Origin of the sequence: Robinsoniella peoriensis, assembly GCF_000797495.1 — a bacterium.
In the GTDB taxonomy this organism is placed as follows: domain Bacteria; phylum Bacillota; class Clostridia; order Lachnospirales; family Lachnospiraceae; genus Robinsoniella; species Robinsoniella peoriensis.
In genome coordinates, this window is sequence record NZ_JTGN01000008.1 from 288,358 (window position 1) to 346,028 (window position 57,671).

The following is a 57,671-nucleotide window of genomic DNA, read 5'->3' on the forward strand; positions in this document are numbered from 1 at the left end:
GCGCAGCTGAGCCACTGCATCTTTACAGTTTATGGCTGCTTCATAGTATTTTTTGTACTTGTCGATGTTTTCCTGCAGTTTCTTGCCTTCATCGGTAGAGGTGTCTATGGTATCAATGGAGTAATCTCCGTCACGTACTTTCTGTTTCCAGCTTTCATCCAAGCCGACACCATTTGCAGCATTCATGTAACCTTCATAACTGCGCTCATTGGCAGAAATCTCATTTTCTTTTGCTGTCATTCCACGTTTTAAGCGGCTGGATTTGACCGCTGAGGATACGTAGTCTGTAATGGAATCAATGATATTCTTAGTCTTACGGGAAAAGTAGCTAAGACGGGTAGCAAAGTTATCTATTTCTGTTTTTGATTCTTTGGTTTTTTCAGTGTTTTCAGCTTGTGCTTGAGTATTTGCATTTACTGCAGTTGTATTTTGGTTTGTGGCAGTAGATGAAGTGTTAGTAACATATCCGCTAGTAATTCCACCACCTGGTTTATAATCGATCCCAGGCCCTCCAACAAAAGCATTGCCACTTGCTAAAGCTCCACCTTTTAATGTACCACGACCTGTGACAAATCCTCTTTCTAATAAATTTTCGGATTGTAAGTGATTAAATACTATAGCATTTTTAGGAATATGCGCAAATTCAGCCCCATTATCTCCATATGTCCGCCATTTTCCAGTATTAGGATCAACAACAATTTCTCTGCCAAGTTCCCCTATAAGTACTCGTTGTCCAAATGGGTTACCTGCATTGCCATTGGCGAAAGCACTACCGTTGAATGTTCCGTTTACGCCATGTACTCCTGCTAAGGGTAAAGGCCCTGACGCACCACCGCTTTGATTGTTATGCATGGTAGTAACTGTTATGGTTTTATCCTGTATAGTGCTAAGATAAGCTTGTATCATCTGTAGTGAAGAACTTGCATTATCAATTGCGTTAACATGAAAGTTTTTATCTTCAATCTCTTTATCCTGTACTTTTTCTACAGCAGATTCTGCAGGAGCAGTTTCAGCCATAACCTCCATTTTGACTTTATTGCCTTCAAGAGTCTTTAATTGATCTTGGATTTCGGCGATACGAGCGGGCGCATTTTCTTCATTTACGTCAACTGATAGTGTATAGTTCTTGTTATTTAGTGCATCCAGTTCACTATTCAATGAAGAAATTTTAGAATCAGTATCTTCAATAGCGGCTTGAATTTCCACTTTTGTTGGAATTCCTAATTCATTTTTCTGTGCGATTATATCTGCAATTTCTTGCTCAGTGGCTTGAATTTCAGAATCATCAACAGGTATATTCATTTGCTGTTGCATTTGAAGTCCCGACAGCTTTTCTTGTGCAGTCTTTAGTTGCCCGTCCAAATCTATAGTAGTATTGACTTTTTCTGATGAAAGCTTTTGTTTAAGATCAAGGGCTTCTTGAAGTCGCTGTTTTAGAATTTGAATTTCAGTAGCGTCAGCTGGTGTTCTTATCTTTTTCCCATTAAGCTCATCGATTCTAGCTTGTATATTAGTTATATTTTTATCAGCTTCAAATAGGGAATTATTAACATTTCCAAATGATTCATCTCCCCAGTCATACTCTCCACCATAATCATTTAAGACACCAAACATTGCCTGAACGGTTTCATTAGTCCAATTGAACTGACTTGCAAAATCTTTCATTGTTTTACCGGCAACGACTTTGAGCTTTTCAGTATCAGGATCATACTGCATTAAACCTTTATTGATGGACTCTTCCAGAAATTTATCTGCACCAGATTTATCTTTAAAATATGTGCCCAAATTATCAACATAGCTCTGCACCTGTTCTTGTGGTATGTTGTCAGGTACAACAAATTCCATTGCAGCTTTGTATTTCTTAGTCCCGACTTCCATATAACTATCGGATTCAGTATCATTGACATCTTTAATAGCCTGTACTGCATTAGATACATCAGTACCCATATCCCCTTCTTCAGGAGCGTTTTGTGCGTTTAACCATTCCTGGTAAGCACCAGTTGCTTCGCGAATGCTGGCTGCCATGAGGGAGTATTTTTCACTATTTAATGCTATTGTATCTTGCTCAGTTAATAAATTATTTATTTGGCTCTGAATTGCAATAGCACTTTCGTCATTTGTATCCTTATATTGACTTAATTGCTTACGTAGCTCTATAAGCTTTTGGGTATTATCCGAATATTTTGATTTTGCTTGTGCATCATTTACTTTAATTGTCGCAAGAGTTTCTTCGGATTTTGCTTTGGTGATTTTTTTGACTTCTTCTTCATTTAAGCGTAATGTACCATTTATATATTGCAAAGCAGACTGATAGTCTTTTAGTTCTGCAGCATTAAACTGTTCGAGACTAAGGCTTTTACCTACTCCTTGACTAGCCAAAGTTTCTTGTACCTTAGAAAAGGATTTTGTAAAGTCTTCTGCTGAGGCAATGGCAGAACTAAAATTAAGTTCAATTTCATTAGAACTTTGCAGATTAGATAACTCGCTTTTGAACTGTTCCAAACTCCATGATGAGGTATCTGCATCAATGTCATATAACAGGTGTAAATCATTTTGACTTAATCCATTTATCCAAGAGCGAATATCTTTATCAGAGATATTTAAAAGATCAGCTACTCCGTCAGGAGCAAGGTTATCTTCGAAAGCTATGGCATTGATTTCGGAAGCCATGTCGGATATGTCAATCCCAGCTGTTTTACATGCACGTGATAGTTTTGGGAATTTTTTAATGATATCCTCTACAGTAATTCCTGTCTCTTCATTAGCTTGTGCAAGTTGAATAAGCTCATCCTTTGATTTTGAAAAGGCTTCCGTAGACATAATCTCAGATATCTGAAGATTTTTGAATCCAGTAGGATCTATTTTCTTCCATGCAAAGTTCATTTGATCCGTAATGTTGCTTAGCGTATCTTGCACATTTTTCGATCTTTGATCTTCTGGTATGGACTGCAGAGAAGTTTTGTATTCCTGAAGTGTATCGATTGCTTCCCAGATTTGATCTGTTGTACCTTCAATCAAATCAGTTTGTATTCGATCTGCTTCTTCCAAATCATTATTGTCTAAAGCTTGTTTCTTTAATTTTTTGTATTGTTCTATTGCTGCCAGTAGTGCAGAGATATCATATTCATCTGATGTGAGTATGGCATTATTTCCACTCAAATCTGCGTTAGAGCTATATTCGTTTATTTTTTTCTGCGAAAACTCCTTGTCCCCAAATTGATTTTCGTATGCATCTATATTAGCTTTAGCTGCATCTTTTGCTTCACGTTTCATTTTATTTTCTGCAAGAGTTTTTTGAATTTCTAATTCCTTTGTTACATCTTTTAGCTTTTCTAATTCCCCTTGCTCAACAAATGTTAATTTTTCTTTTGCATTTAATTGATCTATCTGCTGCTGGGTTTGCGTAAGCTCTGTGTCAACAGATTCATATTCACCTTTAGCACTATTGTAAGCTTCTGTAGCTTCCTTTGCTTTTTCCTGAAGTTTCTCGGATCTATTGATAAGATAATCAAGTCCAACTATTATACCGGTAAGTGCAATACCGGCTAAGGTTGTTATTGCAGCATTAAGAAGCCCAACGCCTATGGATGCAGCGGCGGCTTTGATTCCTGCTGTTGAAAAGCCTTTGTTCATAGAGGCGAGATAACTATTAAATCCTTCTGCAGAAGCCTTGGCTCCATTTAGACTATTTCCATATGCAATAACTTCAGCATTTAGATTTTTAAGACCTTTACTAGCTTCATCTGAGGTTTTTCCGCTATCTAAGCTCTTAAAATATTTGTTCATTTCCTCTTGAGTTTCTTTTGAAAAAGTAGAGAAGCTTAACTTGGAGCTTCCTTTATTATTTAATCCATTAAATACTGAACTTAATCCTGTATCTTTATCATATTTCAAGACCAGAGCTATTTACATATACATATTGTGATAGTATAATAAAATTTTATAGAAGGAGGATTAATTAATGGATATTAAATATTGTAGAATTTGTCCTAGGTGTGGTAGGATACATATGAGATTAGATGTTTGCGATGAGTGTGGATGTAATATGGTTATTACTAAATATACACATGACGATCATCAAAAATATTTTGTTGAACAAGGTAAAGAATTCGAAAACAAACTCTATAACGAATACTGCTACTCAAATCCCCTATTCAGCAGTTATCATTTTGATAAACGTCAACAAGCTGAAGATAAATTGTACCCCATACCCCAAGATCCTAACACTAAAAGGTGCCCAAAATGTGGCAACACCGAATTTACCCCAGTGCGCAAAAAATACAGTCTATTAACAGGTTTTTTGACGAATAAAGTCGAGTTAATCTGTAATAAATGTGGAGCGAAAATAAAGTAGTCATTTTGTTATAATTATCATCAAGGGTTTTTGCCCTTGTCAAGCTACTTCAGGGCTATCTCCGCCGGTTTATAGCCTTTTCCAAATGTGAAGAAAGTTTTGGAGTAGTTGAATTGAATATATGCTATTTATGTATACTCGGAGGAGGATTATTAATGGATATTATATATTGTGGGATCTGCCCTAGATGCGGTAGGATCTGTATGAAAATTAAAGTTTGCGATGAGTGTGGATGCAATATGATTATTACTGAATATACACAAGAAGATTATCTAAATAATTATATAGAATATGGTAAAGAATTTAAAAACAAGCTCTACAACGAATACTGCTACTCAAACCCCCTATTCAGCAGTTACCAATTTGATAAACGCCAACAAGCGGAAGATAAATTGTATGCGATACCCCAAAATCCTAGCGGCAAAAGGTGTCCAAAGTGCGGAAACACCGAGTTCACCCCAGTGCGCAAAAAATACAGCTTATTAACAGGCTTTTTGACGAATAAAGTCGAGTTGATTTGCAATAAGTGTGGTACGAAAATAAAGTAAACAAAAATAGACCAGTAGAAGAGTACTGGTCTTAAATGAATAATAGCACTCGTAAAGAGTGCTATATCCTCCGTGAACCACAAAATAGATCCATCTTGCTAACCTATCAGAGTTCGTTAAGTATAATCATTTCCGTGAAACATATTGTTTCGATGAAATGATTATATCACAATATATGTATATTGTCAAGAATTAATACATTGTCCATCATTAAAATCTGATTTCAAATTTTTTAATTCATTTTTTAATTTTATATTTTCTTTTTCTCTTTTTTTGCTTTTATCTGTCAAATTATTTACTTTTCTTTCAAGTTCGTTATTTATATTTGTTATAGCCACTAAACTTTTCATTATATTTGGGAACATTACTTTTGCCAATTGCATCTGAATATCCGATAATGTATCTTCTTGTATAATCTCACGTAGTTCTAATATCCGTCCTCCTGATATGTATTTTGCATCATTTAAAAGTAAAACACAATTTTTAGGGAAACCTTCTGTCTGAAGAGCCTGCCTACTAGTTTTTTTAGCATCTGGATTTATTTTTGGATGAAAGCATTCAGTAATCCAATTTTTACCTGATGTCATTGGAATCACTAAATATTTGTTATCATTTTTACCAACACATAATGCTGGATGTATATATGACAATTCATTTTTATATGTTTTACCAAAATCAATAACACATATTTGACCTATGGATACGTTTGGTGGAGCACCTAATTTTGGCATATATTTACTGAACTGATTTCTTTTAATCCAATTGGTGTCTCCTATTAATATAGATGATGAATCATATGCATTCAATTGTCTAATCATTTGATTTAGATTTTCTTTAAATTGCATATATCCTTTTAAGATGATTGGACGATCAATTGCAAACATACGCTTATTAGTGGGATTATTACCAGTATATTTAGATATTTTATCAATATCGTTCCATTTCATATCTTCTAACTTAATATTTTTATCCACAATGATTCTCCTATTAGTTTTATTGTACTATTATATACCAAAATATGACAGGAGAGTAGTTGGAACATGTGTTCACACAATTATATCATCCTCGCTTGTGTGGCGAGTCACAATACGCATAAGCACAGTGATATATCTATGCTAATAATTTTATCATGATGCGTTCACTTACAGCTCTGACTATACCTTCTTGAATGTTTGACGTAAGGTGTCGTATCCAAGTTCCCATTATAGTCGATGAACATCCCTCTATAAGACGTAGAGGTTTTGCTGCGGATTCACCTATTCTCAATCTTTTTACTATGCTTTATCCCTTTCAGGTCAAGTTCCTGTTCTGAATTTTGTAAAGTCTTATCTTCAGACAGGTAGTAATTGAGACATAGCGGTTTACCCCGTTCATAAATTATCAAAAAAGAAATACGTTTTTTAGACGTACCAGTTTCGGTTGTTTGCTGTACAATTCCCTTGTTTATGCCACCATTTTAGCATAAACTCGTTCAGAGTTACCCCCAGAATTGTAGTGGGCGTCTAGAGGAAGCTGATAAGATATATAATCTCGATCCCCACCCACGTTTTTAAACATCGATAAGCCGGCTGCTACTGTAGCAACTATAGTATTTAGCGATCCAAACTTACTGATCAAACCATCTAATACAGAGAGTCCTGAAGTACCAAAGTCAACAATGCCTTTTAAAAAATCTGAATCTATGAGAGTATTTGCAAATAATTCTTTTGCTGCATTAAATTGATTAATTTTTGCATCTAAAGAAGTTATCCAGCGATCCTGCTCAGCTTGTGCTGAACCTTCGGAATTCATAGCATCATTTAGGGCACTATCGACTTGTCCACTTTTGAAAGATTCCAATAGAGCGGCAATTCTATTTGCCTGATGTTTTCCAGCAACAGTCTCCAAAAGGTCTGCCTGATCAGTTTCCGTCAAAGAATCATAGACACCTGCGATGTCCTTAAATATCTCAAAAGTAGACTTAAATTTAGTTGGATCTAAATCATCAAATATATTAACTTGTCCCTTGGTTAAATTCAATAAATGTGTCTGAATCTTACTTACGGAATCAATATCTTCGACATCTTCACCTAATTCTTCAAGTTCGCCTTTCATTCCACGCAATCGCAAGGTAGAGATTTTAAGCGCATTACCAAGTTCTCCAGCTTCTTGAGTGATTTCAGCGCCACCCGTAATCATTGCCTCTGTTTCTTGAATTGAGTTTCCTGCTAAAGCCATAACGGAGGCAGAATTTTTCAAACCCTCCCCTATATCTTTCGAAGATGTTGCATACTTATTTCCTAATATGTTAAGCTGGTCAACAATCTGAATACTGTCTTGTGCCTGGATATTAAATGCTTTCATGGCAGTAACAATGTCAGAGACGGCTGTTTCGTCATCCACTTCCCCTACATTGGCATAGATAGAACTTGTCTTAGCTAATTTAGCACTATCTGAAAGCGTGTTTCCTAGTTTTGCCCAAGTAGCTGTCTGATCTATATAAGAAGACATAGTTCTTCCGAGATCTATGGCTGTCTTACCAGAATCCTTTTGAAATGATGAATATTTTGCACTTGTTTCGTCAGTTACTTTATAGAGATTTGTCATCGCTGAATCTACTTCTTTAACATTAACAACAAGATCCTTAACAGTATCAACGGCTTTTTGAATACTTCCATAGACGCCCACAAATTGTTTTATTTGATTGAATCCGCGTCCTATTTCGGTAAAAATGCTATTCCCTGTCAGCCCTTCTAGAGCAGCTTTGGACTTTATATCATTAACTTGGTTTTGTAAATCACGAGCTTCGCTTCTTTCTGTAACATTTTTTTGCTTTTCTGCTAGATTTTGTAAGGCATCACCATATTTTTTTGCTGCCTTTGTATTATTATTCAACCAATTAAGGGTTTTGTTTGATGCTGTTGTGGCTTCAAACATAGAGACTAATCCGGAGGATTCATTAGAAACAGATTTCATCGTGTTTCCAAAACGTTTAGCAGATGTCTCCATATTATTAAAGTAAGCAAGTAGCGCTTTATCATTTAATTTAAAAGAATCTTCAGGATTGAAATGTCTTTGGATATTGCTGTAGGCATTATTATAAATGCTTTCGTATTGTCTGGCCTGTTTAAGTAGATCAGTATTTTGATCTGAATAGGGTCTTAAGCTTTTAGACATCAAAGATGACTTTGATAAAAATTTGCCGTCTTGAAAATCGCTTTGTATTTTTGAAATTTGATCAGCCCGAGACTTATATTCTGCAGTCCATTTTGCTATATTGGCTTTCCCCGATTCAACTAGGGAATTGTTGTGAGCGTTTTTTGAGTACGCATTAGCTTTCATGGCGGCAACTTGCTGCTGAGCCTGTCTGTGTCTATCGGTTGCATCAGCTTTCCGTGTTTGCTTTAGATTATCTTCTTTTATCTTAGCAATCTGTTTCGCTTGGGCTTGCTCTTGATTATATAAATTTTTTTGCCAGCGACTTTCTACATCTTCTTCTTTTTTTCTTCTAGCACTTTCTTCCCTAGAAGCTACCTGAAGTCGTTTCCTTTTATTGGCGGCGACTTCTTCTTCGGCTTTATTTACATCTGCTACGTATTTTTTGTGCTCTTTACTACTCTCGTTGTATAGCGCGTTGGCATATCGCTTTGCCGTTTTACTGTCTACTCCAAGAGCTTTTTCAAATTCCTTTGCTATTTTAGCTTTTATTTCATCTATTTCTTTTAAACTATTACCAAAATCAAGATCTGCTTTTACCACGAAAGATGTTTTGTCCTTAGACGATACAAAAGTACTCCATTGGCGTTCTGCTGAGCTTAGGTCTAGTTCACCCCGGACTCGCAGGATAAAATCTTCAGCCATTTAAATCCCCCTTTTAAAAAAAGCACCTCATGTGAGATGCTTATCTACTAAAATATTTTGAATATGCACTAATGGTATTTTCCTTCATTTCTTCTTTTGCCCGTTCCCAGTATCCATGATTACCAATTGTACCGCTTGTTCCTTCGTTGGTAGCGGTTATTACTTGTAATCCATTATAGGTACCGGTACTATAAGATATACTGTCATCCATTTTGGCTTCAAATTCTACAGAATTTCCACTCTTTGATACCGGGCTGACATCAGGCGATTCCATGAGTGTGCCGGTACGAATATAAACATCTGGTACAGTTCCATCATAATAATGCCCAACTTCCATCTCTAAATCAACAAATGATGCGGCTCTTGCCTCGTTATGTGCCGCAGTCATTTTTTGGAGCGCAATCTCTTTTAATGCCTCGATAGAATTTATTGCTGTCAATTTATCACCTAATTTCTATAATTAATTACATTACGGGCATTCTCGTTGGCTTTCAGTTCTTTAATCTCCGCACTTTGCTTATTTATAGTTTCCCGCTGGTTATTAAATAAACTTTCGACATTGTCATTATGATTATCGCTGCTAAAGTATTTATCTGTCAATTTAGACATGAGATCATTCATATCCACATCTTTATCAGCCATAGATTTCTCCAAGCTAGCACGTTCTTCGGGAGTGAAATTTTCATTTACTGCATTTAAATATTCAATCTGTTTTGTCTGGGCTTTTGATAATCTTTCGGCTTCCATAATTGCTTTAGTTTCATGTTCAATACGATGCGTTTCTTTCTCGCACATCTCATTCATTTTGGAGATCAATGGAGATAAATACATAACAAACAGATCTTCAAAATTTTTATCATTTGTGCTTGAAATAGAAAAGGCCTGATTTTTAATATATTCCACCTTTTCATCTATGGACTCCAGGATATCTTTGAACTGAATGGAAGAGTAGATCTGGCTTATTCTGCTATCAGATTCAAAGTCAAAGTTTGCAAATTCCGCATAATCATCTTCAACATTTTCATGGTGCTGATAATCGGTGTAATAATCCAGAAAATTAGATTTTAATTCCAATTTCTGAAAGAATGGACTGTATTGAATTGAACCATCCTCGGTTTTTGTGAACCCGGCATAAGCTACATTATTAATAAAATCATTTGCTTCTTTCAATGTTAATAAAGTTTTTGTAATGTTAAAATCCATATATAATTCCTCCAATAATAATAAATTTATATTTATGTTTCGTGTACTGTTTAAATGTTATTGCTATTTTATTTCATATCTCCTATAATTTATGAATAGGGTCTAATGACGAATACATACGAAAGGAGAGTGTTATGCGTCTATATAAACTACCATATAATGGGCAACGTTATTTATTAAACCAAAATACTGGCGAAATTCATGATCGCGATAATGAAACCGACGCTTGTAAAATTAATGAAATAAAACCGGATCATGTTTATAACTGTGATTCTTATTCTATTGCGTTAATTGCCACAGAACTTTTTACTCATAAAAAAATTAAGGGCAACGGATGTTATCACTGTTTAAAAGAAAAAGACCAAGGTTGATTTTCCATAAGGGCTGCAGATTTAATACACTGTAGCCTCTCTTCGGTAATTTCAGAATTCAATATTTCTTCTATGACATCGGGGGTTTTGAACTTTTTTACAAGTTCGCATACCAGCCTTGAAAATTCACCGATATCGTTAATACGTATTAATAAATCAAATTTTCTCACTTCTGATACCTTCCTATCATGTTGATGTTATAATATGGTAGATATAAATCCACCAATTCAATTTTGGCTATCTTTGTGTGAAACAATAAAAATTACCAGATTTATCCCACATTGACCACTCTCCATTAATAAATAAAATATGATCAATCATTGGGTTTTGCGCTACATTAATTACTTGCAATATCTCTTCGCGTGATAGCTGATGAATTCTTTCGGATATATACTTTTCTAATTCACAAGATGTCATACTGGTACCCTTTGTTTATATAATTCCAGAGCAGCAATTCCAATAAGAATAGCTTCAGCTTCATCATCGCCAACATTAATTCCTAATCTCTGATATACTGCATCTATAGCAAGTTTCTTCAAATCATCACGTTTTTTACCCTTTTGATTAATCCCAGCTAATTTTCTCCACGATGTCGGTCTAATTGTGTTGAACTCGCAGTCATTTAGTACGCAATAACCATAGATTACCCCTTGGAGCCTGGTGAGAAATCGTTGAACGGCGACATTTCTATTTACAACGGTTTCTTCTATATAAATTATATATGGTTTGTATTTGTCTAATATATGGATCAATTTCAAAGACATCTCTTTGAATCGATCTTCCATTTTTTTATAGTTAGTACAGTCTAAAAGAAAACTTTCCTGATAGATCCCATTATTGAAAATGGCAATACCCGATTTTGTGCTTGATGAATCGATTGCCATCATTATGCATTCTTTTATTTAAATCACTTCCTTTATCAGAAATTATGTGCTATTTAATTTCACAAGTTTACTTGCAGTTTTGCTCATTTTTGAGCAGAAGTATTTTTATTCAACTTGGGGCAGGAGAGTAGTTCAGTCTGTTACTCTCCACATAAAAATGCCCCTGCCAGACGACTGAACTTTGCCTGGTAGAGACATTTTGAAAATTCACTTAGATGTTGACAAGTGGTATTAAATGATAATACAGATAATACTATGCCACCATGTCCAAAATGTAATGGAACGAAATTACGTTAATTAGTTAATGCAAATCTTTTAATATTAAAAGGTTTGCCAAACCACTGAGTCCAGACTGCTAATTCTATACACCCATTCTGGACTCTGTATTTTGAATAATAAGTTAATGGCAAGAACTGTTTTAAATAAAATGTAATTTTTTTCATGTTAAACCCTCTCTTTTTTTGTGAATACAATTATAAAAAAATATATAACCAATATTTAATAGCCGGCAATACAATCAAATTAGCAATGGCGATACCAAAAATACATCCTAATAACCCGGCTCCCCATTGTGATTTGAGAAATTTCTTCAAATACCAGCACCTACTTCCCTTATAAATTCTTATAGAAATTCTTCAAAGCATCGAAGAGTTGGTAATTCTTTTTATATTTCCAAGTGGTTACGTTATTCTCCGTTTTCACAAACGTATACGGAATCCCACATTTTTTCAGATACAGATATTCTAAAGTCCATTGACAACTGTATTCTTTATCAAACTTTTTAGTACTAATTAGTATCACCTCCATTCCGTAAAAAATAGGGAGTACAACAATCTTGTATAAATAACAAGTGTTATACTCCCTTATCACTCATTATCTATCACACGCTGTTCTTTTTTGATTACAGCTTTTTCTTTTTTAACAGGTTTCGAAAAATTATCATATTTATCTTTTGAGGTTACCGTAAATTTATTGTTCTGTAATTCAACATAAATTTTATCCTCTTCGCTGTTATCCGTTGGCATCTGGACTTTTTTACCATCAAAGTCTACTACCATCACAAGATTATTTCTCATTAATACATTACATTCTCTAATCAATATATTATTCCTCCTTTAAAAGAGGATGAGTTGTTACCCACCCTCTATGTATGCTTACGCTATTTCGTCAGTGATTTCGATCATATCAAGAACGTCACCATTTTCGTCTTCTAAGCAGTCGCAGGTAATTGTAATTTCAGCCGGATCTCCTTCAGATGAGAAGGATAAGTCGAGATTTCTCTGCGGACTTGCTTTATAAGCTGTCATTCTAACTGGTACAATTTCTCCAGATTCGTTTTTATCTAAAGTAGACATCTGAATATAGAAGTCTTTCGGAACTCTTGCGTTATTGAACACAATTCTTTTGACACCGTCAGCCTTTGCCTCTAAATATCCAACAACATATGACGTATTTAACGCAATGTCACCTTCCGTTGTAGCAGTAAACGTTTTTTCTGATGCAGTACCTTTGATTGCTGTGCCGCCCCAATCATCTTCTGCATAAACAAATACAGTACCGGAAACCGGAACATTTGACAAGGTAAGGGTTCCAGCTGCAGTTGCTTTAACTGTTTCTTTCCTTGCAATAACAGCAGAAGTTTCTACTTCACCGTCGCTCAGCATAGCATAAAGCCGAAATGGAGCCATCTGGAATGTTAAGGCAATAGTACCATCAAGAGGATTATCAAACTTGATTGCTTTAGCCCCTTTTTTCATTGCAAATACAGGATCACTGGAGAATCCCATTGTAGTGGTATTACAGAATTTAGCATCCATCCAGGGTGCTTTTGTTTTATAATCTCTAATATCGAGATCACAACATTGCCTGTTCGCCATATTAATATCGTTCATAAATTTCCTCCTTAAAATAAAAAAGCCACTGATCAACAGTGGTATTGGTTTTATAATTATTCGATTTTTTTCATATAGTCCATCGCCTTATAATCGGTGGACTTCTTATAAGAGAAAGTGTTTGCAGCCATCATATCACTAAAATCATGCTGCCTTCCAATGCCATACTCCTTGAACATGGTAACAAACTGATAATATGTCATGTCCCATACATTCATGATATTAATTGCTACCTTGTTATGAGTGCAGTATTTTTTTATCATATTATCGAATTCAAAGTTTTCATCACTTTCTTTTTTTTGTTTTTGAGCGTGCTGCTTAAATTGCTCATACATTTTTCGGGCATACTCATTTTTAAACTTTTGTTCTTTTTCTGCCGGCTCTTTAATGCCTAATATACATTGAAGCTCATTCCGTAAGGTGTCGAAATTTTCATTGCAAATAATTCCTACGTTGTTTTCTTTCCCATTTTCATCCACATTATAGGTAATAAACTCATTGGTTTCTTCATTAAGCTTGATACTGTCAACAATAAATAGTTTCAGCATACTTAAAAGCAATTGTGTATTGCCAAACAACATCAGGTAGAAAATAGAATATTTTGACCTTTGTTCTTCATCTAAAGCTTGAAATGCCTCAGTAAGACCAAAGGTATCAACATAAGTTTCAAGCGTCATAGACAGAATATTTGAGAACAATGAAAAGTGGTTATAAGTAACCTTTCTGATATCCCGCAGTGTGGGGCACCTTACATTTCCGATTCCTTCTATGTAATATGGTTCATTACATAGATAATCATAAGCGCTGTATAAATTCATATCACACCTGCGCTTTCGTATGATATTCGGGAATGGTATAAATTAGCTGTCTGCCGTAATGATTTTTGCTTGGCATAAAGTACGTCATGGAATCGAGTTTCAATCCGCCGATACCAAATTTCTGTGAGCCGTTTAATTCCCTGTCTATCATATCCGATAAACAATCAGCCCGTGTTCCAACGTAGCCCTTCTTGGAATAACGCATAATACCTTTATGGCAATATGCCCAGATAATCAGCTTCATATTTTTTATGGTGAAATTAGAAGTGCGTGGTATGTCTACTTCTAGACATATGTAAGACTTTTCCTGTGTTTGCGTGTCATCTACATACAAATATGGAAATATTTGTTCATAGACCACATCATCTACATCGTCCTCCGTATATGATTTTCCAAGCATCAGTTCGCAGATATCGGGGGAATTCAGAAAAGCCGAAATAAGTTTATTTTTATAGGTGCCTATATCTTTTAAAACGGTATCTATACCAGCATCCCCTCCTTAATATATATCCATAATCATAATAGAAATTTCACTACTAACGATTCCACTTATCAACACTTGTAATAAAAAGGAACTACCAATGCAGTCCTCGTGTTTTACTAGAAGTTTAATCGTATCATGATCAGTCTCCTGGATTATTTTATCGCTGAATGTGCTCTTTATAACCCAATCAAAATCTACATCCGAAATTTTATTTCCTTCTGAATCAGTAAAAGAAACAGTGTATGTTCTTGAGTACCCAATTTTGAGGCTTTTGCTTCCTTCGATAGAAGACAAAACTAATGTTTCATCGGGTGGATTAACAGACGGAGAAGGCGGAAAGTAATTACAAACCTCATATTTTAAGTCGTCAGATTTTGGAGTATAAGCACATTCAGTCACTAGCAGGTTAATGCAGCCAATACCATTAAATACATATGTCGTTCTATCTAGTCTTGTCAACTCATATGTCATAGGGTCTTCCATGTTATTGTCAATAAAAAATTTCCTGCCACGCTTAAGAAGCTTTGTCTCTTCATCATACGGTAAAAAGATCATTAACTGGTCAGTACCGATTTTGATTACATTATTCCCTGCAATTCCGTTATTATAGGCACTGGCATTATACGAAATAATATCACGTTCAATAATATCGCCATTACTATTTTGCCATTTCAAACGATAACTGCATCGGTTCATGCGGGCAGACAGATATGCATTGCCCACATTAACAACGTTAGAATCAATCAGCCAGATATCATTCTCGTATACGACATAATTTCCTCTTTGCACATCCATTGTGGTGGGACAATGAATTTTTCGGATATCATCAAGCTCTTTCAGAGGATTGGAAGATGTTTGTACCAAGCACCAGTCGGTTACATTATTAATCGTTAATTCTTCGCCTTCCGCACTAAGTTTTCTTCTAATATTAAAATTTTCTACTACATCAGCGACGGTTTCTTCTCTGCTGTAAAACAGATCTTTAACATCATTATCTGCAGGTGTCCATTCATAACGTAAATTCATCGTACCACCTCACTGACCATAGCGGGTAATCTTCGGATGAAATTAGAAATATCCAGAATCTCATGCCGGATTGATGGATGCAAATTCATATCAGTTTCAAACTCCCGCTCAATTAAATTCATAAGATTATTGATCTTTTGATATTCTTTTGCGCACAGATCGCCAAGACTGATTTCACGGTCAGGTGTTTTTATCAAAATTTTATTCATATGCACCTACCTTTCATCCGAGTATTCAGGAAACTCCATTAAGAAGCGTTCTATTTCATCTGTCCAGTTTTCAGCAGATTGTTTGACTACTTCAAACTGATCTTTATATGCCGGTATTTTATTGAACGCTTGGGTACCAAGATATTGTTTTCTTCCTGAGATAAGAGCATATTTTTGTGTAAAGTATTCTTTTGCCATATACATAGAAATCAACTCAATGCTTTGATCCGATACTAAGCTTTTAAAATATCCCTCATGCAGATCTTCATCATATTCATAAGCGATCTCATCATACAGATGTTTTCTGCATTTTGCTATTGCTGTTTTAAAAAATTGAAACACTTGACTTTCTTTTCCTTTAAAATCTACAGATGGAACTTTAATGAAGAAGGAGTCAAATACTAGCTGTAAATCTGTACCCATTTGACCACCTTCCTAAAATTTAATGTCTGTGTATTCCTCAAGGAATCTGATCCGGTTGTAGTTATTATACTTTGTCTTTCTGGCATAGTTCATGAGAATATCTTTCTCATGATACATGACAACCTTTTCAGCGACGTGCTTTTCAAATACAGAGTCTGTTTTAATCTCAAATATTTTCTTGCATTCGTCATCTGTTAATACAAATTGTACACGCTTAGACTCCGTATCATCAAAACCGACATGCTGCCTTAGCTCATCGTTATCAATGTAAATCCTTGCATGGTCGCCACGGTCTGTACCATAGAACATCACATCCTGGTTTTCACATAATGACACAAGTTCTGAGTTATTCAAGGTTGTAGTTTTTTTAGAACCAAGTATCACTTCTGCGTGTGAATTGGGCAGAGTAAAAGATACTGTCCAATTACATAGATTTAAAACTTTTGATCGTTTATCCATATCTAATGACATATTTATTCCTCCATTTAACCTATTACTGATGGGATAGGAGAGTTAAGCACCCTCCAAATCCGCAAAAGAACATAAAAATAAACAGCATGGATAGCTGTTTGACGTGTAATTATTTATTGATGGCGTAGTTTGTATCGGAGATAAGCCCAATGAGATGAGAGTACTCTTCGATAAATGCTGTACCAAACTCCATATCGTAACGGATAACATCTGCCCTTAAAGCGATATCCTGACCAGCCATAGACTGTAATCCGCCTTTAATTCCAATCTTTAACGGAGACATTGCACCTGAGATTAAGAAGTAGAGCAGCCCTTCTGCCAGATATGTATCATAGAATGTATTACCGTTGGCATCTGTAATTGTTTTATTTAAGTCCAGAGTATTTGGAATCTCAACGATAGGAGATCCTTTGTAGCTCTTTAACAATCCAGTCTTTCTAATTTCCTCCATCACAGCTTCAGAAAACTGTTTGGTATTGGAATTTACGCTGAATCCGGCAAAGTCCTCAATCTGAGACACTACACTGTAATCCCCGGTGATATTTACGGCTCCGGATCTTTTCGCATTTTTAAGAACAGTATCAAGGGCAGTTTTGGTAATGCTGGAAGCTTCAGAGAAGTTTTTGATTTTAGCGTTCTTAACGCCGTTATAAAGGGAACCCTGAACCTTATAGAACATTTTATTCATCATATCCGTGATGACCTGTTCATTCATCGCCTGGATAGCATCGGTGTTTCCGGAAGCAAATTCCCTGTGATCAATGAGTAAACCGCCAGTAATATTGCTGGTGTCCATTGTCCTGGTGCTCCATGTATAACCTGCAAATGGGAAAGAACCATTGACAGCCTGTTCCCCAGATTTTTTGCCTTCAAGGTTGTATACTTTAAACTTCACTTCTTCATTCATTCCTACGGAGATTTTATCTCCCATGAAATCAAAGATATTAAGTCTTTTGATCAACGGAGCTTCAATCAGGTGGGTCTGTATGGCATTCAGCTCAGATTGCGCTTTTACATCTCCGTTAACAGCTGCTTGCCCCTTGTTCTTCATATATGTATTTACACGGTCAACCTTGTCACCATATTTACTCGTATCTTTACCAGCACACATGGCAGAGAAGATCTCAACACCTTCTTTTTTTGTATCTACAGATTTCTGCAGACTATTTAATTCGGCATTTGCCTGAATTCTTTCAAAATCAATTGCATTCATTCATTATTCCTCGCTTTCCTAATTATTGTTCAACCACAAGGGCAGAAAATCCAGTACCCCCAAAGGTTGTTTTTTCGGTAACTTTTAAACCAAAGGAATATCCCGTATCACTCTCGGTAGCAACAACGTATTTTCCAGCAGTCGAAGCAATCACAATATCCTTAATGGAAACAGATGCAGTTGTGATTAAATCAGAAGAGATATCCATTATTTCTCCCTGTGGGTATTCAAAGATTCTGGCATATTCTCCTTTCTTGATTACAAAATCACTTTCATTATCAAGCTCTGGCTTATCAATGGTATTCCAAACAAAATGTTTGATTGTTTTTGCATCGTCAGCAGTAGCAGCCACTTTTACATGTTCTGCCCCATCATCTGCGATATAATAAATCACAGACATCCCATTTTTTAAATCGCTGTCAGCAATGCATCTGGGATTATCTTTTGCATTTTTAATGCCACTATAATTTTGAAATTTTACTTTAGACATATTCAATCTCCTTTTAATTATTTAAATAATTCAGAGCCATCATCGGCGCTGTTGGTTTCAACGGTTTCTACTTTAGTTGAGAAAAACAGAGAGCTAAGATCATCAGTCTGAGAATTCAGTTCCGGTGATACAAGTTCTGATTTTTTTAAATCTTTTAACTTGTTTACACATAGCTCGGCTTCTTTTGCCTTTAATCCAGCCAGGTCGCATTTTTCTACATACTCCTCTTTTAAGCTGTTAAGCTCAGTATCCGTAAATCCATTTTCTTCTTTAATGGTGTTAAAATATGAATTTACCTCCGCTTGTGCCTTTGCTGTATCAGCGTCGGCTTTCATTTTTCGAAGCGGCTCGATTTCTGTGTTTAGTTCAGCAACCTGTGCCTTGTGTGATTCAACACACTTATTTGCTTCAACTAGAAGCGTATTAAGTTCTGTTTCTTTCTGCCGGCAGGCGTTCAATTCTTCTTTATATTTATTTAATTCAGAATCTTTTTCCTCAACTTTGGCATTCAATTCGTTAATTGTGTTATTCAGCTCAACAATTTTTTCGTTCAGCTCAATAATTGGGTCTTTAGCAGTATCTGCCATTTTTTCATCCTCCTTATTTCTTGATTCTATATCATCTGAATTGGAATCAGTTGATAATGTATTAAGTTCCAGGATTTCACTTCCTGGATCTGCTTCTGTCACTACTTCTGGCAATAGTATAGCTAATCCGGCAAAATCAAATACAACAGGAATTCTTCCCATGATCCAATTTCCATCGGAATCTTTGCCATCTCCGCCGCCTTCATATATAATCTGTTTACAATCTCCTTTGCCATTTGCTTCCACAGAACCTTTAATTTTTGTAAATGAGTTCTCTGACTTCAGCCATCTAATGAATTTTGGATGTCTTTGTGAATAAAGATATCCACTAACCACTAATTTCTTGCTTTTATTCCCATCGATGTCAATTTCTTCAATCCATGCCTTTTGTATCGTGCCAACAGTGTCACTATCAAGGAATTGGCAATTTCCATCGTCATCGTATGACAGTGTACCGTGTCCAGATGGAATAGTTTTTTCGTCATCGAGAAAGCAAACAACAAAAGGAGCTCCAATAATAGATTCTATATTTGCGGTTACATATTCTTCGAGCCAGGTCATTCCTCTCCGGTTCCATTGTCCCCTATCATGTATTGTAAGAGCAGTCATTTTAATTTGTGTCCTGCCTGCTTTTTTATCTTCAGGATTTTCGTTTATTTCAATATCTGCGAACATAAGACCTCCTTTCCTTTTTGCTAATTATTTTGTCGAAGGTTTTGCCATAGCGTTTGCATTATTGCTCCGTGTCTGTTGTCCTTCATTTGATAGTTCTTTATCTTTTTTTGGCGGTCTGCCTGTTGCGCCATATATTCCATCCGTATTCTTATCGGTAGCTGTAAAGGAAGTAAGATGTGGAAGATATGTCTGATCAAAATTCTCGGATGATTCATAATCCATTAGGCGCATATATAGATTGGCATTTCCACATGCTGCAGAGTAGAGCATAGTGCGGCTCCCGCCGGCAAGGGTATACAACTCTTTAAACTTATCGAATTGGGAATCAGCATTTAAACTCGATGTATTCAAATACATAAAATCCAAACGATTCTCATCAGTAAGATTTAAATAATTGTTAATCAGTTTTGAATACTGAAATGAAAATTGCTCCAACATGGAAAATACTTCAGACAGCATTAAATCAATATTAACCTGTAGCGTAGAATAACTTGCACCTTCACCAGCTCCATTCAAGGCAGATAGTGCAAATCCAAAATCTGTACTGATGGAATTATTGTTTTCTTCTGTCAGTGTATTTTTAAGAAAGGTATCGCTGTTTTCCAACTTGCCGATCTCTGTTCCAGGAGCTAATTTAAGCGTAGTAGTGCCGCCCAGTCTGTTTTTATTATTCACATCTCTGGATTTCACTGCATTCTTAAAAGCGTTGTATTGATTATTCTGCTGATCTTTATTTAGGCTGCAGGAGCCTTTCTTTTCGGCTTCTGGTAGCCGCATCCATCGGATAGTAGAACTGTTCTCATACATATTGTTTCTTTGGGAATCTGTATAGTCTTCCGAAAACAACATATCTAATAAAGCAAATACAGCAAGGGGCCTGCCGTGAGATTCATTAATTGCACCGTGAAATTTATATGCAAATGTAGTTTCTTGGGGTAATAACATCCATCTTTTACTGGAATCTTTTTTATAAGCTTTATAACCTAATATAAAATTATTTGGAAAGTTCTTAATTTCACCAATTAATCCGGTACCCTGAAACATATCAAAATACTGCATATCGAACGCGACAACGTAATCGCCATTAGCAAAGCCTTCAAACCTGCAGAACCTTAAATCTAATGGCTGCAACATTACATTATCTACATATCCAACACCTTCGATATTTTTTCCAGAGGCATATTCCTTGGGTCTATCAACATTTTTTTTCTTTGTGTCCCTCCAAATGGCAACATATTCTCCGTAAAGAAGAGAATTATACAGACCATCACGAGTTGATAATTTATGATTTATTTTATTATTGAAAATATCATAAGCTTTATTAAGATTCTTCTTAGATTTATTCTTGATACTATTTGGTATAATTACTGCATCCAAGGAAGGAGCAGACACCATTTTAGAAACAGTTTGTCCGTATATGCCCGTTCTATTGTACATTTTTTCAGAAACATCCATAATCTGTTTATGAAAGTACATGGGGTTTGATACATACTGCAAGAGCTGTTCTTTCGTGTAATAATCAAATAATCCGTAAAACGAATTGATCAGTTCAAAGTCGTTATACGAATTAATCTCCACATCGTATGATGATGTATCAGTCTTTATTGTTTCTTCATTCAAAATAATATTGTCCTCCTTCCTTTAGTAATCATCTGAGAAATCAAAATCGTAATCCGAATTATCGGATAGTAAGTCCAGCTCCAGCTGGTCTAAAAAGTAGTTTCCATAACTCGCACTGGTATATCTGTCTTTTCGATTATTTCCTTGCTCTTTAATCTTAATTGCGCCAGTCTGAGGTGATTTTTCATAAACTAAATCAACCGTTTCACTTATCAATGCCTGTGTTTCTAAAAAAGGTTTTTCATAAAACAATTTTAATTCTGGATCACTGATAGAAGAGTAGTCCTTGAATTTAGGCAGAATTATTTCTATGGCTTCATTGAGGTTTATAAGCAAGTCGATCTTTCTTTCTGACAGATTTTGACGAAAGGAAAAAGCTATGTCGCTATTAAGCTGCTGGGTTGCATTAATCGCATAAATAACTGGTTTTGCATTGGGGTTTTTAATACGCTCAGCATAATTGTCATTATTCATACACTTCAATGGAGGGTACTCAACTCCGCGTTCTTCGTCATACATAACTTTACTTAGGTAATCCAATATAGCAATGCCGCCATTACGACAATCCAAAACAATATAATCCGATTCAAAGTCCTCATAAAGCTGCCGTATTCTCAATGCTTGTTTAAAGGTATCGCCGCCCTGCATTGATTCAATATATGGATAAATTCGTCGGTAGCCCTGTTTAATTATTAGCTCCGATTGCTCATCTTGATAATTTATTGATTCAGGCAAAGCCCTGATACAAGAAAAAATGGAATTATCATTGATTTCATTTTGTATGAATGCTATGTCGCAGCTTACAATTCTAATTTCACCATCTTGTTTTACAATTGAAAACTTATTCTTTTTACCATTACGAACATCGTTATCAATACGAGGATAAAAGACTTGCTTTAGTTTTTGGTTGCTAGTCATCATGGAATATGTGAAGAATGCTGAGGTGTTCTCCTTTACCCGCTCATTCAAAAATTCGAGTCTCCAGGTTAACGGATCTTGCTTTTTCTTTTCCTGTCTCATCTGTTTCATGGTTCTAATATTGTGTTTTAATGTAATGCTTTCATCAAAAGCTAATAAGCATGTGCTTTTACCAATTAACATTTCGCTATATGCCTGATCAACGATCTGCCACATCCAGTGTCCATTATCCAGCCAGCTGGAAGAAATATAAATATCTACCGGATCTTCTTGGAGTTCCCGCATTGATGCATATGGTTCTTTCAACATATAAGGCGCCTGTCTTATTGTTTGGAAGGGAGATAAGATGCTATCATCTACTTTTTTATCGATTTGGCGGAATTCTTCCCGGATGCAGCAATGTGACCTGAAACCTCGTCCATTTTCCGATGCAGGCACCACAGTTATCGTGCTACCGTTTCGAAAATAAACAATAACCTCATTTTGATTATCTTTTATGTTTTTTATCTCTGCACGAAGAGGCGGGGACATATTCATCAATTCATTTTTTATTTTCTCTGATATGATAAGTTTAGACTGACCTTTTGTAGCGCTGGAAAGCACAATTTTAGTATAAGGTCTGGTTATACATCTGCAGCACGCATATAAAGCAATGATAAAGGACTTGGCTGCGGCACGACATGCGACAATGACCACAAAATTACAGATACCCATAAGGTATAACAATATAGCTTGATATATATGGATATTAATTTTGAGATAATCAATTGCCAGCCTGTGTAGATTTCTGCGGAAAAAAGTATTCCACATTAGAACATGATCCACATTTACCGGGTTACTGAGATAATGGGTAGATGGAAACTTTTTGTAAAGATTTTTTTGATTTTCATCAGCATAATGATTAATCATTATCATCACCATCTTTTACGCAATACTCGATATCTCTGTCAGCAGTTCCATGCTGCATATTTTGCAGAGGACGGGTGATAAACCTTTTAATATAATCGCCTAAGCCGTCAAAATCTTTATATTTCTTTTTATCCTTATAGTATTCTTCTGGTGTATATTGCGAAATAGCAGCAAGGGTCACCCCTAGAACTTCTTCATTGCTGGAATCTGTTTCCTGTATCGTTTTAAGGCCAGCCTGTTTAAAGGTTTCACGGTATAATCTAGTATACTTATCGAAATCGTCAGATTTGCCTTCCCCTCTCATAGTCTTCATCTGCAGAAGTTTTGTGTAACATAAGTCTTTAACAAAAATTTCCTGGTTATTATCACAATTAGGATTAAATTTCTTTAACATTTTATAGTGTTCATCCAGCAGCTTGTAATCTGCTTCTGTAAAACCAGTACCCCAGCGGTCAACGGCAGAAGCACTAACAGTGGATGTCTCAGATTTTGTCTGTTCTCTTGATTCAATCACGTCAACTTGCTTGTTTTCAAATTCGTATTTCAATGCATCGATATATGTTGTTCCAACCCGGGCGGTTTGTCCAAGATTCTTTTTCGCAAGATAATGAGATATGCGGCTTCTGTCGGCAGATAACTTGCTGGATGCGTTGAGTGCGTCCTCGTGATACATCCAGCCGAATTCATGACATATGTGCTGGATTGCCTTTTCTTCGTTACCGCTATAAAGGTCAACGAGTCTGTAATAGTAGCGATCACGACAACTATTGCAGACCAATATATATCCATCATTGGATTGATAAAGAGGAGAAGCTGACCGGGAGAAGTGAGTTTTAAGTGCATCCCAGCTTGCTCCACAGCAAGTGCATTTATATTTTTTGTCAACGGTTTGATTTGAACGTGGTAATTTAATATCCACTGATAAATCTATAATTGTAGGAGCTTTCATAGACTCCTGTATTTTTTCTTCTCTTGTTTTTGATTTTGGAGCTATGGGGCTCACCTGCTTTCATAATAAAATTGAGCAGTAGTTAGCTACTCTTTTGTCATATATACGATTTATTTAAAGGTCACTTAGGCTTCCTTGCTTTATTTCTTTTATACCATTTTTATCAAAATATTTTCCAAATTCATGACTATATAAATGCTTCATCAGACTCATCATTTTCATCATTACGTATTATATAATGATTATTAGTTGTAGAAACATCGTTATGTCCTAATAATTTTTGTGCTACTTCCGCAGATTTATGTTCATAGACCACAATGTTTGTCGCGCGACTTTCCCTTAATAAGTGTGGATGAAATCGCCTACCAACAATTTTTGCCATGTAATCAGAACACCAACCATTAAAAGTTCCTTCAGCAACCTGTCTGGTATTTCCATCTTTGCTCTTTATGACAAACACATATGGACAATCGTCATCTTCACGTACTTCTAGCCATTTTTTTAGCCAGTGCATAGCATCATTCCCGAATTTTAATTTTCTCGGTTTGCCAACGACTGAAGATCCCTTGCACCTTATCGTATGTGTTAGATATGATTTGGATAATGTTTTGATTTCTGAGCCATTCTCATCAACTATAGTTATTGTTTTTTCCTTTGGAGCGTAATCCACAACCTCTTTTAGAAGTTGCCTTGCTTCAGCTCTTCGACATCCTGTACTATAGGAAAATACGATGTATGCTAATTTTTGCCATTCCTCACGACTTTCAAGTTCTTCGCATAAATGTATATATTCATCAGGGGTAAGTGGGATTTTCTCATGCACATACCCCGTTTTTACAACCTTTAATCCTAGGGTAAAGTTTCTAAATGTAGGCATTTCTTCTTCATACATCATCATAATATAATTACAAAAGGCGCTCACACACGACTTTTTGAACCGTATGGCAAAATCAGAAAGTCCACGGTTTGTTAGCCAATTTAAGTATCTTACAAATTCTTTCTTTTTTATATCTATACATTTTTTATTATGTAAATTATCCTTAACCCAGACAAAAAATATTTTCAAGCCTGATTCATAGGCTGGTCGTGTTTTTGCAGAAAGCTCTGCTTGATTTTCAAGATATTCTCTCACCATATCTCTGTTAAATTCACAGACTTCATTCCATATTTTGTCAGTTATATCTTCACTTCTTTTTGCATTAGAACCATCCAAAAATCTCACATCCTTTGATAATTTAATATGAAGACACTTTTTTAACTGCCTCTCCATAATCAACTTGGGTTCTTCCCCACTTTATTTTGTCTGTATATTTTAATTCTCCTAGTTTACGAATCTTGTTCCATTCAATATTATTTTTTATAAATATTTCAATTGTGTTTTTTAATTCAATAGAAGGATTAGTAATTATTTTAAAAAAATTATCATTAGTCAAATCACATGGAAATAGAAAAAAATATTTTAAGCCTTGTTTCTTAAGCATTTCTTCTTTTTCTTTCAATTTTACTCTATAAGTTTCTTTTGACCTGCTACACGTTATAATTTTATTATCATAATAACTTTTTTTGAAAAGTTCTATTATTCCGGCAATTTCTATGTAGATGTTTTCCCCGTTGATATGAACAACATAATCACAATTCATCTTTTTTTTGTAGTTATTGATAAAGGTTGAATATTTAACATCTCTAAAGTATGATCTATTATATTCAAAACCATTATCTCTTAAAAATTTTGAAAACATATATTCATATTGGCTAGCTGTATGTTCACCGTCTTTAAAAATATAATTTATTCCACTACCTTTTTTCCCTAACTCAATATTATGTTCAACCAACAATTCCGATAATGTCTTATCATAATATTTAAGAGCCGTTTTTCTCATTGACTTCGAATTTAACCATTTTTTATTAGAATTTATTTCTGATGTTGTAATAAAATTACGATTATTATTGTTGACGTATTCTACTATATCTCTAATCATTATGTCAAAAGATTGCTTATCTAAATTTCTTTCCAGCATGCTTTCTTGAACTATCTCCAAACCAAGAGATCGTTTCATTTTGTTCATAGATCCCCAATATTTATTTACGATACCTATGGACACTTGATAACAACCAGTTCCACGAAAATCATCGTATACAAGAGGTCGATTAAGGATTTTTTGCATTTTATATATTAATGATGTTGCTTTATCTTTAGTTATGAGCTTAGATACATAAAATCCACACCAATCTTCGAATTCTCTCCAATTAGTAACTGTATTATCTGGGCATAATCTTATATACCAACGTGCATCTGGCAGATTGAATGGTTCTTTTCTTAAAAGAGCATGAGAAATTGGCTTGCCATATTTCTCACTTTTACTAATATATTCTGCTACATAGTAATCATAATCTTTTATATCAAATTTTCTTGGGTTGATTTTTCTCGTCATAAAATGCCTTTCGTTAGTAACAGACTTCGCCTCAAGAGGTGGGCTCTAAAATTTAATTTATCCGTGAGCTTTAAGAATCTACCAGTATGCACTGATAATGGATAGAGCGCAAAATTGCGCAGTACTCATTAGAACTTCAATTACGGAAATACTCCTAAGCACATCTTTATGGTTTTTACCAAACTTTTCTGCGAACTCTCGACTACTACACATTGGAGAATCAGAAGAACAGTCTAATCCAAACTGCAAAATCGCAGTACAGGCGAAAGCAGTTTTATAACTAAATTTGACGCATCTGTACGTCTATTAAATTAAAACAGATCACTTAACTTGTTGATTTCATCAAATATTTCTTCGATATGATAAATTCTTTTTTCCATCTCATCGATGGTATTCATTGCTTCTTCAGCATCTAGATGACACTTTATTGTTACAGTAAGGCAATTACCTTCCTCATCAACAGTGCATTTATCCCCGAGATTTAATTCGAATAAATCAAATCCCAAAATATTGTTAGACTCAATGCTGTTAAGTATTTTTGAATTACAGTCTTCGTGCACAAACGCTACATCACAATCCGTATCGTAATAACCAGCTTTATGCCATTCATTATCCTCGTGCCACATTTTTTCAACGGTCACACCAAAATGATCAAGGTATAACACATATTCTTTATCGTAATGTTGTGTCTCATAGTCTTCAAGGTCAATACCGTGGCTGATATCAATTCCGTTACGAATCAAATTTGCCAACAGTTCTTTTATCACTGCGTATTTTCCGAAAGCACAAATTTGAGGAAATTCATTCTCAGTTATGGATAAGCAGCACAACATTTTATCCGCTAATTCATAAGTATCTTTACATTCCACATGTTGCAAATGTTCCACCCCAATCTATTCATTCAATAAATATTTAAGCGATTTACTGGGTTTGAATTTAGGTGCCCTTGACGCTTCAAGCTGGATGGTTTCTTGCGTCTGAGGATTCCTGCCCACCCTTGCTGCCCGGTCTACTGATTCAAATGTTCCAAATCCTACGATGTGGACTTTTTCGCCTGCAATCATGGATTCCTGTACAGTATCAATAAAAGCCTGTAATGCTCTTTCAGCATCTTTCTTTGATAATTCCGATTTTTCGCTTATTTTTGCTGTTAATTCAACTTTGTTCATATGTTAATTCTCCTTATTTTCTATAATATTATTAAGTAGGAGAGTAGTAGTTTTACTTACGGACTCTCCAGTATTCTTCGATTCGTGGTTAAAATATAGTATATTGCTATCCCTAATCAAGCTGTATATCGTATAAACAAACGAGACCTTTTTCGTCTAATACGGAAACTGTTTGTTCAGGTCTATTTGATTTGCGGATAGACATTGCATACTGATCGGTTCCTGAAACACATCCACTTTCAATAACTTTTGTATCGTATACAGTGGTCATACGATTAGCGTGTCTATGCCCTAGGAGCACTATTTGAGGTTTAATTCCAAACATCATAGTAAAATTCTGTACTACGTTTGCAGGATTATCTTTATGACCATGTGCGCTAAAAATATTGTTTCCCCTGATATTAAACATAGCAATTTCGGGTTCAATAGTATTATCACAAATATGTATATTTTCGATGTTTTGCAATCGTGCCTTTAAATAAAATGGTAAGAGGATGTCCATGTTTTCACCGTCTATAGAATCTTCCTTTTTGGCGACAACTCTGGAATGGTTGCCGGGTGTGATATACACGTTAATGTTGCAAAAATGATTTGCCAAATTAACCAACATAGCAGAGATAAGTTCAGATATGTATTTGAATTGCTCCATTAAATCCATATTGTTTTGCAATCTCAGATTATTATGGATTAGTCCACTTAATATTTCTCCGATAACAATATAACAATTCTCTGCATTGTGCTGGTTACGAATATTAAGGATATCTGACGTATATTTGTCAATTCTATCTTTCAAGATATTTTGGTTAAATACATTTTTCCAATTATCTATCTCAACTCCTGTATGTATATCGGTGAGGTGACACAGTAAATCTGTAGCGGAGCTAATAGGAGCGGAGTGAATTTGAACATCAATAGGCTCTGTATTAGTGCATATAATTCGCTTTACCATGTCAGAGTAAGATTCTTTTCTAGCTTCATCCCTTAAAAGCCGGTTATATTCCACACGCTCGTCAGATAATTTCTGTTTTTCCTTCTTAACTTCTTGTACAATACGTTTGTTTTCATTGATTATATTTTGCAACTGTTGATCCGCGGTACCTAACTCTGATTTGGCATCGTTATAGCCCTTTATGTAGTTTGTAGTCTTTTTTCTGTGAGCACTTTCATCCCAATTTACTCCAAATGCTTCATTGCAGAGTTTTCCAATCTCAATATTACTTAATCCATACAATTCCTTGTTTTTATATAGACGGATACGATATGCCTTTGGTGTTTCGTTTGGCTGCATAATAGATTGACTATTCATATGAATCCTCCTTACTTAATTCTCGGAGCTTGAAGGATTCATATTTTCTTCATTTTTGACGGTAACTGAAAGGTCTATAGCCTTACCTTTAAACATTGCTAGGCAATCAGAAATTTCTATATCTTTATCCTCTTTTAGTTCATTTTTATACGTAATTGTAGTTCCATTTTTTGATAGGACTCCCTTAACAGATACTTTATCTGTAACGGTTCTACTTATATTGAGTGTGCTTTTTGCCATTATGTAAATATCCTCCAATTTCTTTAAAATTCCTTTTGACAATTGATAAATTAAAATATAATGATAAAAGGAGAAGAGTATCTGTAAATTTGTTATCTCTCCATAAGCACCGCTACTCAATTTACAAAAAAACCAGTATTAACGCTGTTTTTTAGGTGTTTAAAAAAATTTTTTCGAAGTTTTTTTGCCATTTTTGCAATTTTTATCAAAATAATTCTTTTTTTATGCTACTGTAATTTTGTCGAAGTGATAACCAAATACATCAATTTTACCGCTTGGTAATTCCATAAATATGGAAATATGATCTTTACTTTGTTTTATAACATCAAAAAATGAGGTGTTTGGATAACCAAATAATATATTCATAATATTTCGTGACATTTTCTTGTATTCATCCGTATCAAGTAATGTTAGTAAATAAATCATTGAACTTTTACTGAATTTAAGCTTACCAATGTATTCCACACATTCTTGCCGTTCACTTGAAGAAAGTGAAAATTTTGATTCCTTATCTAGGGACTCATCAGCATAGATTGCTTTTATTTTTGAATTACATTGTTCAATCAAAGTCAGCACTCTGTCTACTTGATCATAATATACACTTTGTATATTATAATCACTCATATTAAGAATATCAGAAAACATAAAGTATCTTTTTTCTTTAGGTTTACCTGACTTATCAGTCTGGAACTGGCTTATAATCTTTTGAAGGTAATCCATAGATGTGTTGTGACGTTTATAATTTTTCTTTCTGGTATCATAAAATCCTTTTGTTTTTGCTAAGTGTCCAAAGAAATTAGGTTTTATCATTCGTCCTTTTTCATCTCGTAATATCCATTTATCCTTTATTTTCTGCATTTCCTTATATGTATCTGTCGTGTATTCTTTTTTTGCTTTATCAATTTCTATTCCAGACATTACATCTAGCTGGCAAATATCGTAATATAACTCTTTAATGTCATCATATGTTGAACCATTATTCATTTTGTCCCAAAGTATGGTATTAAGCTCTTGGGAAAGATTGATGATATCACCTATTTTATTATCAGATGTTTTGATATCCAGATCGGCTTTCTCTTCGCTGGTATATTTACGTTTTCTTTTTACTGCTGGGACATGGTTCACAGGTACTTTAAACAAATGATAATTCTTTCTTGCGGCATCAATCAAAATCTGGTTATCTGTCAGAAGTACTGTATCACTGTCAAAATCACATCCAGATAACCTATCCAAGACACTTTCTCCAATACTGTTAATACAAACTATTTCATGAGAAAGATTAAAATATTTGTCTATTTCTTCATTTGCTACATTCTGTGGTAACCATATATTACCGATCGTTACATGGGGGCTACGGCTGCCAAGCAATTGCATGCCATAAGCAAAACGCTTGCAATGTATATTTCCAATCCCAATTCTTGTAATACCGTCAAATGTGCCAATTGCATGCATCAACATTTCTACTGGATTACCTAGAAGAGTAGAATAGTTTCCGTTCACAAGTACATGTCCACATCTTAAATTTTTTACAAATGATTTTGTTAGATCGTTTTTAAAATCATCGTAGAGCTTTGTTTCTGAGAATCTCTCGTTTAAGCCCAATAACCGATACACAATATCATTTTTAGAGATAAGGGGTGATAACTCAAATTCAATATCTGAAGGATATTTAATATGATATCGTAATACAGCTGGGTCAGTTTTTAACATTTTTAGGTATGATAAGGTAGGTTTCATAAATATCCTCATGTCAGACTCACTCATTTGTAGTGTGTTTAAAAGCTGGTAATGAGTTTGAACCATTCGACCATCAAAAAAATGTGTGGGTTTTTCGTATTTTACTATGCCAAATAGTGATTCTATATTATTAAACCATTCCTGAACTGAAGCATATTTTAAATACTTGATGCTGCTGGGTGTTGTTATAATTTTTATATCTGATATTTTTTTTGCAACAGTGAAACCATTTAGTTGTGATACTTCTGTAATATTGTTGTTCTGAAACCATTTTTGTATATTACAGTTGAAGCAGGCACTTTTAAAAAATTTGTTCCGAAGGAGCAGCATACCACGAGAAGGATATTTTTCGAATAAGGAATTATCCATCAAGGATTGTCCATCCCAAATAGAGTTTTTTATAGTGACGGTCTGTTCATCAGTCTTAAGCCAATCATTCTCTAATCTTGTTTCAATTACATCCTCGGTAAATATGGATTCGTAATCATCAATGACTAAGAAATTCTCGGGATAAATTTCGATTGTGTCAATGATAGAAGAGAGCGGAAGGGATATTTGTGCCTCCAGACCTGCTAAATCCACTTCTTGCCCCTCCTTAATGGTTAATCCACACATTGCCCATTTAATCATTTTTTTATATAATCGTTCATCTATAAATAGACATTTCCCAACTCGTGCCGATCCACCAGACCTTTTATACCTAATATATTTTATTCCATCACAATAAAACCCTTTCTTATACAGCTCTTTTCTGAGGTTTTGAACTGTATTTAATGACTTTATATTTGGTTTTGCATGATATTGCCCATCTTCAAAGTAAAAGAATTTAGTCAGATAATTGGATGAAATTGGAGATTCTACATCCTGATTGATCTCTATCGCAATGAGTTCATCTCCATATATACATACATGGTCTGTAAAAACTATATCGTTTATGTTATATCCAAATTTGACATATGTATTTTTCTTTATCTTGTTATATATTTTGTTGCTATATTTAAAAGTTAGATTTATAACTTTTGTTGTATATTCATGTCCATTTTGTTCAAAACTGAAATTTGTATTTCGATAAACCTTCTCATATACTTCTCTAATCTTAAACAAATCTAGTGACTCATCCATTGTATTGATGAATTTTTTTGTATTTATATCCCCCTTTTTTTCACCATTCAAAAACCGTATATTGTAACCCAATGGTGTATTTGTGTCTTTATTGACATAATTATTTGAAATGAAAATATCTTTTGCATCAATAGATAATATATCAATTCCGTTATTTGGCAATATATATCCTCCCTCTGTGTTTAACCACTAATGATTGAAGTATCAAACTGAGCGGCAACTTCACATCACCGTAACTCTTTAGAAATTAGTATGATGAGTATCAATCCCGTCATCCTAACACCTCCCATTTTCAAGCAAAGAAAATCCTCTATCCAGTGCTTCCAGCTGCTCCTCATATCGATCTATGTAGTATTTAAAGTATCCCTCGGTAAGTTTGTTGGTTATACACCTTGCCATTTCCGATTTAACGTATTTTTGATCTGCCTGTAATTCTACGATACCACCAGCTTCATCTGGAGATTGGATCTCCGGACAATCAATATACATTTTCATTTCATACAGCCGTTTAATCTTATTCCAGTTTGCCATTGCTATTACCTCGAATCCATTCTGCAGATCAACGGAAATAGCCACCCCTAAATTTTTATATCTTAACATTGTTTCTCCTCCTTATAGTTAATACAGAAATTAGAAAGTTATTTACACAGTATACTTTTTATCGCTGAAGCAGTTCTAATTTGCTGTGCTTATGTTGTTATAAAGCTTACTGGGCAGAAGAGGCATCACAGGCTGTCTTTTCCTGCCACATTTTTCTAAATCGTTCACTTGCAGCTTTTCTCTGATCGTCAGACATCTCTCTATCCTTTTGCCGGTGGGAAATAAACCGTTTGGGGAATTTATAGCGTTTCCCATATTTTGTTTCTTCGATACACTGGTATTGTTCCGGATTATTCTTACAAAGTTTGTCCATCAGTGTGATTTCCGTGGAATCTGATGTATATTCGATGGCAAAATCTTGATCTCTCATAAAATTGATGCAAGTTTCTTGTTCTTCAATTGCTATTCCTGGCATATTATTTTCCTCCTGATTTGCTATTAGTTTTCTGGTTTCTATCGTTGAATCGCCATGCTTTCATTTGAGCATAGAGCCTATAATGATTTGGGTGATCCGTGTCAAAGTCTGCTAAGTAGATTTCTCCTGCGAAGCTTTTATGAAATTCTTCCCGTGATGGGATATGCAGTGTTATTTCAGTCATGTAGTGATTTTTCCTCCAAATTATTGTTTTGTCCTATACGCGGATGCCAAAGAACCGTTCATAGGCATTGAATTTTTTCTTGTTTTCTATTTCGCCATCTCGATATTGGTTATGTAATACTTCAATCGCCCAATCGTAATAACTCTGTGTGACTTCAAAATTGTTAATATATTTAAGCGCTTCAAGATATCTAGTAGGCGCTATATCTCCATAGGCACCGCAATCGAATAACTTTCGATATCCTTTGATCATTGCACCCTGGTAGAAGGATATGAGCAAAATATATTTATCGCCCTTGCTATCCCCTAGTAATTGTCTAAATCTCATATTTCTTGCTTTCCGAAGTGATTCCATTTCTGAACGAATCAGCCCGCGATCATTAACTGCATCTCTAACTTTAGTGTCTATTTCCACAGATACGGTCTCTACAACATCACGCTTTATGGCTTCTGTACTAGTCAATAATTCTTGCTTAACCTGTTCCCTTACTCCAGTAGCCACTTCTTCTATTAACCCTGAAACAGCTATATTTATTAATTCGTTTGATTTTGCTAAAGTGGCAGCAACTTTTTCTAATCTACTTACTCTGCCTTCAATCTTATTTTCCATAATATTCCAACTCCTTACATATCAATAATTTTTGATTCACAGTTAATAGTATCTAAAATTCTATCTGCCCATTTTTTGACAGATTTAATACATTTCTCATATTCAATACGAGTTGCATCAGGTATTTCATTAAAGCTTTCTGCCATATAATCATATGGAGCCATTTCTTTGACGAAGTTGAGCATTTTTAAGGTAATAGCACTACATTTGGAGATTAGTTGATAATTGGTACTTGTACCCATTGCAGCTGCTACTAACTTGTTTTCCTCTATGTATTTTTGATATAGCTTTGAATATTCGGTTGATTTTTTCTTTAACTCATCTTGCAGTGCTTTAATCTGGCTTAGTGTTTCAGGCCTGTCAACCTCTATTTCATGCGTAACAACCGTGGTTTTAGAGCTTTTCTGAACTAATTCACTGATCCGGTTCTTTAACCTTTGTTGCTCTTCAGTATTTTTAGAAATTTCTTGCTCAAAAATACTGATTTTAGAAGTAGTTTCCTTTAATTTTTTGTTTTCTGATTCTAAACGTTCTTTTTCAGCCTTGATTTTAATAAATGCTTTGTTTGTCGATATTTTGCCTTCATCCCAATCTGCAAAATCATCAGGGGTTAGTGATTCTTTATTATCAACTATGAATTTCTCTTTTTCATATTGTTTTCCTGATCCAATACCTAGTTTTTCGGCTACCATATCGCGAGTTTTGCCATCATAACATTGTGGAAAATTTTCCACGATGTCAGTTCTGCTTCCTTGCCTGTCTTTCGCTTTCAAGCTCTCAACTCTTTCCAATCTACGAGCATAATCAATTCTTTCAGCTTTACTAAAGTCTTTCCTGGTTTCATTTTCAGAAATCTCAAGATTCAGTGCATGTTCTGCATCTTTAACAGCCATAGGTCTAACTTCAATCTGCTTATAAGCAAGAAGCTGCATTGCCCGAAGCCTACGTTCTCCAGCAATTAACTCAAAGGTATCTGGCGTTACTACTGGCGGATTAATTAAGCCATTTTCTTTTATGTCATCAGCCAGCTCCTGGATGTTTCCAAAGTCTTTTCTAATTCTGTCACTAACTTTTATTTTGTTTATATCTAATAGCATTGATTTTTCCTTTCATGAATTACGTATTTGTTTTTCCTTTTTAATTTCTCAAAATGTTCCACTTGGTATATATTATTTATTATCGTGTGAAACAAGAAAAATAAAAATGCCATATAAAAATCTAATTATTATTATCTTTTTATAGTGACTATATGTGGCTTTGATAAAATCAGTTTTTTACCATATTCAAGTTCTTTTTCATAGAAGTACGTTTCATCTAAAATATATTCTCCATTACTGCCTATCTGGTATTTGTGCTTACTTGCAAAGATGGTGGGATCTGTATGCCAGTTTCCATTACCATCTTTGAATCTCGGCATATTGTGTTTTACGATCATATCCAGCTGACATAATATATCCACACATTTTGAGACAACGCGTTCTAATAGTCCGAGATCGTCTGCAATGTCTGCATAAAAATGATAGAATATTTCTGGGCATCTTTTCATTTCTAAAAGATCACCATATAATTCTTTTTTTCTAGTGCGAAAATTGCAGCGTAAATATGCAAGTACAAGCAATAGGGTGGCATGTGTTATGCGACTGTCCATGTTTAGCCGATATTTTTTACTGTAATCCCAAATTGATTCCAACTCAAAATCAAAGATTAATCCAAAATTGTTATTGGGATAAATCCAATCTCGATTTATTTTGGATACAAATCCAATTCCCTTTGAAAATTTATTACGATCAAACGGGGTTGTATTATCATTTGCTATGAAATCATTATGATACATCCATTCTAGTGTTGTTTTAAATTTGTCATTGATAGCGCCAGGATCTCTCTTGGGTTTGAATCCACACCATGTTATTAAGTAATTACAGTAATATAGTGCAATATCATTTAAGCCGGCATGTAATGCAAAATATGAGAAACATATAGCCCGCTTATCGCCACATTCTGTAGCATAGATGATTTTGCGTGGAATTTTTATTATACTCATATTTAGGTTGTTATTCCTCCTTTTTTTAAATCACAGGGACGTTTAGGCGTCCCCCTGTTTGGGTAAAAAACATCAATCACAGGGACGCCCAGCGTCGACATATGGACATTCCTTATTTAAACAGACATATATAATTAAACAGACTAAATACTTTTATTCACTACGTTCATAAAAGTATTTTCTTCGCTTGCGCTCAATTCCCAGTGTCAGAATGGATGGTATACATCTTATTTTGGCATATTATTTATTATCTGTTGGAAAATAAAAAAATAATATCATTCCGATAACGTTAAGTTAATACGATATTTATTATCTGTTTGTGAATGATTGCTTTTAGTCTAACATAGATGTTTTTACTTGTCAAGATATTATTTATTTTCATTTGAAAGAAGATTGGAGTTCGATAGGATCAATTTGTATGCATGTTTTTTATAGGTATTTCGTGACATTTTTTGTTTCTATATTATGGACTGGAAATGTGCAAATGGGTGATTTTGAGATAGTTCGATGTTTTGGCTGTAAAATACCGGGCTTTTTTGGGTGAAATTAAGTGAATATCCATAATTTGGATGGAGTTTAAGATATGTAAATTTGAGAATTCGTGACAATTGCTGACTCTTATCGAAGAGGCTTTCGAACTGATTTGGGAGTTTTTTGTGGTATTGGATGTTGGTGACGTGTGGATAGAACACATACCATACATCACATAAAATACATGTGATATTGAAATGTAAACCATCCCCCCCTACTAACATATCACATAAAAACAATATGATACTTAGTATAAGTTGAAAAAACCTTATAATTTCTGACTAATTTTGATTTATAGGAAAAATCAAAATGGATATCATACATATAGCACGGATAAAATACAACGTAGTATAATTTGTGATATTGGAAAGGGTGAACATAATGAACAGTAACCTAGTCTGCATATAGTAAAAAATGACAACAATTTAATGATGATCAAATTTACCGACTTCGGGGTTATCGAACTCGGCATCGAACTCATATAAATTCTGTTCTACTCCAATAGAATAGATTAGATGCATATCAAATATTCCACTCCGATAAAATACATATCAAATCATGCGAAAACACAAGATATTCCATTCTACTGCAATAGAATTAGATGCATATCGAATACATTACACTAAGATAGAATAGTAATTACTTACCAGATTTTTCGATTCTGAGTTACGAAACTTTTTTGGTAAATAAATATTGACAAACGAATTTATCGGGTGTATAGTAATCTTACGAAGCAGAACAAACATTCGCACCAAGTAGTTTCTGACAAAAATATATGTGCGCTGATAACATACAAAAAAATAACTCATACCAAAAAGGAACCATTAGATTGCCGTCCAATGATTCCTGGGAATACTGAAAAGTTTGTAACTTTCAATACCTATCACAACAGTATTGTATCACTGCTTTTCTGTAATGTCAATTTCTTGACATGAATTCCCATAAACAAATTACACATTAAGCAATATAAGGCGCATATGGCTATTTGGTTCCATCCTATATAAATAAGTCGATTACACTGTAATGATGGCATTAAACGGCATATAACGCTCACATATCCACATCTTTGTCTGACTGGGGATATGGTATTTCTTTACTGTCAAGATCAGATTTGATCAACTGTTTGATATAGCTGTTGGCGGATTGATCTGTGCTTTCCAGGTATTGCTTAAGTCGCTGACCTTCTATGATATCGGTACCTGGTTTATAGCTTGCCGCGACAGTAATTGTTTTTTCATTATATTTTTTCTGTGCTCTTTTTTCAGCTTCAGATAGTGGCATAGTAGTTTCCTCCTTATAAGGCAGTATTATAACATGGTTAATGTAAATACTTCTATTGGTAACTATGCATATTAGATAAATGGGTTAACCTATAAATAACACACAATAGTGAACATTGCTACAATTTTAAAATTATAGATAAACCCATGGTATAGTTAATACAAGCTAAAGGACGGACAACGACCCAATAGCTACCGCACCTTGATAATTGAATAGACTTTACACTCTCCATATGTTACAATGCATACATATAAGCACAGGAGGTTGACTAGTATGACAGATAGTGAAAAACTTGATATACTGGTTTCAGGGTTTAATGAATTAAAATCTGAACTTAAGGACGCAAAATCTGATATTAAGGATATAAAAAGGGATACGGCTTTGTTAAGACAAAAAGTGACGGCTCTTGAAATGACTATAGAAAATGAAACAAACAAAAACATCATGGTGGTTGCAGAGGGGCATGTTGACCTGGCAAGAAAACTAAACGAATGTATCAGATTATCTAATCAAGTTAATGACAATATGGAGTTACACAAAATATACATTAATAAACATGAGTCTGATATTAATAAGTTGATACAGCAAATAGCAATTAAATCATAATATTTAATAAATAACATAGAGAGTGTAAAGCCTATACAATTATTAAGGGCTTTGCACTCTTTTTAAATTTGAAATAAACAATGTAGGTCAGATCCGTTGTAATGAAATTGTTTACAAGACACACCAGTTGTGTTTTGGTTCATTACATTCTATAATTTTAAACAGCTTAAAATGGCGAACAGCAGATTACACACCTTTGTCTGGCTGTGGGTATGGTATCTCCTTACTGTCCAGGTCAGCCTTAATCAAGGCTTTAATATAGCTGTTGGCGGATTGGTTAGTATCTGTTAAATACTTCCGGAAACGTGCTGTTTCTTCGGTTTCGGATGGCACAAATTTAATACTAAAACGGTAACATTTATCATTGTAATCTTTTTGACTTTTAGGGCTATATGACATAAGCGGTACCTCCATGATATGCAGTATTATAGTGTATATTATAATATGATTAAAGTCAATTAAGCAATTGGTGATTGTGTATAATTGACAATAGACACACCTATGGTAATAGTATTATATATGCACAATTCCAATATAGACAAATGGTCACACCTATGATATAATTATCTCAAGTTAAAGGACAGGCAACAAACCAATAGCTACCGTACTTTGATAATTGAATAGACTTTACACTCTCCATATGTTATACTAGTACATACTAAATGTAAGGAGTGATGAGCATGACGGATAATGAACTTTTGTCAGCTATTGGTAACATTTTCGACAAAAAACTTGAACCAATAAATGAACGGTTAAATGTTATCGAAAAAAAAGTAACATCGCTAGAGGTTACACTTGAAAATGAAACTAATCGAAATATAAAAGTTATTGCTGAGGGACACCTTGATCTATCCCGTAAATTAAATGAGGCAGTTAGAATTGCCAGCGATATAAAAGCAAAGCAAGAAATACAAGACATCTATTTGAACACACATGAGACGAAACTAAAAATATAATCTAACATATATAAGAGTGTAAAGCCTATTCAATTGTTAAGGGCTTTGCACTCTTTTTAATTAAAATAAACATTGCTATTAGACTCCGTTGTTTTAAAATGGTTTTTACACCAGTTGTGTTTGGGTTAATTATAAGCTCACATAATTTAAACATCTTAATACGGCAAACAGCAGCTTACACGTCTTTGTCTGACTGGGGGTATGGTATTTCTTTACTATCCAGATCATTCTTGATCAATTCTTTAATGTAGCGTTGCATTGACATTTTATTGCTATCGGTATAGTTTACTATGCGTTGATATTCATCAATTGAATTTTGGGTAAATTTTAGTTGGATATATTTGCTTTTCTTATTATAGGTATTTATAGCTTTAAGCATTGACGGGCTTGTTTTTGGTTTATTATCCATATTGTAACCACTCCTTATAATTGGTGTATTAGTTATCTACGATATGGTACCTGATAACAATATCATTATAGCACACCAAAAGTCAATGACGCTATGGGGCATTATAAATAATTGATAATAAGCACCACCTATACACTGTTGTGAATTATGCATAATTAACAAAGATAAAATATATAAGCAACACCTATTGACATATAAGCACCACCTATGGTATAGTTATCTCAAGCTAAAGGACGGGCAATAACCCAATAGCTACCGCACTTTGATAATTGAATAGACTTTACACTCTCCATATGTTACAATATATCCATATAGTATAAGGAGGTTGACAAGTATGACCATTGATGAAAAACTTGATCTACTAATTTCCGGGTTTAATGAATTAAAAGCTGAAAATAAAGATATAAGATCTGAACTTAAGGAAATGACTGAAAAGATGGAATTAATAGACCTAAAACAGGACTTGACGCATAAAAAACTTGATAATCTAACATTGGACGTCAAAGTGTCCGAGCGTGCGATAAAGAAAGATATTAGACTTTTACAGGATGCACAGGATACCCTGATAGAAGTACTTGAACAAAAAAACATTTTACCTAGCGTAAAATAACAATCTAATATATAAGCACAGGAGATTAACAAGTATGACCGCTGAAGACAAACTTGATTTAATTCTTAAAAAACTGTCTACAATTGAGGCAGATATAAACGAAGTAAAAAAAATGCAAGAAATAACCCTGGACAAGGTTGAAAGAGTCCACGGAATCCTTGATAAGCACGCAAAAGATATTACAAAACGTACTGCATAAATTATAAACATAAAAGAGTGTAAAGCCTATTCAATTATTCAGGGCTTTGCACTTTTTTATTTGAAACTAGACATTGTGGGGTTAGATTCAACTGTAAAGAAATCACCACTAGGTTACCCTTACCGTGACTTGTTTACAATATGCCAACCTTCGCCATCTAAGAGAGCATGTGCGCGACTTATATCTTTATGTTTAGACATTTGTCATTCCCTCATATTTTATCAACAATGTTATAGGTAATTTCTTTATTGATGGCGGACAACAGATAATTTGCATCTTCAATATTAAATTGTTTTTTATCCAATATTTGATTGACACGCTGTCTTGAGATACCTAAAGTAGTTGCAATATCAACCTTTTTAATTCGATTATGGTAAATATAGTTGTCTACAAATTGGGCTAACTTATTCATGATCCACCTTCTTTCTGAATGTATAAAGTATTATATCATATCAGATTGTAGCGCAAAAGTAAATACAATATTATTCTAAAAAGTATATACAAATACTTGACATGTATCGTAAAACAAGATACAATATATTCAGATAAGGGAAAGCGATCAATCACTAGTCCAATTCATCACATGATAACTTATCTTTCTACTGGTGGAGACTCCAGTTAAAATTTATACGGATAAACAAAAAAATGCTTCCCGATTACCAGTCAGGAAGCCAGAGAACACAAGGATCTGTGCTCACTCATATTCGCAATTTGAGTATATCACATTTCTAAACAGCGTTCTAGACTGAACGTGTGTTCTTGCGAACCTTGAAAAGTGAATAAAAGTGTATTAGATAAATCTAATAAAATATGGTATAATCATTCTGAAAGTGGGGTGATTAAGTGACACTTACTATACAGCAAAAAATAGATATGGCATGTAAAGTTGTTGGTATTTCAAAAACAGAGCTTGCCAAAAGGATGGGGAGTTCTCAATCTGCCTTTTCCCAGAGATATAAAACGGGTAAATTTTCAGATGATGATTTTATAGCTATGGCTAAAGCACTAGGGGCTGAATATTTTTCGGGTTTTAAGTTTCCAGACGGGCGAGAGATAAAGTAGAAAAACCTAATAAAATATTAGAAAAACCTATTGACAGATCTATAAAGAAGTGATATATTATATACAACAAAAGGAAATAAGAAAAGCCGGTTACACCGACCAAAGTAGTTACCGACTTTTCACCATAGTACTTCAAAAGCACTGACATTATTCTAATACATTTTTATTCGCTTTTCAAGTGCATTCGCGCAAATTTTCCCGATGTTATTTAAGCAACAATTATGTTGATCCTTGAAAATTAAATAGTTGTCACCGTGAACTATACGAATCATCTACCTAGCCAACAAGTGGATAGTGCCACAGGGAGTGATAAGAATACCTGGAAGCAAAAGCGAATAAAGCGAGAAAGCAGCCAGTGGAATCATAACGGAAGGACAATGTCAAAATATAAAATAAGAAAGGAAAATATTATTGAAAGAAATAGATTTAATAAATAATGAAGATTTGCGGAATCAGTGCATTGATCATTATGAGGTACTGGAAAAGGTAAAAGAGTTGCTTCTTATTCCGGGTACTGATTTCATGAGCGTTAAACAAGTGGCTGATTATTATGAGGTCGGAGAATCTAGCATAAGAATGCTATATGCAGACAAAACTCACAAAAAAGAGTTTGACAGCGACGGTGTTTGCCTTAAAAGTTACAAAGATTTTCTAAAGTCAAGTAAGTTGACATTAGAAATGAAAAAGGGCAAAGCTGTGTTTAGTGATGGGGATGAATTGTTTGAAGTGCCAATGAGAGGGATAAGAGTATTCCCGCGCCGTGCAATTCTCCGCATAGGAATGCTGCTGAGAGATTCAGAGATTGCAAAAGAGGTCAGAACGGCTCTACTAAATATAGAAGAAAAGACTTCAGACGAAACCAAAATTGCAGACATCACCGAAGAACAGCAACTTGCTTTATCCGTTGGCATGGCTTACGCAAGCGGGAATCCGGACGCAATCATAATGGCAACTGGTAAAATGATGGATTTCAAGAACAGACACATAAACACTCTTGAACAGGACAACAAAGCATTAGCTGGTGAAATCCTGGAATGGAAAGACAGAAGTAAGCTGAACGCGGGAATAAGAAAGCTGTCAGCGGTCACACGAGTTCCATTTAAAGATCTATGGGTTAAGCTTTACAAGAACCTGCAATATAAATATGGTATTGATCTAAAGAGTCGTAACGGTGGCAAAAAGCCGTACATTGCGAACATTAAGGAAGAAGAGTGGGACAAGGTTCTAAAGTCTTTCAGTGCAATGTGTAAAGCCTATGGACAATCACCGGCAAATATGTTTCAGCAAACGTTATCGGTTTAAGTGAATCCCGCTACTTAGATTACATAAATAAGAGAACAACGAGAAATTGAAAGGAATGAAAAATATGGAAAATGAAACTAAAGAAATTCGATTTTATAATGATACTCTTTTAGGAGTGAAAACAGAAGATGGAAGAATTTGGCTTGCAATCTCACATAGTTGTAAACAAATTGGTTTTGATGAAAGAAGAACTAAACAACAAGGCGAAAAAATAAGGTCGGACAAAATTTTATCTAAAGGGGTCGGAAAATTCGGACTCCTCACGAATGGTGGTAAACAAGAAGTATATTGTTTAGAAGAACGTTTCGTGCCTTTATGGTTAGCAAAAATTACGCTTACAAAGAAAATGCAAGAAGATATACCTGATGTATTTGATAAATTGGAAAAATACCAATTGGAAGCTGCAGGCGTGTTACACAAGGCGTTTTACGAGACGGAGGAACAGAAAGAGCAATTTCACGAAAGGTTTGATCTTCAGGGGGAAATAGTTGATATGAAAGAAACTCTAAAGATTCAAACTATACAGATCAATTCAATGGAAACAATCATTGAAAAACAAAGTGAGAAAATGGAGTCGTTAATCGATAACATGACACTGTCCACCCGGCAGCAAGAAAAAATCCTGAGAGCCGGTAGAGAACGCGTAAACCTTTTACTCGGCGGTGCTCATTCTACGGAATACAAGAAAAAGGCAAGAACATACCTCGCTAACCTATGGAACAATCTAAAAGCGGATTTACATTGTGGCAGCAGCTACAAAGATCTGAATCCCAAAGATTTTAACATAGCATTGGATTACATAGGAGGTTGGGAATATAACGATTAACTAGGAGCGCTGATAGGCTCTTTTTTTATTGCTTACCATGCAGGCGAATAAATAACCCGGACAGCTGGGTACAAGTAGGATATACGCGAACGCACAGAGCATAAAACAAAGGCAAGAAATAAATGTTTCGCTTGTATGATTAGGTAATAAAAACAATTGTTAAGGAAATATAAAAGCACCTAGTTTTCACCAGATGCTTTTTAGAAAATAAAACTTTTTAGTATATATCAGCAAGCCCAATATATACACATAGAATATTTATATACATTAGTATATGTTATTTATATCTTTGTTATACTGTAGTATATGCTATTTGTCAATAAAAAGTTCTAACATTGCTTGATTTATTTAAAATAAATCTTCTGATCACCGCACCCGGTCGGGAAATACCGGGGACATAAAAATAATTGTTTCAAGGGAGGAATAGAAATGATTGGCAAATTGACAAAAGAAAGCGTTGAATTATTGTTAGAATCAATTATAGATGCCGTAGAATCAACAGACGATAGAGAAATACAATTTGAAATGGTAAAGACTATTTTGGAAGGTGAAGGAATTGTGGAAATAATATCATAAACATAAAGAACCAATAAAATGAATCTTTAATAAGGGGGAATATATATGATATGTATGACAGTAAATTACATGGAGCAAGTAATAGAAACAAACAGCGACAGCGGAAAAGAAACCCGTATGGAAATCACACATGTGGATTCGGATGACTTTGAAAATCTGATAGTTAAGCTGCAGAAAATCATGGTTACTGATCAGTTGTAATTTTGGAAAAGGGGGACATAATATGGAATTTGAAAAGGCAACATATAGCTATAAAGCTATAGAGGAATGTATAACGGCAATCAAAAATCTATCTTTTACAATAAAATACAGATCGCAACATGGTTCATACCTGTTTGAAGTTAAAAGAGTATATGATCTTTGTTACGACAAAACAAAATGTATGTTGTTTGATACAGATTATAGCCCGTGGAAAGACTATTTGACAGCTTGGAACCAGAAATGTACAAAGAAAGACCTAGATGCTAGCCTTAGAAGGGCAATAAATTATCTTCAATATGAAATTTTAGCAATAAAGGCAAGTATGGCTTGCGGAGAAGTTAACAGTATAGAATAAAAATTCAAAAGGAGTGATAATCATGAAGAATAAAAAATATACAGTAGCAATATTAATACTAGCCGTAATAGCGCTCATTATTTTATCATCATTTCCAGTCCAGGCAAAGAAAAGCAATACAAGGACTACCACTGGAAGGTACTATGATTACATGACAATCGTAACAAAGGACGGACACGAATGGTCGCTTTCAGACAAGCAATCAAAGAGAAACCCGTATATGAGATGGGATAAAATACATAAAGTGTACAAGGGAAAGTTCAAAAATGGGCAGAAAGTTAAAGACGTAATCTATACTAGCAAAACTAAAAAGAAATCTGTTGATCGGATTATTTCAGTCAGAATAGCAAAGGTGAAACACTCATGACAAATGAAGAGAAAAAGAAATGTGAGAAATTAATGGAATATGGGATTCGGATAGGGAAAGAATCTCAAGAAGAATACGCTTTATATGAAGAGTATGTAAAGCAGAATGAAGAAGTGAAAGCTGCTTTAGAACAGAGAAAAGCAGACCAGCATTATGGGGAAATAGTGGGGATAGGGCAAGTTCTCGCTTCACTGGGTTTTCAACATGAAAAAATGAAACAACTTTACAAATTGATATAAGGGAGAAAAGAAAAATGGACATAGCAGCAGAATACGATTACTATACATTGGATCAAGCCAGGGAGATCTTGCAGCAACAGCGCCATCATGAGTGGTTAGTTACCCAGAAGAAACTTCAAAGAATTAAAAGAAAGCAAAGGCAGCGTAAAATATATTATGCAAAACAAAAACTATTAGCAGCATTAGTTCTTTTCATCGGGCTAGTGGCTGCTATTTTATTACCCGGAACAGAGGGGTTGACCTTGGCTGCATTCTTATGGATCATGGGCATTCCCTTTTTGCACAGTAAGAAAAAATGGCTTGTTAATGAATACGGGGAAGAATGCAAATAACTCATTTTTTATGTCGATCTAAGATATGGCTTTGCCTTGTTACTTATTGTGCATAAATTACTAATAAATATAATAATATTTAATTAATTATTAAATTTTATAATTCGTGTGTGACTTTAAAAATTTGAGGGAATGCTCATAATAAATGGCTGAATTAATGAGAGGAGTGTGATATAATGTTACAAAAGCAGGGAGGAATCGACATGAACAATAAAAATGCGCTTATTGCGTTAGCATATATAAAGGAAAGTCCTAATCCACTAACTGTATTTTGTAATTATATAATTATTTGCCTCAATAAAGGAAAAAATTATAAATTGAGACATGATGAGATTGCGAAAGACATTGAAAAAGAATTTGGGCTTAAAATGCCGCATCATATGATTAAAATGTGTTGTCGTATATTATGTAATGAAAAAAGGATTGTTAGATTACAGAATGGTGCGGGTTATGAATTAAAAGATTTTTCTTTTGATATGAATGAATTTGATATGAAACGAGATGCATTCATGAATAAGGAAAAATTGCTTATAAATGGTCTTATGTCATATGCTGAGGATTATAATCGTAAGTGGACTTACGATGAAACTAGAGAATATTTGACTAATTTTTTGGTTATGCAGGGAAATGCAGCAAATATATTTGAAAAAAGGAATATGAAAAGCATTGAATCCGAAAAGTTTGTACCTCCTGAATGGTACATTGGTAAATATGTTTCAGAATTATTAGAAAATAATAACGATGAAAGAACTAAATATTTATCGGATATAATTAACGGACTAATGATATATATAGGTGTATATGAAACGCAGGACTATACACAGGATAGAGAACAAAAGTTTAAGGGAACAACTTTTTTTGTTGACACTAAATTACTTTTGCGCCTAATGGGGTATTCATGGAAATTAGAAGTAGAGTCTGCTCAGGAATTTGCAAATCTTATCGAAAAAGAATATGGCGGGAATATATGTGTATTTGAACATACTATTGGAGAAGTAGAGTCGGCATTATATAATGCAGCGGAAAGTCTGAAACGTAGAGAAGAAATTTATGACTATGAATTAAGAATATATAGCACGCTTAATGAGTGCAACGAATTTGATTTTAAAATATTTGCGCAGACAGTACGTCAAACTATCACAGATAAATTACATTTTAAAATCCAGGATATAACGGATTGGAGCCAAGACTCGAGTCGTACAAATCATCTTGACAATACAAAATTGAAAGAATTTATAAAAAGTAGACATCCAATGTGGAAAGACAGAGCTATAGATAATGATGTAAAGACAATAAATTATATTAATATTTTACGCAAAGGTGATTATTCTGCGAAATACGGAGGAAAAAGAAAACTTCCGGTATTTATTACTTCAAATACTCCATTGGTTTGGGATGTAAGAGAATATATTCAGATACATGGAGATGAAGATAAAGGAGTTGCAGGTTGGAAGGTAAATGCACTTCCAATCATATCAGATAATATGTTAATGTGTAGATTATGGGTTCCCAAAGCGCAGAATTTGTCATCTTTACCTACTATGACTTTGGCACGAAATGCTTATGCTGCTCAACAAACGAACTCAGTTTTTTTTGATAAAATGAAAAGAACTGCTAAGGAATTACAAAAAAAACATCCTAATATTGATGTTATAGATATTTCTGATATTAGACGAGAAAAGCTAGAGGAGATTTTAGTAAAAAAAGTTGCAGGTGATTTAGAGGAAATTACGACTGAGGTTCTAGCAATAACAATTGATGAATTAGTAACTTTTGAAGCAGAGAAACTTAATAAGGATATGGAGAACTGGAAGGAGCAGAATAGTAGCAAGACAGTTATCATTCAAAGGCAAAAAGAGCAAATTATTAGATCAGCTGTTCAAAGATATAAAGATAAAATAGGAACAGGCAAATTGCTGATACAAGGGGCTGAATTGTTTTGGCTTTGGGGTGTGCTGATTTTTGGGATTTTAGCACTTGCATTACCAAAACTAAAAGGAGTATCAATGCTAAAGGATTTGCCATATTTTGGATTGGGTTATATAGTACTATATTTATTAATAAAGATTGTTGAAAAGATATTTTATAAACAGAGTGTTAATCAGAAAATTATCGAAAAAGTTGTGATGTACGTATGGGGTAAATATTCAAAACGTGTAAAGTTTACATTAGTAGGGTTAGAAGTGGATTATACAAATGAAATATTACAAGCTTGTATTGAAGAAACCCCCTTGTTTTTTTATTATCAGAAATATTGCAACATATAATTATGAGACATGGTTCGTGTTGTGATGTTTAATTTGAGAATAAAAACTATATTTTATGGGGGTCATGTATGAAAAGAGATATGGAATTAGTAAGAAAAATATTGTTTGAGATTGAAAACAGTATTGACAATGTTGCTGAATATAATCTTAAGATTCAAGGGTATTCAGTGGAACAGATTGCTTATCATTGTGCAATATTATATGAAGGAGGTTATATATTTGATTATGAAGGAGATTATGGTAGTGATAACATAACCGGATTTGGAGTTGGAAGATTAACATGGGAGGGGCATGATTTTCTAGATAAAATAAGAGAAGATACTGTTTGGAATAAAACTAAAGAAACCATTGCGTCTAAGGGATTACCATTTGTTTTTGATATTGTAAAGTCAGTTTCTTCAGGCATTATATCCGGATTGGTAAAAACAGCGATTCAAATTTAAATATATGTAAGTTGGTAAACTGGATATGAGAGGATGAGTGTATGAATGAAGAATTAGCAAGAGAGTTAATAGACGTTGTTAGATCTAGTAATTCATTTCCGTGGGAAACTTGTATTAGTGCTTTAGCTTTGGTAGGATCTTGGATTGCAATCGCGTTAGTTTTTCAGGAGAAATATGAAAATAGTAGACCTTATGCCCAGGTTTCGTTTGAACTTCTTAGAAGCAGTCTTGCATGTGTAGTCATTCGCAATGTTGGGACTGTCCCTTTGACTATTAAGAGTTTGGTATTTAATGAGGATTTTATAAAGCAAATTGATGAGAGGAACAGAGGTGCATTTATAAATAAAGAGAATTTATCAGTGAATATTTTTCCTGGAAAGATGTGGGTACTGTGTTTAGGGGCTGCCACTCATCATATAATGAATTATGAATCTAAAATTCTTCATGTTGATTATAAATATTCTAAAATAAATAAGAAAAGAATTTATAAAGAAGAAATAGATATTGATTTTGAGCAATATAGGTATTTTATGGTTTACATTTCAGAAATAGATGAGTTGAGCAATGTTAATAAAGAAATCAATAAGAATTTAAAAAAGAATACTCAAGAATTAAAAGAGATACATACAATTATAAATAATTATGTAACATTGGAAGATTCATTTATTAGAAGTATAATTGATAATGTAGCCGAAGATTGAATTTAAATGCTGTAGCCATAGAAAAAATTCCTGAATCCATGCTCGAAGGAGTAATGAAAGTTTGGATATAGAAACTGAAAATAAAACTGTATAGGTTATAAGTTCAGTATAAGATTAAAGATTGGTTACAAAGGAGAGATTAATGGAAGAATTTTTAAATATACCAGAGTTAACAGAGACTATCACAGAAGATATCTGTAACGTATATAAAGAGTTGCAGGATATTAAAGCAGTAGCAAGGCAATATTGTGTTCCTGTTAAGGAAGTAAAATTAATTTTAAATAATAATTAAGGAGGAATGGGTTATGAGTGGGTTACTAGTATTTATTTGTGTTGTATGTTTAATTTATCAGGGAGTTAAAGAGGCTATGCAGCCAAGAAGAAAGGCTATACAAAAGTGGGATCTATATGAACAGGACTTGAGGAGATGTTCTAATGAGCAGATTGATAAGAACTGGACTAATGGTAAGTATTATTGATTAGTATGGGTAGAAGCTATTCACGATAAGCGGTGAGTAGCTTTTTTTGTAATAATATAATTATCTAGCTATAAGGAGGAATATGTTATGCGTGATCACCTAAATAGAAAGGCTGCAAAAGGAGAAGTGAGAGAAGAAGAGAAGAAAAAATCAGAAATTGAGGAGGAGCTTAAAAGGTGTAAGAATGGAGAAATCAAGAAATCAGGTGGTGATAGAAAATCGGGGAAGTCATGCACAACAGAACCGTTTAGGAGCCAGGAAGAGCTACAGTCAGCGAGAAGATACTTCAGAGAAAAAGCAGAGATAGCCGAAAGAGAAGGCAGAATAAAGGATATTATTAGATGGTATCGGAATTATGCCCTATTTGTAACAGGGATTAATACTGCCCTTCGTATCTCTGACATATTAAATATCAAATGGGAAGATATTCTGGATAGCAGCAGCGAATTTTATGATAAATTTAGACCAAAGGAGAAAAAAACACACAAGTTCAATGTAAAGTTTATAGTTCCAGATATCCAAGAAGGTATATTCTTATATAAAGAAGCAATTGAAAAAAGTGGATTATGTGTTCACCGAGAAGAGTATATATTCAAATCATTTGGAAGAGCCACTATGACAGCTGCTAATGTTACAGATATTTTAAAAAAAATGGCTCGGGAGTGTGGGTTTAAGTTTAATATTAATACGCATACAATGAGAAAAACGTTCGCATATTGGTATCTAATGATTTATAGAAATGATGTATATGCAATAGATGAATTAGCGGCTATGCTTAATCATGACTCGATAAAAACGACTCTTAGGTATGCGGGCTTTACGGAAGATGGATTTCTGAAGAGGCAGTTGGGGGTAAGTGAATTCTATAAAAATTTAGATAAATCTATCATGGTTATTGATACGGATATTGTATCATGCTCTTTTTCTAAGATAAAAGAATTAACTGAATTGGCTTACAGACAAGGAGCGAGCCCTAGCGATGATGATATGGAATGTTTAATGGATCTACTCAAAGAAATAGTGTATTAGGATAGCTTTGGCAAATTACAAAAACTAAACGAAAATAAATAATTTACCCATTGACATACTTTTACAAGTATGATATATTTATGGCAACGAATAGAAAATAAATAATATAAACGGAGAAAAACAACATATGGGTCATAATTATTGAATTAAAATTGGAGGATATTTTAAATGAAAACTTCTTCAGTATTATATAAAATTAATTCAAAAGAGAGGGAAGGATATGAATTTGACACAAGCTGAGTATAAAAAAACGATAAAGGAAGAGAAACCTAAGTGCTGGGATATCTATATGGCAAATGTACCAAAGCTTGAAGGGGATACAAGACACGTTCAATATGGCTATCGACCAGTCTTAATAATTTCTAATAATCGTGGCAATTCGACTGCTCCAACGGTTAATGTGTTCACCTTTACATCCAAAGGTAATAAACGGAATTTACCAGTACATGTCGAGATAGATGGTTTTGGGCTGCCGGTTAAAAGCACATTGATATGTGAATGTCCAAGAACCATCGGTCGTAATGATTTATGTGAAAAGATAGGTCATGTTGATGATTATATTACAAGACTAAAAATACAACATGCAGTAATGATTCAGTTTGGTGTGTTGTCAAGCTTACAATAATTGACAGTCTGGGCAATAGATTATATAATAGTTTGTAATAAATGGTTGCGTGAGGAGCATATGACATGACTCAGTATAATTATAAAGAATTGTTAGAAGAATTTTGTAAAGAAAAAAAATACACTGTTACCAGAGCAAGGCAGTTATTGCGGTCAGAAATTTACGAGACAGATCTCTTCAGATGCTCTCATGAAGAAATTCGTAATTTGATTATTTATAAAATGAATGCTGGAAGTCTGAGCAGCATCAAAACATATGTCAGCAATTTAAAAGCTTTTTATGTATGGTGTAAAACAGAAAAGCAAATAGATGTTGCAGATCCGTTTGAAAGTATAATGCTTAAGCCCCGAGTGCTGGAAGATTACCGTATTAAAAATCAGAACATAACAATTCTAAGAGATCATGATATAGATAATATTGCATCTAAAATAAGTCGGAACAGAATATATTATGAAATGTTAATGCGGAGTTTTTACGAAGGAATGACTTTTGAAGAATTAATGAAACTCAAAGAGGATGATTTTAACTATCAAGAAGGATATTTTCAAACATATAAGAGGAAATTCGTATTTTCTAAAGAATTAGGTAGATTATACTTACAATATATGAATGAAATAATATATGTTGATCGAAATAATAATGATAAATTATTTACTCATTTATATAAGGGTTCTTATTTAAAAGAGTCAATACGGATACCGGATAAAATAGTAAATCTGGATATTGAAAAATTGTCCCTATATTATGCAAAAAAAATATCTGATATTTTTAAAGAAATATCTGCAATGTGTGGTTTGAAAATTAATAGAAACATACTATTTAATAATGGGTTTATCAGTTTTGTTGAGAAAAAATGTGACTATGATTTTAAGGATGTTGAGTTATTATTTTTGGATTCGACTAATGTTACACATAAATCAGACGTATTAGAAGAATTTGCTAATGAATTTGGATTTGAGATGAGTGGTGGTTTTATTCGAGAAAGATTTTATTCTTATGTTAAACAAAGATACCAGTTATAGATCTTATAACTGGTTATAAAAATAAAGATGAACAGAAAATAAATAATATAGACAAACAAAAGTTCTAGGAGGGTCTATGCGCGAAGAATTATGGAGGTTTATTGTAGCAAATCAAGGAAGGGATTTCTTATATTCAATATCGCCACATGGGATTGGTTCAAGCATACAGAGGGAAAGACTTAAAGTTAAAAAATATACATGTTATGAAAATTGTAATTATTGGATATTGAAGCATAATACCTCTAAGGATAAAATATATATTCCAAAAAATATGATTGATATTCTGGCAGAAGATCTTTTTGAAAAAGATACATATATTAAGTTGAGCTATGATGGGTTCATAATAGAAATAATTATTTATAACAGCAATAGAATAGCATAACTTATAAGAAAGACTGGATGGTACATGAAGAAAAAAACAAGATGTAGATACTTAATTAAATTAATATGTGAAGAACAAATGAGATTGGCAAAAAGAGGTTTATATGAGACTAAAGAGTATATTGATCTTGAAAAAATTAAAGTTACTATAAATAAATTAATGGATGATAAGGGCAAATAAGGAGGTAGACGTGAATAAGGAATATAAAAGTATTGAACTCATATTAGAAAATTGCGATACAATCGTAATACCAGAAAGCCAGATAAAAATGCTTCGTTTAGAAAAATGCATAAAATCTTATGAGAGTAAGATTTGTGGTGACATTGTTGAATCTACTGAATGTAAAAAATTAGTATTACAAATATCAAAAGAAGGAAATAAAGAATACTATCCGTTTAAACAGAAAGAATTTAAAGAATACATATTTGATAGGATTAAAAGAGGCCTGGATATTACAGGCATAGAAATAGAGTACAAGGGTAAAGGAAAAAAGAAAAAAATATATGTTTTGTGGAAGGATGACTATAGCCAGGTAAATGCTTATCAAAGGTGTTACGATTTAAAGAATGAAGATTTGTTAATTATAATAGGTAAAAATAAAAATGCACATATATATATACAAGAGATTAGTTAATAGAAAATTCTAATAGCCAGGGAGGAGGCGGTTTGAGAGTTGCAAAAATACTACATAACGAATGGAAAGGAATATATCAAAAAAAGTGGTAGGAAATACTATACATGCAAGAGCCCAGTAATGGCAGATACATATACCGTAAAGGTAGCAGAGAACATTCTAAAAAACAGGCTGTGTAAAACTTGGAAAGAAACATTTTATCTGGAAGGGGTGGATGATTTCGAAAGAATTAACCTGGATGATATTGATACCCAGGTAGATGCGTCTGAAGACGGAAAAAATGATTCAGAAAGCAAGATTGTCACAGAAATAGAACAGTTAGCAGCAACGCTTATGGATCTGTATATTCCATCAAAGATCCAGCTTTTAGCTTACAAGAAAGAGCTGGAAAAGTCGCAATCGTTTTATGATCGGGCACTGCCAGATATAGACTGTTGGATAATGGCTCACAATCCACCTGCTCATATTAGAGCTAAAGTATATGGGATTCAACAAGATCTTGAACAAAAGCGGAAAGAAGTTAAAGAAAAATAAGGTTATGTATTAGTTTTAATAGATGCATATGATAATAACCACTCTTTATTTAAACTACAAAGTCAGCTAGGGCAAAAGAAATACGTTCCGTATACCCCTAATACATATATTTATAAAATGTTGGATGAACTACTAGTGGTCAATTAGAGAGTATTATAATATCATTTTTCAATGTATATAATTATTACAACAAAATAAGTTGCTATAAGAGAGGTGAAGCATGTGATTGGATACATAGTAAGTTTTGTAATTGGAATGATTGCTGGAGTTTTTATAATGGCATTATGTGCTATTGCTAAAAGAAATTAAATGAGGAATAGGAAAATGGCAAAGTTAATAACGATCATCAGAGGTCAGGTTTTATAGAAAAATAGATAGTGCCGGAGCGTTCATCAGTTGAATATAACATATCAGTCGACGACGTAACTATCAATAAGAAGATTAGCCAAAAAAAGGAGGATAGCATGAATGAATTAATGATTTTTAAAAAAACAGAATTCGGACAAATACGAACAGTAACCATTAATGAAAAGGCATATTTTGTAGCAAGTGATGTTGCAAAGGCACTCGGATACAAGAATGATAGAGATGCAATTAACCGCCATTGTAGGTGGGTCGTGAAATGCGACATACCTCATCCACAGAGTGCAAATAAGACTTTGGAAGTCAATGTAATTCCACAGGGAGATATCGTTAGACTTGCTTCGAATAGTGAACTTCCGGGAGCTGAAAAATTTGAAAGTTGGATATACGATGAAGTTATTCCAAAAGTTCTAAATTACGGAATGTACGCAGTAAATGAATTGCTTGACAATCCAGATCTTGCAATTAAAGCATTTACGGCATTAAAAGAAGAACGGGAGAAAAATAAAGCGCTTCAAGCGGAGAACGAGCGCATGAAACCCAAAGAGGTATTCGCGGATGCTGTATCTACCTCAAAGCAGTCTATACTTATAGGAGAGTTGGCGAAGCTACTTAAACAGAACGGATATACCACCGGAGAAAAGCGACTATTTCAGTGGCTTAGAGATAACAGCTATCTGATAAAGCGCAAAGGTACCGATTTTAATGCACCAACTCAGAAAAGCATGGAACTTGAGTTGTTTGAAGTAAAAGAAACAATTATAACCCATTCTGACGGGCATACGACAATTAATAAAACCACTAAGGTTACCGGGAAAGGACAACAATATTTTATTAATAAGTTTCTGGGATATTCCGAAAAGAAGGTAGGATAGAAAAAGAGCAAACAAGTTAAAAACTTAATTTCAAAGTAAAAAATTACTAATAGAAAACAAATATAAAGCAAAAGGAAGGATGATGTTTTATTAACGAATTGAGAATATTTGAAAATAATGAATTTGGTAAGGTGAGAACTATAGTAATTGATGACGAGCCATTATTTGTGGCAAAGGACATTGTAGAAAATCTTGGCTATAATTTAACTGGCAAACATGTGGCTTCCGAATATGTAAAGGCTCATTGTGATGACGATGATTATGTGTTTGTAGATAAAAACTCACCCAATGAGTTCGGGTCAGTTATAAATTACAAAGAATTAGGACAAAGAGGTGGGTATCTAATCAACGAATCTGGGCTATATGCTTTGGTATTTGGAAGTGAAATTCCATCTGCTAAGAGATTTAAACGTTGGATAACAAAAGAAGTTATTCCGCAAATTAGAAAGACAGGTGGATATATTCCTATCATAGAGGAAGACACTAATGAAACAATCATGGCAAAAGCATATTTAATTGCAACTGAAACACTTGCAAAACAAAAAGAACTTGTGAATAAATTACAACCATTAGCGGACGTGGCAGAAACACGAATTGAGATAAAGGGATGTTTATCACTAACGGATGTAACAAAATCTCTCGGGTTCAAACGTGGGCAGATTACAAGATGGGGTAAAGTACAAGGGTATTTACATCTCACATTGACAGAAGTCAATAAAGTTGGTGAAAAGTATTTTAAAGTATATTCTTCAGACCAGATTCATAATCAGATTGGAATTACAGAAGAAGGACTGCAAATAATCAGAGATAATAAAGAAAGTATAATGAAATTTACAGTAAAAAAAGCAAGTTGATATTAAGCATTGAAATCTGTCATTTATGGGATAGCGTACCTATACATCTGCGGACAGTCACTATAGATAACTGTTTTGCTATACCGCATTGGCAGTGTTGCAAAGAGCCGGCATATAGAATTATTCAAATTAATTTTGATGGAACTGTGGATGCATTTGGGCGTGGGGGATGGAGCGGTTACTTTGGGCAGCAGCTATATCTCGGTAGTAGATATTTGAGAGACCCAAGACCAAGTGAAGAGATTTACATATATATTTAAAGCAAGTAGCATGTTTAGGAGGTAGTTAATTGAGAATTTGTAATAATATAAATCAAATTTCATTGTGCGGAGGAGAGTGTTGGGATAGCGGCATTTGCCAGTCAAAAGGAAAATGCGAAGACTCCATTGTAGTCAATGAGACATTGGTTAAACAATTGCTTGCTGAAAGTGGAAGAAGAGAACGAATGATTAAAAATCTACAAAGTTGGAGCATAGTAGTACAATATTTAAATCTCGTTTCAGGGGGGCCATGATGATAAAAGCAAAGTGTTTGAAATGTAAATATTGGGTTAGATATTTTAATTCTAATAATTGTTTTTGTAAAAGAGGTTACTGTATAACAATATCAGCAAGGGGGCATAAAGAAAGACGTAGTTATTAGAATAGAGGGCAAAGTAAGAAGTGATGGGAGTTTAAAATGGACAGAGAAAGGTAGAAAATGGATCATTGAAAACTATTTTACCTGGGAAGAAAATATAAAATTAGAAATTAGAACATTGGAGAGGAGGATAAGGATATCACAAATGAGCAGCAACAAGCTATCGAAGAGAATCATAATTTAATTTATTCATTTTTACAAAAATATAATTTATCAGTAGATGATTGGTATGGTTTAGCAGCTATTGGTTTATGTAAAGCGGTAACAACTTATAAAAACGGAGTCTCAAGTTTTTCTACATATGCTTACAAATGTATGTTTACAACTGTATGGAGCGAGAAGAGAAAAGAAAAGCAGTCAGGAACCATCCCAAACCATCAAATCCTATATTATCAGTCGGAATTGGACAACAATAGTGAAGGAGATACAAATTGCTTTTTGAATTACATTCCGTCAGAAATGAATGTGGAAGATGACGCATTAACGGAAGTTATCTTTGAAGAGTATAGTAGTAAGTTGAATGGTAGAGAAAAAACTATTTTTAGAATGTTTAAAGAGGGTTACAAGCAAAGGGAGATTGGCAAAGAAGTAGGATGTTCTCAGGCACAAGTATCAAGGGTAAGAAAAAAACTACTTCAATATTTTGATAAGGAGCGAATACAATGAATGAATTAATGATTAACGGATCACAAAAATTTATGGGGAATAAGATTCCAGTAATATCCGGAGGGTTTGGAATCGGAAAGAGATGTATGTCAGATAAGACTATTGCTGATATACACGGAATGCAGGCTAAACATGTTAGGGCGAGAATTACAGATAATCTTAAAAGATTCAAAGAAAACGTTGATTTTATCGACCTGAAGCAACGTGACTGCGAGACGGGCACGTTGGAATTACTTCAAAATATAGGCTATGCAAAGCAGTCAGTCACTCAGGCGGAACACATTTACTTGTTATCCGAACGCGGCTATGCAAAGCTGATCAAGATCATGGATACAGATCTTGCCTGGGAAATCCATGACAAGCTGATAGACGAATATTTCGAATTGAAGGAAGACTCCATAAACCGCCAGCAGCTTTCCCCGCAAATGCAGTTGATGAACATGCTTGTAGAATCCATGTCTAAGAATGAGTTAGAGCAGAAACGCCAGGCTGAAAAATTAGTGCAACTGGATGACAAGGTTACTTCTATTAAAGAGGTGGTCGCTTTAAATCCGACACAATGGAGAA

General features: G+C 34.2%; 69 protein-coding genes (2 of these 69 only partly in view). 33 read left to right on the forward strand and 36 right to left on the reverse strand.

What is annotated here, in order from left to right; all coding sequences use genetic code 11:
* On the reverse strand, window positions 1–3,894 hold the 5' portion of the coding sequence (locus QR40_RS17870; protein ID WP_152614232.1) for a hypothetical protein. 3,201 nt of this gene lie to the left of the window's left edge; only the first 3,894 of its 7,095 coding nucleotides appear in the window; it begins with the start codon at window positions 3,892–3,894; its stop codon lies beyond the left edge, outside the window.
* 67 nt (window positions 3,895–3,961) lie between these two features.
* Between QR40_RS17870 and QR40_RS17875 the strand changes: the two genes are divergently transcribed.
* Window positions 3,962–4,354 (forward strand): hypothetical protein, encoded by a 393-nt coding sequence (locus QR40_RS17875; RefSeq protein ID WP_044296218.1) that lies wholly within the window; start codon window positions 3,962–3,964, stop codon window positions 4,352–4,354.
* A gap of 155 nt (window positions 4,355–4,509) precedes the next feature.
* Window positions 4,510–4,902 (forward strand): hypothetical protein, encoded by a 393-nt coding sequence (locus QR40_RS17880; protein WP_044296219.1) that lies wholly within the window; start codon window positions 4,510–4,512, stop codon window positions 4,900–4,902.
* Window positions 4,903–5,087: 185 nt separating this feature from the next.
* On the opposite strand, the gene QR40_RS30005 is transcribed toward QR40_RS17880, so the two are convergent.
* The 4 genes from QR40_RS30005 to QR40_RS17900 all read right to left on the reverse strand — a co-directional run bounded on the left by QR40_RS30005 (window position 5,088) and on the right by QR40_RS17900 (window position 9,945).
* Window positions 5,088–5,876, reverse strand: a complete 789-nt coding sequence (locus QR40_RS30005; RefSeq protein ID WP_052430916.1) for a type II toxin-antitoxin system PemK/MazF family toxin — start codon at window positions 5,874–5,876, stop codon at window positions 5,088–5,090.
* A gap of 469 nt (window positions 5,877–6,345) precedes the next feature.
* Window positions 6,346–8,742 (reverse strand): phage tail tape measure protein, encoded by a 2,397-nt coding sequence (locus QR40_RS17890; protein ID WP_044296220.1) that lies wholly within the window; start codon window positions 8,740–8,742, stop codon window positions 6,346–6,348.
* Between the two features lie 40 nt (window positions 8,743–8,782).
* On the reverse strand, window positions 8,783–9,181 hold the full coding sequence (locus QR40_RS17895; protein ID WP_052430917.1) for a hypothetical protein: 399 nt from the start codon (window positions 9,179–9,181) through the stop codon (window positions 8,783–8,785).
* 8 nt (window positions 9,182–9,189) lie between these two features.
* Entirely contained in the window at window positions 9,190–9,945 is a 756-nt protein-coding gene (locus QR40_RS17900) for a hypothetical protein (protein WP_044296221.1), read from the reverse strand.
* Between the two features lie 134 nt (window positions 9,946–10,079).
* Here QR40_RS17900 and QR40_RS17905 point away from each other — a divergent pair, with 134 nt between their 5' ends.
* Complete coding sequence (locus tag QR40_RS17905; protein ID WP_044296222.1) at window positions 10,080–10,316, forward strand: hypothetical protein; 237 nt, start codon at window positions 10,080–10,082, stop codon at window positions 10,314–10,316.
* A gap of 413 nt (window positions 10,317–10,729) precedes the next feature.
* Here the strand turns inward: QR40_RS17905 and QR40_RS17910 are convergent, their stop codons facing one another.
* The 28 genes from QR40_RS17910 to QR40_RS18050 all read right to left on the reverse strand — a co-directional run bounded on the left by QR40_RS17910 (window position 10,730) and on the right by QR40_RS18050 (window position 37,551).
* Complete coding sequence (locus QR40_RS17910) at window positions 10,730–11,203, reverse strand: RuvC family protein (RefSeq protein WP_044296223.1); 474 nt, start codon at window positions 11,201–11,203, stop codon at window positions 10,730–10,732.
* A gap of 863 nt (window positions 11,204–12,066) precedes the next feature.
* The gene (locus tag QR40_RS17915) at window positions 12,067–12,300 is read right to left on the reverse strand and encodes a hypothetical protein (protein WP_152614233.1); all 234 of its coding nucleotides are present in this window, start codon (window positions 12,298–12,300) and stop codon (window positions 12,067–12,069) included.
* A 54-nt stretch (window positions 12,301–12,354) separates the two neighbouring features.
* Window positions 12,355–13,092, reverse strand: a complete 738-nt coding sequence (locus tag QR40_RS17920; RefSeq protein ID WP_044296226.1) for a hypothetical protein — start codon at window positions 13,090–13,092, stop codon at window positions 12,355–12,357.
* A 56-nt stretch (window positions 13,093–13,148) separates the two neighbouring features.
* On the reverse strand, window positions 13,149–13,910 hold the full coding sequence (locus QR40_RS17925; protein WP_044296227.1) for a hypothetical protein: 762 nt from the start codon (window positions 13,908–13,910) through the stop codon (window positions 13,149–13,151).
* A gap of 1 nt (window position 13,911) precedes the next feature.
* Window positions 13,912–14,310 (reverse strand): hypothetical protein, encoded by a 399-nt coding sequence (locus QR40_RS17930; RefSeq protein WP_242858555.1) that lies wholly within the window; start codon window positions 14,308–14,310, stop codon window positions 13,912–13,914.
* A 99-nt stretch (window positions 14,311–14,409) separates the two neighbouring features.
* Window positions 14,410–15,420 carry a hypothetical protein gene (locus QR40_RS17935; protein WP_052430918.1) on the reverse strand — a complete coding sequence of 337 codons (1,011 nt, stop codon included), beginning with the start codon at window positions 15,418–15,420 and terminating at the stop codon, window positions 14,410–14,412.
* Complete coding sequence (locus QR40_RS17940; RefSeq protein ID WP_044296229.1) at window positions 15,417–15,629, reverse strand: hypothetical protein; 213 nt, start codon at window positions 15,627–15,629, stop codon at window positions 15,417–15,419. Before QR40_RS17940 ends, QR40_RS17935 begins: the two co-directional genes overlap by 4 nt.
* A 6-nt stretch (window positions 15,630–15,635) precedes the next feature.
* Complete coding sequence (locus QR40_RS17945) at window positions 15,636–16,052, reverse strand: hypothetical protein (protein ID WP_044296230.1); 417 nt, start codon at window positions 16,050–16,052, stop codon at window positions 15,636–15,638.
* Between the two features lie 12 nt (window positions 16,053–16,064).
* A complete protein-coding gene (locus QR40_RS17950; protein ID WP_044296231.1) occupies window positions 16,065–16,523 on the reverse strand; it encodes a hypothetical protein in 459 nt (152 codons plus the stop codon).
* 109 nt (window positions 16,524–16,632) lie between these two features.
* Window positions 16,633–17,736, reverse strand: a complete 1,104-nt coding sequence (locus QR40_RS17955; protein WP_044296232.1) for a hypothetical protein — start codon at window positions 17,734–17,736, stop codon at window positions 16,633–16,635.
* Between the two features lie 22 nt (window positions 17,737–17,758).
* Window positions 17,759–18,226, reverse strand: coding sequence for a hypothetical protein (locus tag QR40_RS17960; RefSeq protein WP_044296233.1), 468 nt, complete (start codon window positions 18,224–18,226; stop codon window positions 17,759–17,761).
* Window positions 18,227–18,243: 17 nt separating this feature from the next.
* The gene (locus QR40_RS17965) at window positions 18,244–19,488 is read right to left on the reverse strand and encodes a hypothetical protein (protein WP_044296234.1); all 1,245 of its coding nucleotides are present in this window, start codon (window positions 19,486–19,488) and stop codon (window positions 18,244–18,246) included.
* A 24-nt stretch (window positions 19,489–19,512) separates the two neighbouring features.
* Window positions 19,513–21,108, reverse strand: a complete 1,596-nt coding sequence (locus QR40_RS17970) for a hypothetical protein (RefSeq protein WP_044296235.1) — start codon at window positions 21,106–21,108, stop codon at window positions 19,513–19,515.
* Between the two features lie 21 nt (window positions 21,109–21,129).
* A complete protein-coding gene (locus tag QR40_RS17975; RefSeq protein ID WP_081998962.1) occupies window positions 21,130–22,935 on the reverse strand; it encodes a hypothetical protein in 1,806 nt (601 codons plus the stop codon).
* Window positions 22,928–23,884 carry a hypothetical protein gene (locus QR40_RS17980; protein WP_044296237.1) on the reverse strand — a complete coding sequence of 319 codons (957 nt, stop codon included), beginning with the start codon at window positions 23,882–23,884 and terminating at the stop codon, window positions 22,928–22,930. The genes QR40_RS17975 and QR40_RS17980 overlap by 8 nt, the downstream gene beginning before the upstream one ends.
* Window positions 23,885–24,071: 187 nt before the next feature.
* Complete coding sequence (locus tag QR40_RS17985; RefSeq protein WP_242858556.1) at window positions 24,072–25,154, reverse strand: tyrosine-type recombinase/integrase; 1,083 nt, start codon at window positions 25,152–25,154, stop codon at window positions 24,072–24,074.
* On the reverse strand, window positions 25,120–26,316 hold the full coding sequence (locus tag QR40_RS17990; protein WP_044296238.1) for a hypothetical protein: 1,197 nt from the start codon (window positions 26,314–26,316) through the stop codon (window positions 25,120–25,122). Before QR40_RS17990 ends, QR40_RS17985 begins: the two co-directional genes overlap by 35 nt.
* Window positions 26,317–26,627: 311 nt before the next feature.
* On the reverse strand, window positions 26,628–27,185 hold the full coding sequence (locus QR40_RS17995) for a hypothetical protein (RefSeq protein ID WP_160295830.1): 558 nt from the start codon (window positions 27,183–27,185) through the stop codon (window positions 26,628–26,630).
* 24 nt (window positions 27,186–27,209) lie between these two features.
* Window positions 27,210–27,485 carry an HU family DNA-binding protein gene (locus tag QR40_RS18000; protein ID WP_044296240.1) on the reverse strand — a complete coding sequence of 92 codons (276 nt, stop codon included), beginning with the start codon at window positions 27,483–27,485 and terminating at the stop codon, window positions 27,210–27,212.
* Window positions 27,486–27,597: 112 nt separating this feature from the next.
* On the reverse strand, window positions 27,598–28,791 hold the full coding sequence (locus QR40_RS18005) for a metallophosphoesterase (RefSeq protein ID WP_044296241.1): 1,194 nt from the start codon (window positions 28,789–28,791) through the stop codon (window positions 27,598–27,600).
* Window positions 28,792–28,806: 15 nt separating this feature from the next.
* On the reverse strand, window positions 28,807–29,031 hold the full coding sequence (locus QR40_RS18010; protein WP_044296242.1) for a hypothetical protein: 225 nt from the start codon (window positions 29,029–29,031) through the stop codon (window positions 28,807–28,809).
* A gap of 222 nt (window positions 29,032–29,253) precedes the next feature.
* The gene (locus tag QR40_RS18015) at window positions 29,254–32,052 is read right to left on the reverse strand and encodes a hypothetical protein (protein ID WP_044296243.1); all 2,799 of its coding nucleotides are present in this window, start codon (window positions 32,050–32,052) and stop codon (window positions 29,254–29,256) included.
* A gap of 114 nt (window positions 32,053–32,166) precedes the next feature.
* Window positions 32,167–32,490 carry a hypothetical protein gene (locus QR40_RS18020; protein ID WP_044296244.1) on the reverse strand — a complete coding sequence of 108 codons (324 nt, stop codon included), beginning with the start codon at window positions 32,488–32,490 and terminating at the stop codon, window positions 32,167–32,169.
* A 106-nt stretch (window positions 32,491–32,596) separates the two neighbouring features.
* Window positions 32,597–32,905: a hypothetical protein gene (locus QR40_RS18025; protein ID WP_044296245.1), complete on the reverse strand. Its 309-nt coding sequence runs from the start codon at window positions 32,903–32,905 to the stop codon at window positions 32,597–32,599.
* Between the two features lie 217 nt (window positions 32,906–33,122).
* Window positions 33,123–33,698 carry an ORF6C domain-containing protein gene (locus QR40_RS18035; protein WP_044296247.1) on the reverse strand — a complete coding sequence of 192 codons (576 nt, stop codon included), beginning with the start codon at window positions 33,696–33,698 and terminating at the stop codon, window positions 33,123–33,125.
* Window positions 33,699–33,712: 14 nt separating this feature from the next.
* A complete protein-coding gene (locus QR40_RS18040; RefSeq protein WP_044296248.1) occupies window positions 33,713–34,795 on the reverse strand; it encodes a ParB N-terminal domain-containing protein in 1,083 nt (360 codons plus the stop codon).
* 131 nt (window positions 34,796–34,926) lie between these two features.
* Complete coding sequence (locus QR40_RS18045; protein WP_044296249.1) at window positions 34,927–35,739, reverse strand: hypothetical protein; 813 nt, start codon at window positions 35,737–35,739, stop codon at window positions 34,927–34,929.
* 1,581 nt (window positions 35,740–37,320) lie between these two features.
* Window positions 37,321–37,551 (reverse strand): hypothetical protein, encoded by a 231-nt coding sequence (locus QR40_RS18050; RefSeq protein ID WP_044296250.1) that lies wholly within the window; start codon window positions 37,549–37,551, stop codon window positions 37,321–37,323.
* 273 nt (window positions 37,552–37,824) lie between these two features.
* Here QR40_RS18050 and QR40_RS18055 point away from each other — a divergent pair, with 273 nt between their 5' ends.
* The gene (locus tag QR40_RS18055) at window positions 37,825–38,157 is read left to right on the forward strand and encodes a hypothetical protein (protein WP_044296251.1); all 333 of its coding nucleotides are present in this window, start codon (window positions 37,825–37,827) and stop codon (window positions 38,155–38,157) included.
* A 186-nt stretch (window positions 38,158–38,343) separates the two neighbouring features.
* On the opposite strand, the gene QR40_RS18060 is transcribed toward QR40_RS18055, so the two are convergent.
* Window positions 38,344–38,556 carry a hypothetical protein gene (locus tag QR40_RS18060; RefSeq protein ID WP_044296252.1) on the reverse strand — a complete coding sequence of 71 codons (213 nt, stop codon included), beginning with the start codon at window positions 38,554–38,556 and terminating at the stop codon, window positions 38,344–38,346.
* 281 nt (window positions 38,557–38,837) lie between these two features.
* On the opposite strand from QR40_RS18060, the gene QR40_RS18065 reads away from it, so the two are divergent.
* Entirely contained in the window at window positions 38,838–39,113 is a 276-nt protein-coding gene (locus QR40_RS18065) for a hypothetical protein (protein ID WP_044296253.1), read from the forward strand.
* A 175-nt stretch (window positions 39,114–39,288) separates the two neighbouring features.
* Here the strand turns inward: QR40_RS18065 and QR40_RS18070 are convergent, their stop codons facing one another.
* On the reverse strand, window positions 39,289–39,522 hold the full coding sequence (locus tag QR40_RS18070) for a hypothetical protein (RefSeq protein WP_200889759.1): 234 nt from the start codon (window positions 39,520–39,522) through the stop codon (window positions 39,289–39,291).
* A 334-nt stretch (window positions 39,523–39,856) separates the two neighbouring features.
* On the opposite strand from QR40_RS18070, the gene QR40_RS18075 reads away from it, so the two are divergent.
* Both QR40_RS18075 and QR40_RS31840 read left to right on the forward strand, forming a co-directional pair.
* Entirely contained in the window at window positions 39,857–40,132 is a 276-nt protein-coding gene (locus QR40_RS18075) for a hypothetical protein (protein WP_044296254.1), read from the forward strand.
* Window positions 40,133–40,166: 34 nt separating this feature from the next.
* Window positions 40,167–40,331: a hypothetical protein gene (locus QR40_RS31840; RefSeq protein WP_160295831.1), complete on the forward strand. Its 165-nt coding sequence runs from the start codon at window positions 40,167–40,169 to the stop codon at window positions 40,329–40,331.
* A 211-nt stretch (window positions 40,332–40,542) separates the two neighbouring features.
* On the opposite strand, the gene QR40_RS18080 is transcribed toward QR40_RS31840, so the two are convergent.
* A complete protein-coding gene (locus tag QR40_RS18080; RefSeq protein ID WP_052430919.1) occupies window positions 40,543–40,743 on the reverse strand; it encodes a hypothetical protein in 201 nt (66 codons plus the stop codon).
* Between the two features lie 461 nt (window positions 40,744–41,204).
* Between QR40_RS18080 and QR40_RS18085 the strand changes: the two genes are divergently transcribed.
* The 26 genes from QR40_RS18085 to QR40_RS18185 form a co-directional block, all read left to right on the forward strand.
* Window positions 41,205–41,393 (forward strand): helix-turn-helix domain-containing protein, encoded by a 189-nt coding sequence (locus QR40_RS18085; RefSeq protein WP_152614242.1) that lies wholly within the window; start codon window positions 41,205–41,207, stop codon window positions 41,391–41,393.
* Between the two features lie 411 nt (window positions 41,394–41,804).
* Window positions 41,805–42,695, forward strand: a complete 891-nt coding sequence (locus tag QR40_RS30010; protein WP_242858557.1) for a hypothetical protein — start codon at window positions 41,805–41,807, stop codon at window positions 42,693–42,695.
* 64 nt (window positions 42,696–42,759) lie between these two features.
* Window positions 42,760–43,521 carry a phage antirepressor N-terminal domain-containing protein gene (locus QR40_RS18095; RefSeq protein ID WP_044296257.1) on the forward strand — a complete coding sequence of 254 codons (762 nt, stop codon included), beginning with the start codon at window positions 42,760–42,762 and terminating at the stop codon, window positions 43,519–43,521.
* A gap of 429 nt (window positions 43,522–43,950) precedes the next feature.
* Window positions 43,951–44,097: a hypothetical protein gene (locus QR40_RS31845; protein WP_160295832.1), complete on the forward strand. Its 147-nt coding sequence runs from the start codon at window positions 43,951–43,953 to the stop codon at window positions 44,095–44,097.
* Between the two features lie 45 nt (window positions 44,098–44,142).
* Window positions 44,143–44,298 carry a hypothetical protein gene (locus QR40_RS31850; RefSeq protein WP_160295833.1) on the forward strand — a complete coding sequence of 52 codons (156 nt, stop codon included), beginning with the start codon at window positions 44,143–44,145 and terminating at the stop codon, window positions 44,296–44,298.
* Between the two features lie 22 nt (window positions 44,299–44,320).
* Window positions 44,321–44,653: a hypothetical protein gene (locus QR40_RS18100; RefSeq protein WP_044296258.1), complete on the forward strand. Its 333-nt coding sequence runs from the start codon at window positions 44,321–44,323 to the stop codon at window positions 44,651–44,653.
* A 22-nt stretch (window positions 44,654–44,675) separates the two neighbouring features.
* A complete protein-coding gene (locus tag QR40_RS18105; protein WP_044296260.1) occupies window positions 44,676–45,020 on the forward strand; it encodes a hypothetical protein in 345 nt (114 codons plus the stop codon).
* On the forward strand, window positions 45,017–45,259 hold the full coding sequence (locus QR40_RS18110; protein ID WP_044296262.1) for a hypothetical protein: 243 nt from the start codon (window positions 45,017–45,019) through the stop codon (window positions 45,257–45,259). Before QR40_RS18105 ends, QR40_RS18110 begins: the two co-directional genes overlap by 4 nt.
* 14 nt (window positions 45,260–45,273) lie before the next feature.
* On the forward strand, window positions 45,274–45,591 hold the full coding sequence (locus QR40_RS18115; protein ID WP_044296263.1) for a hypothetical protein: 318 nt from the start codon (window positions 45,274–45,276) through the stop codon (window positions 45,589–45,591).
* A gap of 203 nt (window positions 45,592–45,794) precedes the next feature.
* Window positions 45,795–47,858, forward strand: coding sequence for a hypothetical protein (locus tag QR40_RS18120; protein ID WP_152614237.1), 2,064 nt, complete (start codon window positions 45,795–45,797; stop codon window positions 47,856–47,858).
* Between the two features lie 68 nt (window positions 47,859–47,926).
* On the forward strand, window positions 47,927–48,301 hold the full coding sequence (locus QR40_RS18125; protein WP_044296265.1) for a DUF2513 domain-containing protein: 375 nt from the start codon (window positions 47,927–47,929) through the stop codon (window positions 48,299–48,301).
* A gap of 41 nt (window positions 48,302–48,342) precedes the next feature.
* Window positions 48,343–49,002: a hypothetical protein gene (locus QR40_RS18130; RefSeq protein WP_052430920.1), complete on the forward strand. Its 660-nt coding sequence runs from the start codon at window positions 48,343–48,345 to the stop codon at window positions 49,000–49,002.
* A 142-nt stretch (window positions 49,003–49,144) separates the two neighbouring features.
* Window positions 49,145–49,294 (forward strand): hypothetical protein, encoded by a 150-nt coding sequence (locus QR40_RS31855; protein WP_160295834.1) that lies wholly within the window; start codon window positions 49,145–49,147, stop codon window positions 49,292–49,294.
* A 13-nt stretch (window positions 49,295–49,307) separates the two neighbouring features.
* Window positions 49,308–49,481, forward strand: coding sequence for a hypothetical protein (locus QR40_RS31860; protein WP_160295835.1), 174 nt, complete (start codon window positions 49,308–49,310; stop codon window positions 49,479–49,481).
* A gap of 87 nt (window positions 49,482–49,568) precedes the next feature.
* The gene (locus QR40_RS18135) at window positions 49,569–50,510 is read left to right on the forward strand and encodes a tyrosine-type recombinase/integrase (protein WP_044296266.1); all 942 of its coding nucleotides are present in this window, start codon (window positions 49,569–49,571) and stop codon (window positions 50,508–50,510) included.
* Window positions 50,511–50,730: 220 nt separating this feature from the next.
* Window positions 50,731–51,135, forward strand: coding sequence for a type II toxin-antitoxin system PemK/MazF family toxin (locus QR40_RS18140; RefSeq protein WP_044296267.1), 405 nt, complete (start codon window positions 50,731–50,733; stop codon window positions 51,133–51,135).
* A gap of 65 nt (window positions 51,136–51,200) precedes the next feature.
* Window positions 51,201–52,157 carry a hypothetical protein gene (locus QR40_RS18145; RefSeq protein WP_044296268.1) on the forward strand — a complete coding sequence of 319 codons (957 nt, stop codon included), beginning with the start codon at window positions 51,201–51,203 and terminating at the stop codon, window positions 52,155–52,157.
* Window positions 52,158–52,233: 76 nt separating this feature from the next.
* A complete protein-coding gene (locus tag QR40_RS18150) occupies window positions 52,234–52,539 on the forward strand; it encodes a hypothetical protein (RefSeq protein ID WP_044296269.1) in 306 nt (101 codons plus the stop codon).
* A 24-nt stretch (window positions 52,540–52,563) separates the two neighbouring features.
* Entirely contained in the window at window positions 52,564–52,719 is a 156-nt protein-coding gene (locus QR40_RS31865) for a hypothetical protein (RefSeq protein ID WP_160295836.1), read from the forward strand.
* A gap of 10 nt (window positions 52,720–52,729) precedes the next feature.
* Window positions 52,730–53,173 carry a hypothetical protein gene (locus QR40_RS18155; RefSeq protein WP_044296270.1) on the forward strand — a complete coding sequence of 148 codons (444 nt, stop codon included), beginning with the start codon at window positions 52,730–52,732 and terminating at the stop codon, window positions 53,171–53,173.
* 39 nt (window positions 53,174–53,212) lie between these two features.
* Window positions 53,213–53,707 (forward strand): hypothetical protein, encoded by a 495-nt coding sequence (locus QR40_RS30015; protein ID WP_052430921.1) that lies wholly within the window; start codon window positions 53,213–53,215, stop codon window positions 53,705–53,707.
* A gap of 464 nt (window positions 53,708–54,171) precedes the next feature.
* A complete protein-coding gene (locus QR40_RS18165) occupies window positions 54,172–54,945 on the forward strand; it encodes a phage antirepressor KilAC domain-containing protein (protein WP_044296271.1) in 774 nt (257 codons plus the stop codon).
* 98 nt (window positions 54,946–55,043) lie between these two features.
* Window positions 55,044–55,799 carry a BRO-N domain-containing protein gene (locus QR40_RS30020; protein WP_052430922.1) on the forward strand — a complete coding sequence of 252 codons (756 nt, stop codon included), beginning with the start codon at window positions 55,044–55,046 and terminating at the stop codon, window positions 55,797–55,799.
* 75 nt (window positions 55,800–55,874) lie between these two features.
* Window positions 55,875–56,018: a hypothetical protein gene (locus QR40_RS31870; protein WP_160295837.1), complete on the forward strand. Its 144-nt coding sequence runs from the start codon at window positions 55,875–55,877 to the stop codon at window positions 56,016–56,018.
* Between the two features lie 582 nt (window positions 56,019–56,600).
* Entirely contained in the window at window positions 56,601–57,104 is a 504-nt protein-coding gene (locus QR40_RS18180; RefSeq protein ID WP_276325445.1) for a sigma-70 family RNA polymerase sigma factor, read from the forward strand.
* Window positions 57,101–57,671, forward strand: partial view of an ORF6N domain-containing protein gene (locus QR40_RS18185; RefSeq protein ID WP_052430924.1) — the 5' portion only. 131 nt of this gene lie beyond the right edge of the window; the window shows 571 of its 702 coding nt (coding positions 1–571); the start codon lies at window positions 57,101–57,103; its stop codon lies off the right edge, out of view. The genes QR40_RS18180 and QR40_RS18185 overlap by 4 nt, the downstream gene beginning before the upstream one ends.

Coding starts and splice junctions, on each gene's coding strand:
- QR40_RS18040 (WP_044296248.1), bottom strand. CDS start 34,795: ATGCTATTAGATATAAACAAAATAAAAGTTAGTGACAGAATTAGAAAA.
- QR40_RS18060 (WP_044296252.1), bottom strand. CDS start 38,556: ATGTCATATAGCCCTAAAAGTCAAAAAGATTACAATGATAAATGTTAC.
- QR40_RS17975 (WP_081998962.1), bottom strand. CDS start 22,935: ATGATTAATCATTATGCTGATGAAAATCAAAAAAATCTTTACAAAAAG.
- QR40_RS17985 (WP_242858556.1), bottom strand. CDS start 25,154: ATGGAGAGGCAGTTAAAAAAGTGTCTTCATATTAAATTATCAAAGGAT.
- QR40_RS17965 (WP_044296234.1), bottom strand. CDS start 19,488: ATGTTCGCAGATATTGAAATAAACGAAAATCCTGAAGATAAAAAAGCA.
- QR40_RS17900 (WP_044296221.1), bottom strand. CDS start 9,945: ATGGATTTTAACATTACAAAAACTTTATTAACATTGAAAGAAGCAAAT.
- QR40_RS18035 (WP_044296247.1), bottom strand. CDS start 33,698: ATGGAAAATAAGATTGAAGGCAGAGTAAGTAGATTAGAAAAAGTTGCT.
- QR40_RS18145 (WP_044296268.1), top strand. CDS start 51,201: ATGACTCAGTATAATTATAAAGAATTGTTAGAAGAATTTTGTAAAGAA.
- QR40_RS18050 (WP_044296250.1), bottom strand. CDS start 37,551: ATGCCACTATCTGAAGCTGAAAAAAGAGCACAGAAAAAATATAATGAA.
- QR40_RS18115 (WP_044296263.1), top strand. CDS start 45,274: ATGGACATAGCAGCAGAATACGATTACTATACATTGGATCAAGCCAGG.
- QR40_RS31845 (WP_160295832.1), top strand. CDS start 43,951: ATGATTGGCAAATTGACAAAAGAAAGCGTTGAATTATTGTTAGAATCA.
- QR40_RS17935 (WP_052430918.1), bottom strand. CDS start 15,420: ATGAATTTACGTTATGAATGGACACCTGCAGATAATGATGTTAAAGAT.
- QR40_RS17945 (WP_044296230.1), bottom strand. CDS start 16,052: ATGGGTACAGATTTACAGCTAGTATTTGACTCCTTCTTCATTAAAGTT.
- QR40_RS18005 (WP_044296241.1), bottom strand. CDS start 28,791: ATGAATAGTCAATCTATTATGCAGCCAAACGAAACACCAAAGGCATAT.
- QR40_RS17980 (WP_044296237.1), bottom strand. CDS start 23,884: ATGAAAGCTCCTACAATTATAGATTTATCAGTGGATATTAAATTACCA.
- QR40_RS17905 (WP_044296222.1), top strand. CDS start 10,080: ATGCGTCTATATAAACTACCATATAATGGGCAACGTTATTTATTAAAC.
- QR40_RS17880 (WP_044296219.1), top strand. CDS start 4,510: ATGGATATTATATATTGTGGGATCTGCCCTAGATGCGGTAGGATCTGT.
- QR40_RS18045 (WP_044296249.1), bottom strand. CDS start 35,739: ATGAGTATAATAAAAATTCCACGCAAAATCATCTATGCTACAGAATGT.
- QR40_RS31850 (WP_160295833.1), top strand. CDS start 44,143: ATGATATGTATGACAGTAAATTACATGGAGCAAGTAATAGAAACAAAC.
- QR40_RS18010 (WP_044296242.1), bottom strand. CDS start 29,031: ATGGCAAAAAGCACACTCAATATAAGTAGAACCGTTACAGATAAAGTA.
- QR40_RS18105 (WP_044296260.1), top strand. CDS start 44,676: ATGAAGAATAAAAAATATACAGTAGCAATATTAATACTAGCCGTAATA.
- QR40_RS17920 (WP_044296226.1), bottom strand. CDS start 13,092: ATGAACGATATTAATATGGCGAACAGGCAATGTTGTGATCTCGATATT.
- QR40_RS17890 (WP_044296220.1), bottom strand. CDS start 8,742: ATGGCTGAAGATTTTATCCTGCGAGTCCGGGGTGAACTAGACCTAAGC.
- QR40_RS17960 (WP_044296233.1), bottom strand. CDS start 18,226: ATGTCTAAAGTAAAATTTCAAAATTATAGTGGCATTAAAAATGCAAAA.
- QR40_RS18125 (WP_044296265.1), top strand. CDS start 47,927: ATGAAAAGAGATATGGAATTAGTAAGAAAAATATTGTTTGAGATTGAA.
- QR40_RS17875 (WP_044296218.1), top strand. CDS start 3,962: ATGGATATTAAATATTGTAGAATTTGTCCTAGGTGTGGTAGGATACAT.
- QR40_RS17990 (WP_044296238.1), bottom strand. CDS start 26,316: ATGACGAGAAAAATCAACCCAAGAAAATTTGATATAAAAGATTATGAT.
- QR40_RS17955 (WP_044296232.1), bottom strand. CDS start 17,736: ATGAATGCAATTGATTTTGAAAGAATTCAGGCAAATGCCGAATTAAAT.
- QR40_RS31865 (WP_160295836.1), top strand. CDS start 52,564: ATGAAGAAAAAAACAAGATGTAGATACTTAATTAAATTAATATGTGAA.
- QR40_RS31855 (WP_160295834.1), top strand. CDS start 49,145: ATGGAAGAATTTTTAAATATACCAGAGTTAACAGAGACTATCACAGAA.
- QR40_RS18025 (WP_044296245.1), bottom strand. CDS start 32,905: ATGCCAGGAATAGCAATTGAAGAACAAGAAACTTGCATCAATTTTATG.
- QR40_RS18080 (WP_052430919.1), bottom strand. CDS start 40,743: ATGAATAAGTTAGCCCAATTTGTAGACAACTATATTTACCATAATCGA.
- QR40_RS18085 (WP_152614242.1), top strand. CDS start 41,205: ATGGCATGTAAAGTTGTTGGTATTTCAAAAACAGAGCTTGCCAAAAGG.
- QR40_RS17940 (WP_044296229.1), bottom strand. CDS start 15,629: ATGAATAAAATTTTGATAAAAACACCTGACCGTGAAATCAGTCTTGGC.
- QR40_RS18055 (WP_044296251.1), top strand. CDS start 37,825: ATGACAGATAGTGAAAAACTTGATATACTGGTTTCAGGGTTTAATGAA.
- QR40_RS18165 (WP_044296271.1), top strand. CDS start 54,172: ATGAATGAATTAATGATTTTTAAAAAAACAGAATTCGGACAAATACGA.
- QR40_RS18135 (WP_044296266.1), top strand. CDS start 49,569: ATGCGTGATCACCTAAATAGAAAGGCTGCAAAAGGAGAAGTGAGAGAA.
- QR40_RS18130 (WP_052430920.1), top strand. CDS start 48,343: ATGAATGAAGAATTAGCAAGAGAGTTAATAGACGTTGTTAGATCTAGT.
- QR40_RS18070 (WP_200889759.1), bottom strand. CDS start 39,522: ATGGATAATAAACCAAAAACAAGCCCGTCAATGCTTAAAGCTATAAAT.
- QR40_RS31860 (WP_160295835.1), top strand. CDS start 49,308: ATGAGTGGGTTACTAGTATTTATTTGTGTTGTATGTTTAATTTATCAG.
- QR40_RS31840 (WP_160295831.1), top strand. CDS start 40,167: ATGACCGCTGAAGACAAACTTGATTTAATTCTTAAAAAACTGTCTACA.
- QR40_RS17930 (WP_242858555.1), bottom strand. CDS start 14,310: ATGCTTGGAAAATCATATACGGAGGACGATGTAGATGATGTGGTCTAT.
- QR40_RS18095 (WP_044296257.1), top strand. CDS start 42,760: ATGGAAAATGAAACTAAAGAAATTCGATTTTATAATGATACTCTTTTA.
- QR40_RS18140 (WP_044296267.1), top strand. CDS start 50,731: ATGAATTTGACACAAGCTGAGTATAAAAAAACGATAAAGGAAGAGAAA.
- QR40_RS18150 (WP_044296269.1), top strand. CDS start 52,234: ATGCGCGAAGAATTATGGAGGTTTATTGTAGCAAATCAAGGAAGGGAT.
- QR40_RS17950 (WP_044296231.1), bottom strand. CDS start 16,523: ATGTCATTAGATATGGATAAACGATCAAAAGTTTTAAATCTATGTAAT.
- QR40_RS18100 (WP_044296258.1), top strand. CDS start 44,321: ATGGAATTTGAAAAGGCAACATATAGCTATAAAGCTATAGAGGAATGT.
- QR40_RS18020 (WP_044296244.1), bottom strand. CDS start 32,490: ATGTTAAGATATAAAAATTTAGGGGTGGCTATTTCCGTTGATCTGCAG.
- QR40_RS18075 (WP_044296254.1), top strand. CDS start 39,857: ATGACCATTGATGAAAAACTTGATCTACTAATTTCCGGGTTTAATGAA.
- QR40_RS17925 (WP_044296227.1), bottom strand. CDS start 13,910: ATGAATTTATACAGCGCTTATGATTATCTATGTAATGAACCATATTAC.
- QR40_RS18065 (WP_044296253.1), top strand. CDS start 38,838: ATGACGGATAATGAACTTTTGTCAGCTATTGGTAACATTTTCGACAAA.
- QR40_RS18000 (WP_044296240.1), bottom strand. CDS start 27,485: ATGAACAAAGTTGAATTAACAGCAAAAATAAGCGAAAAATCGGAATTA.
- QR40_RS18120 (WP_152614237.1), top strand. CDS start 45,795: ATGAACAATAAAAATGCGCTTATTGCGTTAGCATATATAAAGGAAAGT.
- QR40_RS17910 (WP_044296223.1), bottom strand. CDS start 11,203: ATGATGGCAATCGATTCATCAAGCACAAAATCGGGTATTGCCATTTTC.
- QR40_RS18110 (WP_044296262.1), top strand. CDS start 45,017: ATGACAAATGAAGAGAAAAAGAAATGTGAGAAATTAATGGAATATGGG.